53 protein-coding genes (2 of these 53 running past the window's edge) are annotated in these 55,727 nt (G+C 66.8%); 32 read left to right on the forward strand and 21 right to left on the reverse strand.

What is annotated here, in order from left to right:
- From treS to CFB50_RS37840, 4 genes are all read right to left on the reverse strand, one after another.
- On the reverse strand, positions 1–2,960 hold the 5' portion of the coding sequence (gene treS, locus CFB50_RS37825; protein ID WP_069250255.1) for a maltose alpha-D-glucosyltransferase. 454 nt of this gene lie to the left of the window's left edge; 2,960 of the gene's 3,414 nt are visible here — the first part of the coding sequence; the start codon lies at positions 2,958–2,960; its stop codon lies off the left edge, out of view.
- Positions 2,960–6,352, reverse strand: a complete 3,393-nt coding sequence (locus CFB50_RS37830; RefSeq protein ID WP_089449456.1) for a maltotransferase domain-containing protein — start codon at positions 6,350–6,352, stop codon at positions 2,960–2,962. Before CFB50_RS37830 ends, treS begins: the two co-directional genes overlap by 1 nt.
- Positions 6,353–6,500: 148 nt before the next feature.
- A complete protein-coding gene (locus CFB50_RS37835) occupies positions 6,501–6,989 on the reverse strand; it encodes a phage protein NinX family protein (protein ID WP_089449457.1) in 489 nt (162 codons plus the stop codon).
- Between the two features lie 250 nt (positions 6,990–7,239).
- Positions 7,240–7,524, reverse strand: a complete 285-nt coding sequence (locus CFB50_RS37840; protein ID WP_069250256.1) for a hypothetical protein — start codon at positions 7,522–7,524, stop codon at positions 7,240–7,242.
- Positions 7,525–7,867: 343 nt separating this feature from the next.
- On the opposite strand from CFB50_RS37840, the gene CFB50_RS37845 reads away from it, so the two are divergent.
- A complete protein-coding gene (locus CFB50_RS37845) occupies positions 7,868–8,110 on the forward strand; it encodes a DUF6566 family protein (RefSeq protein WP_069249503.1) in 243 nt (80 codons plus the stop codon).
- Between the two features lie 109 nt (positions 8,111–8,219).
- Here the strand turns inward: CFB50_RS37845 and CFB50_RS37850 are convergent, their stop codons facing one another.
- Positions 8,220–8,894, reverse strand: coding sequence for an HAD family hydrolase (locus tag CFB50_RS37850; RefSeq protein WP_089449458.1), 675 nt, complete (start codon positions 8,892–8,894; stop codon positions 8,220–8,222).
- Between the two features lie 219 nt (positions 8,895–9,113).
- On the opposite strand from CFB50_RS37850, the gene CFB50_RS37855 reads away from it, so the two are divergent.
- A complete protein-coding gene (locus tag CFB50_RS37855; RefSeq protein WP_089449459.1) occupies positions 9,114–10,298 on the forward strand; it encodes a sugar transporter in 1,185 nt (394 codons plus the stop codon).
- Between the two features lie 58 nt (positions 10,299–10,356).
- Here the strand turns inward: CFB50_RS37855 and CFB50_RS37860 are convergent, their stop codons facing one another.
- Positions 10,357–11,133, reverse strand: a complete 777-nt coding sequence (locus CFB50_RS37860; protein WP_089449460.1) for an SDR family NAD(P)-dependent oxidoreductase — start codon at positions 11,131–11,133, stop codon at positions 10,357–10,359.
- Between the two features lie 184 nt (positions 11,134–11,317).
- On the opposite strand from CFB50_RS37860, the gene CFB50_RS37865 reads away from it, so the two are divergent.
- Together CFB50_RS37865 and CFB50_RS37870 are read left to right on the forward strand one after the other, a co-directional pair.
- The gene (locus tag CFB50_RS37865; protein WP_089449461.1) at positions 11,318–12,220 is read left to right on the forward strand and encodes a LysR family transcriptional regulator; all 903 of its coding nucleotides are present in this window, start codon (positions 11,318–11,320) and stop codon (positions 12,218–12,220) included.
- A gap of 235 nt (positions 12,221–12,455) precedes the next feature.
- Positions 12,456–12,893: a hypothetical protein gene (locus CFB50_RS37870; protein ID WP_144020763.1), complete on the forward strand. Its 438-nt coding sequence runs from the start codon at positions 12,456–12,458 to the stop codon at positions 12,891–12,893.
- Between the two features lie 250 nt (positions 12,894–13,143).
- On the opposite strand, the gene CFB50_RS39360 is transcribed toward CFB50_RS37870, so the two are convergent.
- A complete protein-coding gene (locus CFB50_RS39360; protein WP_144020764.1) occupies positions 13,144–13,410 on the reverse strand; it encodes a hypothetical protein in 267 nt (88 codons plus the stop codon).
- A 373-nt stretch (positions 13,411–13,783) separates the two neighbouring features.
- Here CFB50_RS39360 and CFB50_RS37875 point away from each other — a divergent pair, with 373 nt between their 5' ends.
- The 13 genes from CFB50_RS37875 (at position 13,784) to CFB50_RS37935 (ending at position 27,874) form a co-directional block, all read left to right on the forward strand.
- Positions 13,784–14,497, forward strand: a complete 714-nt coding sequence (locus CFB50_RS37875) for a helix-turn-helix transcriptional regulator (protein ID WP_089449571.1) — start codon at positions 13,784–13,786, stop codon at positions 14,495–14,497.
- A gap of 102 nt (positions 14,498–14,599) precedes the next feature.
- Entirely contained in the window at positions 14,600–16,078 is a 1,479-nt protein-coding gene (gene iaaH / locus CFB50_RS37880) for an indoleacetamide hydrolase (protein WP_089449463.1), read from the forward strand.
- 563 nt (positions 16,079–16,641) lie between these two features.
- A complete protein-coding gene (locus tag CFB50_RS37885; protein WP_089449464.1) occupies positions 16,642–17,778 on the forward strand; it encodes a muconate/chloromuconate family cycloisomerase in 1,137 nt (378 codons plus the stop codon).
- Between the two features lie 52 nt (positions 17,779–17,830).
- Positions 17,831–18,772 carry a catechol 1,2-dioxygenase gene (catA, locus tag CFB50_RS37890; protein WP_089449465.1) on the forward strand — a complete coding sequence of 314 codons (942 nt, stop codon included), beginning with the start codon at positions 17,831–17,833 and terminating at the stop codon, positions 18,770–18,772.
- A 114-nt stretch (positions 18,773–18,886) separates the two neighbouring features.
- Entirely contained in the window at positions 18,887–20,245 is a 1,359-nt protein-coding gene (locus tag CFB50_RS37895; protein ID WP_089449466.1) for a Rieske 2Fe-2S domain-containing protein, read from the forward strand.
- Positions 20,242–20,730 carry a benzoate 1,2-dioxygenase small subunit gene (gene benB, locus CFB50_RS37900; protein ID WP_089449467.1) on the forward strand — a complete coding sequence of 163 codons (489 nt, stop codon included), beginning with the start codon at positions 20,242–20,244 and terminating at the stop codon, positions 20,728–20,730. The genes CFB50_RS37895 and benB overlap by 4 nt, the downstream gene beginning before the upstream one ends.
- A gap of 45 nt (positions 20,731–20,775) precedes the next feature.
- Complete coding sequence (gene benC / locus CFB50_RS37905) at positions 20,776–21,798, forward strand: benzoate 1,2-dioxygenase electron transfer component BenC (RefSeq protein ID WP_089449468.1); 1,023 nt, start codon at positions 20,776–20,778, stop codon at positions 21,796–21,798.
- Positions 21,799–21,800: 2 nt separating this feature from the next.
- Positions 21,801–22,571, forward strand: coding sequence for a benzoate diol dehydrogenase BenD (benD, locus tag CFB50_RS37910; RefSeq protein WP_089449469.1), 771 nt, complete (start codon positions 21,801–21,803; stop codon positions 22,569–22,571).
- Between the two features lie 99 nt (positions 22,572–22,670).
- Complete coding sequence (locus tag CFB50_RS37915; protein WP_069249516.1) at positions 22,671–23,069, forward strand: RidA family protein; 399 nt, start codon at positions 22,671–22,673, stop codon at positions 23,067–23,069.
- A 115-nt stretch (positions 23,070–23,184) separates the two neighbouring features.
- The gene (gene kdpA, locus CFB50_RS37920) at positions 23,185–24,993 is read left to right on the forward strand and encodes a potassium-transporting ATPase subunit KdpA (protein WP_089449470.1); all 1,809 of its coding nucleotides are present in this window, start codon (positions 23,185–23,187) and stop codon (positions 24,991–24,993) included.
- A 128-nt stretch (positions 24,994–25,121) separates the two neighbouring features.
- Positions 25,122–25,934: a creatininase family protein gene (locus CFB50_RS37925; RefSeq protein ID WP_089449471.1), complete on the forward strand. Its 813-nt coding sequence runs from the start codon at positions 25,122–25,124 to the stop codon at positions 25,932–25,934.
- Positions 25,935–25,995: 61 nt separating this feature from the next.
- Positions 25,996–27,171, forward strand: a complete 1,176-nt coding sequence (locus tag CFB50_RS37930) for a YncE family protein (protein ID WP_089449472.1) — start codon at positions 25,996–25,998, stop codon at positions 27,169–27,171.
- A 220-nt stretch (positions 27,172–27,391) separates the two neighbouring features.
- Positions 27,392–27,874, forward strand: a complete 483-nt coding sequence (locus CFB50_RS37935) for a hypothetical protein (protein WP_089449572.1) — start codon at positions 27,392–27,394, stop codon at positions 27,872–27,874.
- 1,096 nt (positions 27,875–28,970) lie between these two features.
- Here the strand turns inward: CFB50_RS37935 and CFB50_RS37940 are convergent.
- Positions 28,971–29,681, reverse strand: coding sequence for a response regulator (locus CFB50_RS37940; RefSeq protein WP_089449473.1), 711 nt, complete (start codon positions 29,679–29,681; stop codon positions 28,971–28,973).
- Positions 29,682–30,315: 634 nt separating this feature from the next.
- Here CFB50_RS37940 and CFB50_RS37945 point away from each other — a divergent pair.
- Both CFB50_RS37945 and CFB50_RS37950 read left to right on the forward strand, forming a co-directional pair.
- Positions 30,316–30,681, forward strand: a complete 366-nt coding sequence (locus CFB50_RS37945; RefSeq protein WP_256979422.1) for a hypothetical protein — start codon at positions 30,316–30,318, stop codon at positions 30,679–30,681.
- A gap of 13 nt (positions 30,682–30,694) precedes the next feature.
- Positions 30,695–30,955, forward strand: a complete 261-nt coding sequence (locus CFB50_RS37950; protein ID WP_256979423.1) for a hypothetical protein — start codon at positions 30,695–30,697, stop codon at positions 30,953–30,955.
- Between the two features lie 66 nt (positions 30,956–31,021).
- On the opposite strand, the gene CFB50_RS37955 is transcribed toward CFB50_RS37950, so the two are convergent.
- The 6 genes from CFB50_RS37955 to CFB50_RS37980 are packed head-to-tail and all read right to left on the reverse strand — an operon-like array spanning position 31,022 to position 36,802.
- Complete coding sequence (locus CFB50_RS37955; protein ID WP_089449475.1) at positions 31,022–31,561, reverse strand: GNAT family N-acetyltransferase; 540 nt, start codon at positions 31,559–31,561, stop codon at positions 31,022–31,024.
- 33 nt (positions 31,562–31,594) lie between these two features.
- Positions 31,595–32,407: a DeoR/GlpR family DNA-binding transcription regulator gene (locus CFB50_RS37960; RefSeq protein ID WP_235986515.1), complete on the reverse strand. Its 813-nt coding sequence runs from the start codon at positions 32,405–32,407 to the stop codon at positions 31,595–31,597.
- A 34-nt stretch (positions 32,408–32,441) separates the two neighbouring features.
- On the reverse strand, positions 32,442–33,416 hold the full coding sequence (locus tag CFB50_RS37965; protein ID WP_069249523.1) for an N-acetylglucosamine kinase: 975 nt from the start codon (positions 33,414–33,416) through the stop codon (positions 32,442–32,444).
- Positions 33,413–34,585 carry an SIS domain-containing protein gene (locus CFB50_RS37970; protein ID WP_089449477.1) on the reverse strand — a complete coding sequence of 391 codons (1,173 nt, stop codon included), beginning with the start codon at positions 34,583–34,585 and terminating at the stop codon, positions 33,413–33,415. Before CFB50_RS37970 ends, CFB50_RS37965 begins: the two co-directional genes overlap by 4 nt.
- Before the next feature lie 22 nt (positions 34,586–34,607).
- Positions 34,608–35,903 (reverse strand): D-tagatose-bisphosphate aldolase, class II, non-catalytic subunit, encoded by a 1,296-nt coding sequence (locus CFB50_RS37975; protein ID WP_089449478.1) that lies wholly within the window; start codon positions 35,901–35,903, stop codon positions 34,608–34,610.
- The gene (locus tag CFB50_RS37980) at positions 35,900–36,802 is read right to left on the reverse strand and encodes a DMT family transporter (protein ID WP_069249526.1); all 903 of its coding nucleotides are present in this window, start codon (positions 36,800–36,802) and stop codon (positions 35,900–35,902) included. Before CFB50_RS37980 ends, CFB50_RS37975 begins: the two co-directional genes overlap by 4 nt.
- A 363-nt stretch (positions 36,803–37,165) precedes the next feature.
- Here CFB50_RS37980 and CFB50_RS37985 point away from each other — a divergent pair, with 363 nt between their 5' ends.
- From CFB50_RS37985 to CFB50_RS37995, 3 genes are all read left to right on the forward strand, one after another.
- Positions 37,166–39,301 (forward strand): glycoside hydrolase family 36 protein, encoded by a 2,136-nt coding sequence (locus tag CFB50_RS37985; protein WP_089449479.1) that lies wholly within the window; start codon positions 37,166–37,168, stop codon positions 39,299–39,301.
- 116 nt (positions 39,302–39,417) lie between these two features.
- Positions 39,418–40,299 carry an endo alpha-1,4 polygalactosaminidase gene (locus tag CFB50_RS37990; RefSeq protein WP_089449480.1) on the forward strand — a complete coding sequence of 294 codons (882 nt, stop codon included), beginning with the start codon at positions 39,418–39,420 and terminating at the stop codon, positions 40,297–40,299.
- Positions 40,300–40,472: 173 nt separating this feature from the next.
- Positions 40,473–41,600: a porin gene (locus tag CFB50_RS37995; RefSeq protein ID WP_089449573.1), complete on the forward strand. Its 1,128-nt coding sequence runs from the start codon at positions 40,473–40,475 to the stop codon at positions 41,598–41,600.
- Positions 41,601–41,633: 33 nt separating this feature from the next.
- Here the strand turns inward: CFB50_RS37995 and CFB50_RS38000 are convergent, their stop codons facing one another.
- Together CFB50_RS38000 and CFB50_RS38005 are read right to left on the reverse strand one after the other, a co-directional pair.
- Complete coding sequence (locus CFB50_RS38000) at positions 41,634–41,855, reverse strand: hypothetical protein (RefSeq protein WP_069249529.1); 222 nt, start codon at positions 41,853–41,855, stop codon at positions 41,634–41,636.
- A gap of 63 nt (positions 41,856–41,918) precedes the next feature.
- On the reverse strand, positions 41,919–42,182 hold the full coding sequence (locus CFB50_RS38005) for an HPr family phosphocarrier protein (RefSeq protein ID WP_174944072.1): 264 nt from the start codon (positions 42,180–42,182) through the stop codon (positions 41,919–41,921).
- Between the two features lie 124 nt (positions 42,183–42,306).
- On the opposite strand from CFB50_RS38005, the gene CFB50_RS39365 reads away from it, so the two are divergent.
- From CFB50_RS39365 to CFB50_RS38015, 3 genes are read left to right on the forward strand one after another with little or no spacing between them, the layout of a single operon-like run.
- The gene (locus CFB50_RS39365; protein WP_144020765.1) at positions 42,307–42,549 is read left to right on the forward strand and encodes a hypothetical protein; all 243 of its coding nucleotides are present in this window, start codon (positions 42,307–42,309) and stop codon (positions 42,547–42,549) included.
- The gene (locus CFB50_RS38010; protein ID WP_021158207.1) at positions 42,546–42,890 is read left to right on the forward strand and encodes a zinc ribbon domain-containing protein YjdM; all 345 of its coding nucleotides are present in this window, start codon (positions 42,546–42,548) and stop codon (positions 42,888–42,890) included. Before CFB50_RS39365 ends, CFB50_RS38010 begins: the two co-directional genes overlap by 4 nt.
- A 43-nt stretch (positions 42,891–42,933) precedes the next feature.
- Positions 42,934–43,770: a spermidine synthase gene (locus tag CFB50_RS38015; RefSeq protein WP_089449481.1), complete on the forward strand. Its 837-nt coding sequence runs from the start codon at positions 42,934–42,936 to the stop codon at positions 43,768–43,770.
- A gap of 44 nt (positions 43,771–43,814) precedes the next feature.
- On the opposite strand, the gene CFB50_RS38020 is transcribed toward CFB50_RS38015, so the two are convergent.
- Positions 43,815–44,000 carry a ribbon-helix-helix protein, CopG family gene (locus tag CFB50_RS38020; protein ID WP_021158209.1) on the reverse strand — a complete coding sequence of 62 codons (186 nt, stop codon included), beginning with the start codon at positions 43,998–44,000 and terminating at the stop codon, positions 43,815–43,817.
- Between the two features lie 87 nt (positions 44,001–44,087).
- A complete protein-coding gene (locus tag CFB50_RS38025; protein WP_089449482.1) occupies positions 44,088–44,846 on the reverse strand; it encodes a YoaK family protein in 759 nt (252 codons plus the stop codon).
- 270 nt (positions 44,847–45,116) lie between these two features.
- Between CFB50_RS38025 and CFB50_RS38030 the strand changes: the two genes are divergently transcribed.
- The 3 genes from CFB50_RS38030 to CFB50_RS38040 all read left to right on the forward strand — a co-directional run bounded on the left by CFB50_RS38030 (position 45,117) and on the right by CFB50_RS38040 (position 47,591).
- On the forward strand, positions 45,117–45,467 hold the full coding sequence (locus CFB50_RS38030; protein ID WP_089449483.1) for a hypothetical protein: 351 nt from the start codon (positions 45,117–45,119) through the stop codon (positions 45,465–45,467).
- Positions 45,464–45,676: a twin transmembrane helix small protein gene (locus CFB50_RS38035; RefSeq protein ID WP_006489184.1), complete on the forward strand. Its 213-nt coding sequence runs from the start codon at positions 45,464–45,466 to the stop codon at positions 45,674–45,676. Before CFB50_RS38030 ends, CFB50_RS38035 begins: the two co-directional genes overlap by 4 nt.
- 472 nt (positions 45,677–46,148) lie before the next feature.
- Entirely contained in the window at positions 46,149–47,591 is a 1,443-nt protein-coding gene (locus CFB50_RS38040) for a sensor histidine kinase (RefSeq protein ID WP_089449484.1), read from the forward strand.
- 13 nt (positions 47,592–47,604) lie between these two features.
- Here the strand turns inward: CFB50_RS38040 and CFB50_RS38045 are convergent, their stop codons facing one another.
- Entirely contained in the window at positions 47,605–48,078 is a 474-nt protein-coding gene (locus CFB50_RS38045) for an acyl-CoA thioesterase (RefSeq protein WP_089449485.1), read from the reverse strand.
- A gap of 230 nt (positions 48,079–48,308) precedes the next feature.
- Here CFB50_RS38045 and CFB50_RS38050 point away from each other — a divergent pair, with 230 nt between their 5' ends.
- A complete protein-coding gene (locus tag CFB50_RS38050; protein WP_089449486.1) occupies positions 48,309–49,247 on the forward strand; it encodes a response regulator in 939 nt (312 codons plus the stop codon).
- Positions 49,248–49,773: 526 nt separating this feature from the next.
- Here the strand turns inward: CFB50_RS38050 and CFB50_RS38055 are convergent.
- On the reverse strand, positions 49,774–50,694 hold the full coding sequence (locus CFB50_RS38055; protein ID WP_089449487.1) for an AraC family transcriptional regulator: 921 nt from the start codon (positions 50,692–50,694) through the stop codon (positions 49,774–49,776).
- A gap of 140 nt (positions 50,695–50,834) precedes the next feature.
- Between CFB50_RS38055 and CFB50_RS38060 the strand changes: the two genes are divergently transcribed.
- From CFB50_RS38060 to CFB50_RS38070, 3 genes are all read left to right on the forward strand, one after another.
- Positions 50,835–51,800: an SDR family NAD(P)-dependent oxidoreductase gene (locus tag CFB50_RS38060; protein ID WP_089449488.1), complete on the forward strand. Its 966-nt coding sequence runs from the start codon at positions 50,835–50,837 to the stop codon at positions 51,798–51,800.
- A 267-nt stretch (positions 51,801–52,067) separates the two neighbouring features.
- A complete protein-coding gene (locus tag CFB50_RS38065; RefSeq protein WP_089449489.1) occupies positions 52,068–53,285 on the forward strand; it encodes an acyl-CoA dehydrogenase family protein in 1,218 nt (405 codons plus the stop codon).
- A gap of 40 nt (positions 53,286–53,325) precedes the next feature.
- Positions 53,326–54,687 (forward strand): LLM class flavin-dependent oxidoreductase, encoded by a 1,362-nt coding sequence (locus tag CFB50_RS38070; RefSeq protein WP_089449490.1) that lies wholly within the window; start codon positions 53,326–53,328, stop codon positions 54,685–54,687.
- 2 nt (positions 54,688–54,689) lie between these two features.
- Here CFB50_RS38070 and CFB50_RS38075 read toward each other — a convergent pair whose 3' ends face one another.
- On the reverse strand, positions 54,690–55,727 hold the 3' portion of the coding sequence (locus CFB50_RS38075) for an LLM class flavin-dependent oxidoreductase (RefSeq protein WP_089449491.1). The gene runs 150 nt beyond the window's last position; the window shows 1,038 of its 1,188 coding nt (coding positions 151–1,188); its start codon lies off the right edge, out of view; the stop codon is at positions 54,690–54,692.

Genomic DNA, 55,727 nt, shown 5'->3' on the forward strand with positions numbered 1-55,727 from the left:
TCGAGCACCTGGCCCAGATGGAAATCGCCGTGTATCCGCATGCATTGCGCCTCGAGCGTGCGCGGCACGAGCTCGCCGAGCGCGCGGACGGCCGCGTCGCGCGACGCGAGCAGCGTGTCGGCCGCCGCGCGCATTGCAGGGTCGAGCGCATCGAGCCGCGTGCGCAGCACGTCGAGCGCGTGCTGGAACGACGCGATCGCGTCCGCGCACCAGCCGTCGACGTGGCCGGGCGTCGCGGGCTCCGGCGCGAACGCGGGATCGTCGGACGGCTGCGCGAGCGCGACGTGCAACTGGCCGAGCCGCGTACCGATGATCCCCGCGAACGCCGCATAGCCGAGCAGCGCTTCGGGTTCCTCGTCCGCGTCGCCGGTGTCCTCTTCGTCGGCGGCCGGCAGCGCGAGCTCGTCCACCGCGCGCCGCAGGAAGTCGAACGAGCGCGTCCACGCGTCGCCCTGGTTGTCGACGTAGCGCTGCAGGATCGCGACCGTGTGCGGTGTGCCGTCCGGATCGACGTGCACGACTTCGCCCGCGAGCGTCGCGGTGTTCGGGTAGCCGATCCGCGTCAGGTACCGGCTCATTTCCGCTTCCGGATGTATGCCGTGCGCGACCTTGCGCACCAGCTTCAGCACGATCGCGTCGCCGATCACGAGCGAGCTGTTGCTTTGCTCGGCCGCGAGCCAGCGCACTTCGGCGTCGTCGCCGGGATCGAGTGCGGCGAGCGCGTCTTCCGGCAGGAACGCGAGCCGGCCGCCGTCGGCGGTCGGCACCGTCGCGCTGTCGCGCAGCTTGCGCAGCATCCCGTGCGCGAACGCCGGCAGCGCGAACGCGTCGGTCAGGTAGCCGACCGAATGGCCGCGCCGCACGCGCGCCAGCGCCAGCTGCGCGAACAGCGGCTGCGAGGTTTCACCGCCCCACGCGACCGCGAGCGGCACGACGTAGCGTTCGACATTGCCCGTCTCACCGGATTCGACCCAGGCTTCCGCATACTGGAACGGTTCGCCCGGCACCGGCGTGACGACGTTCAGCCTGGCCGTGCCGATCGCGCGGTCCTTCGACGCGAACCAGCGCCGCCGCGCGAGCCACGAGGGCAGTGCGTCGTGCGCGAGCACGTGCAGCTGTTCGACGTCCGGCCACGTATCGCCGCGCCGCATCACGAGCGTCACGTATTCGGGCAGCGGCTCCGCATGGGGCTGCCGCCACGACGGCTCGCGGCCGTGCTCGGCCAGCACGAACCACAGGAATCCGTAGGGCGGGAAGGTCAGCAGGTACGTGAGCTGCCCGATCGGCGGAAACGGCGAATCCGACGTCATCTCGATCGGCACGCGGCCCGCGAATTCGGACAGGTCGAGCTCGACGGCCTGCGACGCCCGCGACAGGTTCGCGACGCACAGCACCGGATCGTGGCCGTCCAGCTCGCGCAGGTACGCGAGCACCTTGCGGTTCTCCGGACGCAGGAAGCGGATCGTGCCGCGCCCGAACGCCTGCGACGCGCGGCGCGTCGACAGGATGCGGCGCGTCCAGTTCAGCAGCGAATGCGGGTCGCGCGTCTGCGCCTCGACGTTGACCGCGTCATAGCCGTACAGCGCGCCCATCACCGGCGGCAGCACGAGTTGTTCGGGGTCGGCGCGCGAGAAGCCGCCGTTGCGGTCCGACGACCACTGCATCGGCGTGCGCACGCCGTCGCGGTCGCCGAGGTGGATGTTGTCGCCCATCCCGAGCTCGTCGCCGTAGTAGATCACCGGTGTGCCGGGCATCGACAGCAGCAGCGAGTTGATCAGCTCGATGCGGCGCCGGTCGCGTTCCATCAGCGGCGCGAGCCGGCGCCGGATGCCGAGGTTCAGCCGCGCGCGCCGGTCGGTCGCATAGGTCTGCCACAGCAGGTCGCGCTCGGAGTCGGTGACCATCTCGAGCGTCAGCTCGTCGTGGTTGCGCAGGAACACGGCCCACTGGTTGCTCGGCGCGAGTTCCGGCGTCTGCCGCATGATGTCGACGATCGGGAAGCGGTCCTCGCTCGCGATCGACATGTAGATGCGCGGCATCAGCGGGAAATGGAACGCCATGTGGCATTCGTCCTCGTTGCCGAAATATTCCTGCACGTCTTCCGGCCACTGGTTCGCCTCGGCGAGCAGCATCCGGTTCGGATACTCGGCGTCGATCGTCGCGCGGATCTGCTTCAGGATCGCGTGCGTCTCGGGCAGGTTCTCGTTGCTGGTGCCTTCCCGCGCGACGAGATACGGCACCGCGTCGAGCCGCAGCCCGTCGATGCCGAGGTCGAGCCAGAAGCGCATCACCTGCATCACCTCGCGCACGACGGCCGGGTTGTCGAAGTTCAGGTCCGGCTGGTGCGAATAGAAGCGGTGCCAGTAGTACTGGCCGGCGATCGGGTCATGCGCCCAGTTCGACGTTTCCGTATCGAGGAAGATGATCCGCGTGCCCGCGTATTTCGTGTCGGTGTCGGACCACACGTAGTAGTCGCGATGCGTGGAGCCGCGCTTCGCGCGGCGTGCGCGCTGGAACCACGGATGCTGGTCCGACGTGTGGTTGATCACCAGCTCGGTGATCACGCGAATGCCGCGCGCATGCGCTTCGCGGATGAAGCGCCGCACGTCGGCCAGCGTGCCGTAGTCGGGGTGCACGTCGCGGTAGTCGGCGATGTCGTAGCCGTCGTCGCGGCGCGGCGACGGGTAGAACGGCAGCAGCCAGATCGTGTCGACGCCGAGTTCGGCGATGTAGTCGAGCTTCGCGATCAGGCCGGGGAAATCGCCGATGCCGTCGTTGTTCGAGTCGTAGAACGACTTCACGTGCACCTGGTAGATGATCGCGTCCTTGTACCACAGCGGATCGTCCGCGCAGAGCGCCGGCGCGCGACGGCGTGCGCGGCGCCGGCGCGGGGTGCCGGCCGGCGCCAGCGACGGGAATTGCGCGCGGCGTACGTCGTCGAGGGAATCTTCGCGTTTCATCATCCATGGGCTCCCGAGGATGGCCGGGCGTCGCCCGGTCCGCGCGCCGCCGCCCGCGCGGCGCCTGTTGACGGCGTAAGCCGCCAGATCGCATACGGGCGCACATGCGGATCGAGCGAGACGTACTGGCGATGTCCGTGCCAGGTTTCCGCATGCGTGGCGTCCTGTTCGAGCGCGTCGAGCGGTTCGCCGTCGACGAGCCCCAGGCCGCGCCACAGCGACGCATCGAGCGTGAAGTTCGCGACCTGCGGATGCCACGGATCGGTGCTGATCGCGACGACGACCACGCTGTCGAACGCCGGCGTCGCCTTCACGAACACGAGCACCGAGTCATTGTCCGCGTCGGCGAACGTGAGGCCGAGATGCGTCTGCAGCGCCGGGTTGGCGCGCCGCGCGCGGTTCAGCCGCGCGACCTCGGCGCCGATATGCGCGGCCTTGCTCCAGTCGCGCGCCCGCAGCTCGTACTTCTCCGCGTCCGCGTATTCCTCGCTGTCGGGCAGCGGGGCCGATTCGCCGAGCTCGAAGCCCGAGTACAGGCCCCACGAGCCGGCCAGCGTCGCCGCGAGCGCCGCGCGGATCACGAACTGCGTGCGCGGCGCGTTCTGCAGGTGGCGCGGGTTGATGTCGGGCGTGTTGACGAAGAAGTTCGGCCGGAAGAATTCGCGCGCCGGGCCGGTCGTCAGCTCGGTCAGGTAGTCGATGAATTCGCGCTTCGACTCGCGCCACGTGAAGTACGTGTACGACTGCGAGAAGCCGACCTTCGCGAGCCGGTACATCATCCCCGGCCGCGTGAATGCTTCGGACAGGAATACGACGTCCGGATGCCGGCCGCGCACGTCGTCGATCATCCACGCCCAGAACGGCAGCGGCTTCGTGTGCGGGTTGTCGACGCGGAAGATCCGCACGCCCGCGTCGACCCAGAACAGCACCGCGTCACGCAGCGCGAGCCACAGGTCGGGCAGTGCGTCCGGCGCGTAGAAATCAGGGTTCACGATGTCCTGGTAGCGCTTCGGCGGATTTTCCGCGAAGCGCAGCGAGCCGTCGGGCCGCCACGCGAACCAGCCCGGATGCGCGGCGAGCCACGGATGGTCGGGCGAGCACTGGATCGCGAAATCGAGCGCGATCTCGAGCCCGTGGCCGCGCGCGGCATCGACCAGCGCGCGGAACGATTCGAGCGTGCCGAGCTGCGGATGCACGGCCGTGTGGCCGCCGTCCGGCGAGCCGATCGCGTAAGGGCTGCCGACGTCGTCGGGGCCGGCCTTCAGGCTGTTGTTGCGCCCCTTGCGCGCGGTCGTGCCGATCGGGTGGATCGGCGGGAAATACAGCACGTCGAAACCCATGTCGCGGATGCGCGGCAGGTGCGCGATCACGTCGTCGAACGTGCCGTGCCGGTGCGGATCGTCGCTCGCCGAGCGCGGAAACATCTCGTACCAGCTGGAGAAGCGCGCCGCGCGGCGCTCGACCTCGACCGGCCAGGTCGTTTCATCGTGCGTGACGAACGGGCGGTAGCGCAGCGCCGCGAACGCATCGGCGAGCGGCGCCGCGCCGAGCTGCGCGAGCTGCGTGTCGGCTGGCGCGTCCTTGAATTCGGCGATGCGCTGTTTCATCTGCGTGAGCGCGCGTGCGTCGAGCGGATGGGCGAACTTGAGCGCGGTCGCGAGCAGCAGCTGCGCTTCGCGCAGTTCGAGCGTCACGTCCTGGCCGGCCGCGTGTTTCTTCGCGACATCGTCGACGAGCGATGCCCAGTCGTCGCGCCAGGCAATCACGCGAAATTCATGGCGGCCGATCCGATCGAGCACGACGCGTGCGTGCCAGCGGTCGTTCGGTTCGGCTTCGAACGGGATTTCGCGCCAGTCGTCGTCGCCGGCGGCGCGCCACTGCAGCGCGGCCGCGAGATGCGCGTGCCCGTCGGTGAAGATCGACGCGTGGACGACAAGCGTCTCGCCGATCACGCGCTTGACCGCGAAGCGGCCGCCGTCGACCGACGGCTCGACGCGCTCGATCGCGATCCGTTCGCCCGCGAGCGCCGCGGACACCATGCCGCGCTCGTGTGCGGCGTCGTGGCGGGTCGTGACGGGCGGCGCCCGCCACGCATGCAGCAGCGCGTATGCGCCGGGTTCGAGCGTGAACGGTTCGAGCGCGGCCGGCGGGTGGGTTGGCGTGCCGCCGTGCGTGGCGACGCGCGTGAATCCGCCCGGCACGCCGGGCAGGATCATCGCGGGGTCGACCGTCACCGCTGCATCGAGATCGGGATTCAACGCGATCAGCAGCGCCGCGGTGTCGTGTTCCAGCGACGGCCCGGTGCCGCGCAGCAACGCGGTTGCCGGTGCGCCAGGCGCGCTCAACTGCGCGATTTCGCCGCGCGCGGCCGCGACGGGCGTGGCGCGGCGCCACGCGTTCGCATCGGCGATTGCGCCCGACAGGTCGAAGCGCGCGTCCTCGAACGCGGCGAGGTAGCGCGCCGCATCGGCGTCGCGCGCCATCAGCGGCACCGTGACGCCGCGCTCGAAGCCCATCGGCACGAGCCAGCCGGTGCCGACGGCGGCAGCGGTCCACAGTGCGCGGCGATACGCGCGGGCGACGGTGTCATCCGACGCGTCGGGCCAGTCGTCGGCGAGGCGCGTGCCGTCGAGCGCGTCGGGAAACGCGATCGGCGAGCCGATGCGCCGCAGCAGCCGGTGTTCGTCGACGAACCACGGGGCGCGCAGGTCCCACCAGCGCACCGATGAAAACACCGCGTCGAACCCGGCGCCTTCGAGTTGCGCCAGCGCGTCGCGCGCATGGCCGGGCACGCCGGCGAGCACCGCGACGTCCGGGCGCGTACGGCGCAGCGCCGCGCGCCAGCCGGGCCACCAGTCGGCCGGCAGATGATGCGGCGCGTCGATCAGGAAGCCGGCCGCGCCCGCATCGGCGAACGCGGCGAGGTGTTTGCACCACCACGCGGACAGCGCGTCGCGCGCGGCTTCATCGCCGAGGTTCGCGTGGGCGACATCCAGCGCGTGCGCGGTGCCGCGCGGGTCGATCAGCGCGTCGTCGTGCGTGTGCTCGACGTACCAGTCCGGATGCTCGGCGCGCAGCGGGTTCTCGCGCGCGACACGATCCGGCACGACTTCGAGCAGCAGGCGCAGCCCGTGGCCGTGTGCAAGCTGGGCGAGCCGGGAGAAGGTTTCGAGCGCGCTCGCGCGTGTCGCGAACGATTGAGCCGGACGCCGGAAATCGGCCACGTGGCGCGGAAAGCCGGCGACGCTGGCGGCCCAGAACGCGCCGACGAGCACGTGATCGAAGCCCATGCCGGCGACATGCGCGAACGTCTGCGGCCATGCGTCGAGCGGTCCGACGAGGCGGGCGTCGCAGAACTGGATATGCGGAGCGAAGATCGGCGTGGAGTCCATGGCGCGGGTGTACGGGCGGCGGTCGATAACGCCGGTTCGCCGCAACACGCGTGCCTGCCGGGTGGTTTTCCGTGGGGCAAGGGCGGGTGGGCGACCCGCTGCAGCGGGGACTGTCGTTTTTACATGACCGCTGGGTAGCTGCATGCACTTATATGCGCGGCACCGAGCGGATATCCGTGCTGTCGCCCGTGGCGCGATCGTCATCGGCTTCGGGAAGGGGCACGCCGGGGTCGCAGCGCACCACCGCACCATGTTCGATCCGGTGCGGGAACGGCGGCGGTGCATCGATTTCGTCCCCAAAGCGTGCGCGCACGAACGCCCGCAGCAGGGCCACGCGGGCATCGCGCCCGTGCGCGCCGCAGGTGCACGGGCCGTCGACGAAGGTCGCGTCGCATTCGACGTCGTCGCCGTGCCGTGCGATTCGAAGATCGTCGACACGGTCGAGCACCGCGCCCGCGTCGGACCACGACGCCGACGGCACGAAACCCGTGTCGAGCCGCCTGAGTGCGTCGCATGCAGCCGTCACGACCAGGTGCGGTGCGACGGCGGTGAAACGCAGCGTGTCCTCGTCGTCGATGCACAGCGCGCGTGCACACCAGTAGTCGAGATCGTTTCCGTCGAGTGCGTCGGTTTGCATGGGCCGGCTCCGTCGGATCAAAACCGGCTCACCGCGCAAGCGGCGTGCCCGCTGCGGGCGTCGCGCGCATCCGCGCGAGCGGCGGATCGCGATCGAACGCCGGCCAGCCCCGCACGCTGCGATGCACGGCCCGTCGAACAGCCGCTCCGGCGGCCCCATCAGGGTCCGGCGAGCTTGCCGGGCATACGCTCGGGAACGCGCGCGACACCTGCGGCGCTCTCGTCGGCGCGTGTCGCGCGGTCCGGCACGATCACCATACGTCGACGTCCCGGTTGCTGTCGATCCGCTGCAGCAGCGCGTCGCATCGTTCGCGCAGCGCGTTCAGTTCCGGTGAATCGGCGTCGAGCCGCACACGTTCGCCGGTGTCGGGATCGCGGTTCGCGATCGCGATGTCGTAGATCCCTTGCGCGATCGTCGCGGACGCATCCGCGATCCTGACCCGCGTAAGCCATCCGCATTCGGCGTGACGGCACGCGAGCCACATACGCTCCACGTCGACCAGCTGACCGGTCGTGAGCCATGCACCGGACCGCATGCGCGCAGCCAGTTGGCTCGTCACGAGATAGGAGAGCAGATCGGTCGTTTGATTCACACGAGGCTCCTTGGCGAAGGGTCGGGACGTTCGATCCGCGAGCCGGGTCGCGGGAGCGGAGCCGGGGAAGGCATCGGTGCGCGGATCGTCGTCCGGTTGCAGGGGAACCGCTTTGCGGGCTCGGGGCGCGTGCCCGTGGCGGTCCGGTGCGCGAGCGGCGCGCAAGCCGCGTGCCAGCAGGCAGGTATCAGGCACGGCGCGTGCGTACTGGGCCGACGGGGCGCGCGGCGATCATGCGGCGCGTATTTTTTGCATCGCCATCGCAGATAGGTACAAGGAGGCCACCGTGCAAAATCAACAGGACGCACAGATTCGGGACCCGTATCGCGGGCACGAGATCCACGTGTGGGCGCGGCGCAACGACAGCGGCGCGTGGCGCGACGAGGTGCAGGTGTATGTGGGCGGCAAGCGCATCGAGCTGGTCGTGCCGGCGGCCGATGGCCCCGACTGGATGACCGAGAACGAAGCGCTGCTCGCGGGTGTCGAGCGGGGGCGCTATCTGATCGACAAGCGCATTGACGACGATTGAGCGGCGCGGCGGCCACGTGCCGATACGACGGGGGTGCGGCCGGTGGTCGTGCGCGACCTGACGAAACCGACGGCGATCCGGCGAAGGTGCCGTCGGCGAAGCAGGCGTTTCAGGGCCGCGCCGCAATCTCGTCGAGATGCCACAGCAGATCGGCAGGATCGTCGTACACGCGCAGCGCGCCCGCGCGTTCGAGTTCGTCGCTGCCGTAACCGCCGGACAGCAGCCCGACGCCGAGCGAGCGGCAGCGGGCGGCGGCGAGCATGTCCCAGATGCTGTCGCCGACCACGACGGTGTGTTCGATCGGCACGTTCAGTTGCGCGGCAGCCGTCAGGAACAGGTCGGGGTCGGGCTTCGCGTACTTGACCTGGTCGCGCGTGACCACCACCTGCTTCGCCGGATCGACGCCGAGCGCCTCCAGATTGATCGCGGCCGTTTCCATCCGCCCGCTGGTCGCGATCGCCCAGCGAATGCCGGCGTTCGTCAGCGCGGCGAGCAGTTCGCGTGCGCCCGGCAGCGGCCGGACCTGTGCGCGCAGCCGCTGGTACGCGGCCGCATGCAGCCGCGCGAGACGTTCGACGCGTTCGGCGTCGATGTCGCCGGCCGTCTCGCGTAGCAGCTGATTCAGGAACAGGCCGCCGCTCATGCCGATCTTGCGATGGATGCGCCACACCGACAATTCGATGCCTTCGGCATCGAGCGCTTCCTTCCACGCGAGCACGTGCTGGTAGACGCTGTCGACGAGCGTGCCGTCGAGATCGAACAGAAAAGACGTTTCAATGCGCATGTGATTCTCCTGGCTCGATGGGGCTCAAGCGAACGGATCGCGAGAAGCCGGTCGGCACATTATCGGCGCACGGCGATGTCATGACCATGTCCCGCGGCCCACCGACGCCGCCCGGCGCCGCGCCGCGCCGTGTCATGTGCCGCTGGTACAATCGCGGCGATCGCCGGGCCGGGTTCTCCGCGCCGCGCGCCCCCAACCCTCGTCTCGCCGATTCCAGGTATGGCTACACCGGACGCCGTCAGTTCCAAGCACTCGTGGTGGGGTGTCCTGACCCTGGCACTCACCGCCTTCATCTTCAATACCACCGAATTCGTGCCCGTCGCGCTGCTCAGCGCGATCGGCGACAGCCTGCACATGCAGCCGACCGACGTCGGCCTGATGCTGACGATCTACGCGTGGGCCGTGGCCGTCGTGTCTTTGCCGCTGACGCTGGCCACGCGCCACGTCGAGCGCCGCAAGCTGCTCACGTGGGCGTTGCTGGGGTTCATCGCGAGCCACGTCGTGACCGGTATCGCGTGGAATTTCGCGGTGCTGATGATCGGCCGGCTGGGCATCGCGTGCGCACATGCGGTGTTCTGGTCGATTTCCGTGCCGCTGGCCGTGCGGCTCGCGCCGAGCGACCGGAAAAGCCGCGCGCTCAGCCTGCTGGCGATGGGCACGGCGATCGCGATGGTGGCCGGCATTCCGCTCGGGCGCGTGATCGGCGAGACGTTCGGCTGGCGCGTCACGTTCCTGATCATCGCCGGCGCGGCGGGCGTCGCGTTGCTGCTGCTGCGCGCGACGTTGCCGGTATCGCCGAGCGAGGGCGCCGGGTCGCTCGGCAGCATCGGCGTGTTCCTGCGCAAGCCCGCGCTGGTGGCGCTGTACGCGATCACCGTGCTCGTCGTGTCCGCGCACTTCACGTCGTACACGTACATCGAGCCCTTCGTCCAAAGCGTGAACCACGCGAGCGGCAGCCGGATCACGTATGTGCTGATCCTGTTCGGCGTCGCCGGCATACCGGCCGCGATCTGCTTCAACCGCGTCTATCCGCACCGGCCGGACGACTTCCTGCTCGGGTCGATCGTCGCGCTGGCGGGATGCCTGCTGATCCTGTTCCCGTGCGCGCTGAACATCGTCACGCTGTCCGTGCATACGCTGGTCTGGGGCGGGGCGATCGTCTGCTTCGGGCTGGCGATGCAGGCATGGGTGCTGAAGCTGGCGCCGGAGGGAACCGACCTCGCGGTGTCGATCTTCTCCGGGCTGTACAACGTCGGGATCGGCGCGGGCGCGCTGATCGGCAACCATATCGCCAGCGACTTCGGGCTGCCGTGGGTCGGCACGTTCGGCGGCGTGGTCGGCGCGGTTGCGGTCGGGATCGCGTGGCTGGCGCTGCGGCTGCACGCGAGGCAGGCGGCGGCGTAGCCGACGCCGGGTGGCGGCGTGCGGCGCACGCGGCCACGGCCCGGCCTTGCCTTGCCCGTCATGCCACCGAGTAACCGCCGTCGGCCACGAGCGCATGCCCTGACACATAGCTGGAGTCGTCCGACGCGAGGAACGCGACGATCGTCGCCATCTCCTCGGCGGAGCCCCAGCGTCCTGCCGGCGTCGATGCGGCAAACGCCTGTTGCGCCTCTTCCGACGGCCAGATGCCGCGATGATGGAACGGCGTCTCGATCAGCCCCGGGCACAGTGCGTTCACGCGCACGCCGCGTTTGAACCATTCGATCGAAGCGGTCTTCGTCATCCCGATCACCGCGTGCTTGCTCGCGATATAGACCGACGCATTCTCGAAGCCGATCAGCCCGCCCATCGATGCGTTGTTGATGATGCTGCCCGAACCCTGCCGCAGCATGATTTGAGCGGCGTACTTCATCGAGTTGAACACGCCTCGCACGTTCGGTTCGAACACCCTGTCGAACCGCTCGGCATCCTGCTCGAGCAGCGGCGCGAACACGCCTTCCGTGCCGGCATTGTTGAACGCGATGTCGAGGCGTCCGTAGGCCGCCACCGTGAAATCGAACAGCTTGCGCAGATCGTCTTCGTTCGCGACGTCCGCGACGAAGGCCCGGGCTGCGCCGCCGGCGGTCACGATGGCGTCGACCAGTTGATCGAGTTCGGGCTTGCGCCGCGCGGAGACGACGACCTTGGCGCCGCGACGCGCGAGTTCGATCGCGGACGCGCGGCCGATGCCGGAGCTGGCGCCCGTCACCAGGGCGATGCGGCCGTCGAGTTGGCCCGGTTTCGTGCTTGCGTTCATGATGAGATTCTCCAGAGTGAGGGGTTAAAGCGGCGCATGTGGCTGAGTTGAATCGGTTGCGACGCCCGCTTGATGGGCATTGTGGTCGCTCGCCGGTCGTAAAAAAATGGAACAATGGCGCATTCAGAATTCCCGTTTCGGGAATGAAAAGCGCTGCCGCATGCGCGTGCCACGAGGGTTCTCCATGCTCAACCGACTCGACATCCTGAAGATCTTTTCCGCGGCCGCCGCGGCGCCCACGTTCCGCGAGGCGGCGGCGCGCCTCGGCGTGTCGCCGCAGGTCGTGACGCGCGCGGTGCGCGAACTGGAGGAGATGCTCGGCGAAACGCTGTTTCACCGGACGACGCGGAGCATCCGGATCACCGCGTTCGGGCGGGCGTTCGCGCGCGACGCGCAGACGGCGCTGGCTGCCGTCGACGGGCTGTTCGGGCCCGCGACGGGCCAGGCCGACGAGCCGGTGGGCGTCGTCCGGATCACGGCGCCGTCGGGCATGGGGCGTCATTACGTCCAGCCGATCCTGAGCGATCTCGTGCAGCGGTATCCGGGGCTCGTGCCCGACCTGAGGCTGTCGGACGTGCCGTCGCCGGTGGTCGACGAACAGATCGACATCGGCGTGCGCGTCGGGGCGATCGGCGACAACCGTTTCGTCGCGCGCATGGTCGGGCCGTTGCCGATGTGGATCGTCGGCGCGCCGTCGCTGATCCGGCGGCTGGGTGAGCCCAGGAACCGCAAGGAACTCGAATCGATGCCGGTCACGTGCCTGATCGATCGCGCGAGCGGCCGCGCGTGGCCGTGGATGTTTCGGGGAGAGCACCAGTTCGTCCCGTCGTCGCCGGCGTATCTGACCGACGATACCGAGGTGGAGATCGAGGCCGTATGTGCGGGGGTGGGGCTGGGGCAGTGCTCGGAATACCTCGTCCGGCCGTACGTCGACAAGGGGCGCCTCGTGCGGCTGCTGCCCGGCCTCGAACCCGAGCCGTGGAAGCTGCACGTCTATCGGCCGCGGCGTGGGCCGATGCCCCGGCGCATCCGGGTCGTGTACGACGCGCTGGTGGCGAAGCTCGCGGACGCGACGTGGCGAGGGTAGGCGGTGCGGCCCGGCCGCGGGTCGCGTTGGCGCGAAGCGGTGTCGACCACCGCTCGACGACGTCGGCGCACCTGCGAAACAGTCACGTGCGAGTCACGTGCTTGGCGCGCGGCCATCCGGCCTGGCGTGGTCGCGCCATTCGCCGCCAGGCACGCGGCAAGCCGACATATTGCGGCATCATCATGGATGCCGACGCACCGGCGATCGGTGCCCGATATTCGACAGGAGACTGTGCATGCCGATACCCCGGATTGAAACCCGCGACGCGATGGGCGACCCCGATGTGGTCTATCTCAACCCGGATCACGTGCTGTGGATGTCGCAGCCGACCGCTGCGCAGCGGCGGCCGGGCGGCACGGCCATTCGCGTGGACGACCGCGTGAAGGGCGGTTCGTTGCTGATGGCCGACAATCCGCCGGCCGATCGACTGCTGCAGGATCTCGGGCCGTTCGTGACCGTGACGCTGGCGAACCCGTCGTCCGACTATCCGGACGGTCTCGTGCATGTGCGTGCGCAGGCGATCGTCAAGATCGCGACGGACGACCACGACAAGCCGCTCGCCGAGCGCACGCTCGGCTGGGTCCACGTCCAGGACGGCTCCGCGTTCAAGATCAGGGATTACGCCGGCGTGGCCGCGCAATGGCAGGCGTCGGTGGCGGCCGCCGGCCGCTGAGCGGCGCTCCATTTGGCGCCATGACGCAGCGGCCCGGCGTGCCGCAGTGGGCCGGCCGTGGTTCCCTCGGGAGTTTTGCCAGTCTGTTTCGTCGTTCCAAATTACAGACCGGTTTCACAATGATCGTTTCGCTCACTGGAGGTAAACCTGCAGATGAGCGGCCAGTCGAGATTGAGGAGCGCGTCGCGATGCTCAATCTCGACGCGTCAAGCGGGTACGACGGCGAGGAAAAGCTGCCGCGGAGATAAAGTCAATTATTTGCAAATAATTTTGACATCACTCCCCACCCCAAAACCACCGCCATAAGAAGGGCGATAAATCCATTGAATTTAACCATCTTAAAAATCGTTTCATCCTTTACTTTCGCTATATTTATTCCGAAAACGATTCTGAGATATGCGTCCCACATTTTGCTGGTGCGAACAAAATTCACCACTCGCTCAGTCAATGTCAGCATTAAATATGCCATAACAGCAACAAGGGCAAACGAGGAAAAAAGAAGTGGATAATTTGTCATGCCCTACCAACCAAAAGAAGATTGATATACCGGATGCTATATCCCAGCGAGCCACCCGGGGCAGAAAATCCGAATCCGACTCTTCCCTCGGGATCTCCGGGCGTGCCCGGTGAAGATAGTGCTGCCCAGGAGCCATACTAGCAGTGGCGTTAAACCCGCCTGTATGAATAACCGAGGCAAAGGACTGGCGGGCGGACGTGCCGCCCGTCGGTAGAAAAGGTGGGCTATGTACGTCGACACGCAATGCGTCGATCCGCCGGGTAACATGGCGCATCGCGACAAACCGGCGCCCGTTCGGGCCTTCGCCGCGAAAGCGCCCATCGCAGCGCTCGATGCAGGTGTTCTCCACCGGCTTGCCGAGGAACCGTCCGTCATGAACCTTTCCGTGTCCGATATCACGCCGGCGGAACTCCGGCTGTTCGGCGACATCGTCGCCCGCCTGGAAGAGCTGGGGCCGGCCGTCGACGTGAGGACGGTCGTGCTGCCCGCGATCACGCAGCTGCTCCGCGCCGATTTCGCCGCGTCGTTCGATTGCGACGAACACACCGGCCTGTGGCGCAACGGGTTTTCGTACAACGTCGATCCGTTGCAGATCGCCCGGTACGAAGCGTGGTTCCAGCATATCGATCCGGTCACGTCGCCACTGCGCGCGCGCCGCGTGGCGACCTGCGTCGACGAGGTGGTCAGCCGGCGCGAGCTGGAGCAGACCGAGTTCTACAACGATTTCCTGTGTCGCGACGGCATGCACCACGGCATCAACGTCTATGCGTTCGACGGCGCGACCCATGTGGGCGACCTGCGCATCTGGCGGGCGCAAGGGCGGCCCGATTTTACCGAACGCGACAAGCTGCTGCTGAACGGCATCGAGCCGTTTTTCCGGCGCGCGCTGCTGCGGCGGCGCCATGCGTGCGCGGGGCTGACCGAGCGCGAGAGCGACGTCGCGCGGCTGGTTGCCGCCGGCTATACCGACAAGGACGTCGCGCGCACGCTCGGCATCGGGGTGCCGACGGTCCGCACGCATCTGCGGCGCGTGATGGCGAAGAAGGGCGTCGCCAACCGCGCGAGCCTCGCGGCCGCGCTGGCGTAACGGGTCGCGCGGCCGACGGCCGGGGTCATCCATTGTGATGATGGGCGTCAAAATCGGCGCGCCTTACCTTGTGACGATCCCCTGTCACGAGGAACGACGACGATGCCCACCCTGGGAACCTTGACACTGACCGAAGCCCGGAACGCGATCCTGCGCCGTGAGTTTTCCTGTGCCGAATACGCGTACGCAACGATCGAACGGCACGCACGCTGGCGCTACCTGAACGGTTTTACGTGCGTCGACGATGCGCGGCTGCTCGCCGAAGCGGCCCGCTGCGACCGCGACCTCGCGACATCGGCCACCCCGCACGCGCTGCTGGGCCTGCCGATCGCGATCAAGGACAACATCGACACCGCGTGCCTGCCGACCGGCAACGGCACGCTGGCGCTGCACAACCGCGTGCCGCCGCAGCATGCGCCGGTCGTCGCGCGGCTGCTGGCGCAAGGGGCGCTGATCGCGGGCAAGGCCAACCTGCACGAACTGGCGCTCGGTGTGTCCGGCAACAACCGCGTGACGGGCGCGGTACGCAACCCGTACGACTTCAACCGGATTCCGGGCGGCAGCAGCAGCGGCTCGGGCGCGCTGGTCGGTGCGGGCGTGGTGCCCGCCGCGCTCGGGACGGACACCGGCGGCTCGGTCCGGATTCCGGCGGCGCTGTGCGGCGCCGTCGGTCTTCGCCCGACCGTGGGGCGCTACCCGTCGGGCGGCGTGGCGCCGATTTCGCACACGCGCGACACCGTCGGCCCGATCGCGCGGTCGGTCGAGGACATCGCGCTGCTCGACGCGATCCTGTCGGGCGCCGGCGCCGGTGCGTCGACGGCGCTGCCGGCCCGTAGCGCGACGCGCCCCGTGCGCCTGGCGGTTCCGCGCACGACGTTCTGGCGCGGCCTCGCACAGGATGTCGAAAGGGTGGCCAATGCCGCGGTGGCGAAGCTGGAGCAGGCGGGATTCGAGTGCGTCGACATCGACCTGAACGACTATCCGGGGTTCTTCGACGACGAGCCGGCCGTCATCGCGATGTATGAATTCCGGTCGTCGATGCACGCCTATCTGGTCGAGAACGGCTACGACGTGTCGGTCGACGACATCGTCGCGAACGTGGGGAGCCCGGACGTCGCGAAGATCGCCCGGCATATCACCGGCCCCGACGGTATCGGCGAAGCGGCGTACCGCACCGCGCTCGACCGGCGTACGCGGTCGCGTGCCGCGTATCGGCAGTGCCTCGCCGACAGCGGGGCCGATGCGCTGGTGTTTCCGACCACGATCGCGACCGCGTGCCCGATCCCGGCGGGCGACACGATGATGCTCAACGGCGAGACCGCGTCGGTGTTCTCGACCTACATCCGGAATACCGAGCCGGGCAGCAATGCCGGCGTACCGGGCATGACCGTCCCGGCCGGCCTGACGGCGGCCGGGCTGCCGGTCGGCCTCGCACTGGACGGGGCGGCCGGCACCGATCGCGAACTCATCGCGGTCGCGCTGGAGGTCGAGCGGGTGCTCGGTCGGCTGCCGGCGCCGGATGACGGGTATGGGGTGGAGGGCAGGCTGGGCGGTTATCCGGGCGTCGATGGCGAAGCGTGACACGGTGCCGCCCCGCCCCGGGGCGGTGCGGCGATTGAATTGCCGGGCCCGGTGACGCTCGCCACGAAGCGGCCAGCATGCGCGTGACGCGGACTGCCCTGACGACGAGCCCTTCGCATGCCTGACCCGATGCGCAAGCATCGCTGCCGGAAAGCCCGCCGGCGCCACAGAGTCTCGAGCCGACAACCGGTCGAACAAACGCACGCGAATCCGGCCGCCAACCGCGCATATCGAGAAACTCGCCCACGAGCCCCCGGGCGAGGCATCAGGAAAACCCTGACAGCGGCCCGCCGAGGCCGCTTTTTTGCGTCGCTGCGCGCGTGGCGACCGATGCCATTCCCGTCTCCGGCCGTCCGTATCCCGGGTGACCGCTCCCCTCGATCCAGCGCGGCTTCCCGGTCGTATTGCCTGTCATCGAGGGTATGGTAACCAGCGATATCCTGCGAATATTCCCGAATTTCAATACCTGTCAGGTATTGAAATGACCGCCCAAAAGTATTGGACGCTCGATTCGGCCGAGACGTATAAATCGCCTCAAGAACTTCACCCCCACGGCGAGCCCCATGTCCTCCGTCACCATCGAACGCATCGAAACCCGCCTCGTCGACCTGCCGACGATCCGCCCGCACAAGCTGTCGGTGGCCACGATGCATGGCCAGACACTGATGCTCGTGAAGGTGTTCTGCAGCGACGGCGTGACGGGCCTCGGCGAAGGCACCACGATCGCCGGCATGGCGTACGGCCCGGAAAACCCCGAGGCGATGAAGCTCGCGATCGACACGTATCTCGCGCCGGCGATCATCGGCAAGGACGCGACGCGCATCCAGACGCTGATGGCGTTCGTCGGCAAGCTCGCGAAGGTCAATCACTTCGCGAAGAGCGCGCTCGAAACCGCGCTGCTCGACGCGCACGGCAAGCGGCTCGGCGTGCCGGTGAGCGAACTGCTCGGCGGCCGCCGCCGCGACCGCCTGCCGGTCGCATGGACGCTCGCATCGGGCGACACGGCCACCGACATCGCCGAAGCCGAGCGGATGCTCGACCAGCGCCGCCACAACGTGTTCAAGCTGAAGATCGGCGCGAAGTCGCCGGAGACGGATATCCGCCACGTGGCCGAGATCAAGCGGGCGGTCGGCGATCGCGCGTCGGTACGTGTCGACGTGAACATGGCGTGGAGCGAAACGCAGGCGGCCCGCGCGATTCCGGCGCTGGCCGATGCCGGTTGCGAACTGGTCGAGCAGCCGGTGGCCTCGGCCGCGGCGCTGGCGCGCCTGATGCGCCGCTTCCCGATCGCGCTGATGGCCGATGAAATCCTGCAGGGCCCCGACAGCGCCTTCGACATCGCGAAGCATCACGGCGCGGACGTGTTCGCGATCAAGATCGAACAGAGCGGCGGCCTGTTCGCCGCGCAGCGCGTCGCCGCGATCGCCGATGCGGCCGGCATCGAGCTGTACGGCGGCACGATGCTCGAAGGCGCGTTCAGCACGGTGGCGTCCGCGCACCTGTTCGCGAGTGTCGCGAACCTGCAGTGGGGCACCGAACTGTTCGGGCCGCTGCTGATCACCGAAGAGATCCTGACGCAGCCGCTCGATTACAGCGACTTCGAACTGACCGTGCCGGACGGCCCTGGCCTCGGCATCGAACTCGACGAGGACAAGGTCAGGCGTTTCACCCGCGACGGGCTGACGAAAGTCGCGCGATAACCCGGGCCAGGCAAAGGCCGTCATTCCCCCCAATACACGTGGAGACACCATCATGAGCGTCAAAGTTTTCGATACCCGGGAAGTGCAGGATCTGCTGAAGGCCGCGTCGAACGCGGGCGGGAGCGGCAAGGGCGGCAACGCGCGCACGCAGCAGGTCGTGCTGCGGCTGCTTGGCGACCTGTTCAAGGCGATCGACGATCTCGACATCACGCCCGACGAAGTGTGGGCCGGCGTCAACTACCTGAACAAGCTCGGCCAGGACGGCGAAGCGGCGCTGCTCGCGGCCGGCCTCGGCCTCGAGAAGTATCTCGACATCCGGATGGATGCCGCGGACAAGGCGGTCGGCCTCGACGGCGGCACGCCGCGCACGATCGAAGGGCCGCTCTATGTGGCCGGCGCGCCGGTGCGCGACGGCGTGTCGAAGATCGACCTCGACGCGGACGACGGCGCGGGCCCGCTCGTGATCCACGGCACGGTGACGGGCCTCGACGGCAAGCCGGTCGCGGGCGCGTTGGTCGAATGCTGGCACGCGAATTCGCACGGCTTCTATTCGCACTTCGACCCGACCGGCGAGCAGAGCGATTTCAACCTGCGCGGCGCGGTGAAGACGGGCGCCGACGGCAAATACGAATTCCGCACGCTGATGCCGGTCGGCTACGGCTGCCCGCCGCAGGGCGCGACGCAGCAGCTGCTGAACAGCCTCGGCCGCCACGGCAACCGCCCGGCGCACGTGCACTTCTTCGTCGACAGCCACGACCACCGCAAGCTGACGACGCAGTTCAACATCGACGGCGACCCGCTGATCTGGGATGACTTCGCGTATGCGACGCGCGAGGAGCTGATCCCGCCCGTGGTCGACAAGACCGGCGGCACGGCGCTCGGCCTGAAGGCCGATGCGTACCAGGACATCGAGTTCAACTTCGTGCTGACGCCGCTGGTGCAGGGCAAGGACAACCAGATCGTCCACCGCCCGCGCGCAGCCGCGACGGCGTAACCGCCCGCCGGCGCGGCGCCGATGCGCCGCCGCCGGCCGGGTTCCCGCGAGATTCAACCGATTACCGATGCGAGCGTGCTTGCAGGACGCGGCACGCGCATGGGAGGAGCCAACATGTCCGCCACGATCGACCAAGCCACCGACCTGGATCACCTGCTCGCCACCGCCGTGCAGGACGACAAGGAGGCCGGCGTATTCCGCTGCCGCCGCGACATCTTCACGAACGCCGAGCTGTACGAACTCGAGATGAAACACATCTTCGAGAGCAACTGGGTGTACCTGGCGCACGAAAGCCAGATCCCGGACAACAACGACTACTACACGACGTGGATCGGCCGCCAGCCGATCGTGATCACGCGCGACAAGACCGGCGAGCTGCACGCGGTGATCAATGCCTGTGCGCACAAGGGCGCGATGCTGTGCCGCCGCAAGCATGGCAACAAGGGCAGCTTCACGTGTCCGTTCCACGGCTGGACCTTCTCGAACACCGGCAAGCTGCTGAAGGTGAAGGACGAGAAGACGACCGAATATCCGGTGCAGTTCAACACGAACGGCTCGCACGACCTGAAGAAGGTCGCACGCTTCGCGAACTATCGCGGCTTCCTGTTCGGCAGCCTCAGCGCCGACGTGCTGCCGCTCGAGGACTACCTCGGCGAAGCGCGCGTGATCATCGACCAGATCGTCGACCAGGCGCCGAACGGGCTCGAGGTGCTGCGCGGCAACTCGTCCTACATCTACGAAGGCAACTGGAAGATGCAGATGGAGAACGGTTGCGACGGCTACCACGTCAGCACCGTGCACTGGAACTACGCGGCGACGATGGGCCGCCGCAAGGAAGACGGCACCAAGGCCGTCGACGCGAACAGCTGGAGCAAGTCGGTCGCGGGCGTGTACGGCTTCGACAACGGCCACATCCTGCTGTGGACGCAGACGATGAACCCGGAAGTGCGGCCGGTGTACCAGCACCGTGACGAGATCAAGGCGCGCGTCGGCGACGTGCAGGCCGACTTCATCGTCAACCAGACCCGCAATCTGTGCGTGTACCCGAACGTGTTCCTGATGGACCAGTTCAGCACGCAGATCCGCGTGGTGCGGCCGCTCGGCGTCGACAAGACCGAAGTCACGATCTTCTGCTTCGCGCCGAAGGGCGAGAGCGAGACCGACCGCACGATCCGGATCCGCCAGTACGAGGACTTCTTCAACGTCACCGGCATGGGCACGGCCGACGACCTCGAGGAGTTCCGCGCATGCCAGGCCGGTTACGCGGGCATCACGGCGATGTGGAACGACCTGTCGCGCGGCGCGCCGTTGTGGGTCGACGGGCCCGACGAAAACGCGAAAAAGATGGGGCTGAACCCGCGCATTTCCGGCGAGCGCAGCGAGGACGAAGGGCTGTTCGTGTGCCAGCACGAACACTGGGTGAACGTGATGCGCGATGCGCTGAAGAAGGAACGCGGGGAGGTGGCAGCATGAGCTTCGATTACCGGATCATTTGCGCGGCGCTGTATCGCGAAGCGCGCCTGCTCGACGATCGCCAGTGGGATGAGTGGCTGACCTGCTACACGGAGGACGTCACGTACTGGATGCCCGCATGGGACGACGACGATCGGCCGACCGACGATCACCAGAGCCAGATCTCGCTGATGTACTACCCGGACCGCGGCGGCCTCGAGGATCGCGTGTTCCGGATCAAGACCGAGCGCAGCGGCGCATCGACGCCCGAGCCGCGCACCAGCCACAACGTCACGAACGTCGAGGTGCTGGCCGAACGCGACGACGAGGTGGACGTGCGCTACAACTTTCACACGCTGAACCACCGCTACCGCGTGACCGATCACTTCTTCGGCACGATGTTCGTCACGTTGCGCCAGGTGGGCGATGAACTGCTGATCTCGTACAAGAAGATCGTGCTGAAGAACGACTACATCCGGCAGGTGCTCGACGTCTATCACGTCTGACGCCCGTTGTTTCGTCATGAAAGACAAGGAAGTGGAGGCGACGCCATGTCCAGCTACAAGATTGCACTGAACTTCGAGGACGGGGTAACCCGCTTCATCGACTGCAAGGCCGGCGAGAAGGTTCTCGACGCGGCCTTCCGCGCGAAGATCAACCTGCCGATGGATTGCTCCGACGGCGTGTGCGGCACGTGCAAGTGCCGCGCCGAAAGCGGCAGCTACGATCTCGGCGACGATTACATCGACGACGCGCTCACCGAAGACGAAAAGGACGGCGGCCTCGTGCTGACCTGCCAGATGGTGCCGCAAGGCGATTGCGTGATCGCGGTGCCGACGTCGTCGGTCGCGTGCAAGACGGGCCAGAGCGGGTTCTCCGCCACGGTGACGAAGGTCGAGCAGCACAACGATGCGGCCGTCGTGCTCGAACTCGACGTCGGCGCGGCCGCGCCCGTGTTCCTGCCGGGCCAGTACGTGAACATCGACGTGCCCGCGAGCGGGCAGCACCGGTCCTACTCGTTCTCCTCGGCGCCGGCCGATGCGAAGGTCAGCTTCCTGATCAAGAAGATCCCCGGCGGCGTGATGAGCACGTGGCTCGAATCGGCGCAGCCCGGCGACACGCTGGAACTGCACGGGCCGCTCGGCAGCTTCTACCTGCGCGACGTGCAGCGGCCGCTGCTGTTCCTCGCGGGCGGCACCGGGCTTGCACCGTTCCTGTCGATGCTCGAGGTGCTCGCACGCACCGGGTCGCAGCAGAAGGTGCACATGATCTACGGCGTGACGCGCGATCTCGACCTCGTGCTGGTCGACGCGATCGAAGCCTACGCGGCGAAACTGCCGAATTTCAGCTTCGCGACGGTCATCGCGGATGCCGCGTCGAGCCATCCGCGCAAGGGCTGGGTCACGCAGCACATCCCGGCCGATGCGCTGAACGACGGCGACGTCGACGTGTATCTGTGCGGGCCGCCGCCGATGGTCGACGCGGTGCGCAAGTATTTCGACGACGAAGGCGTGAAGCCGAACAGCTTCCACTACGAGAAGTTCACCCCCAACGTCACGGCAAAGGCGGCGTGATCATGCAACGATTCTCTGGCAAGGTCATCGTCGTCACGGGCGCCGCGCAGGGCATCGGCCGTGGCGTCGCGCTGCGCGCGGCGGCCGAAGGCGGCAGGGTGCTGTTCGTCGATCGCGCGGATTTCGTCGCCGAGGTCGCGGCCGAAGCGACCGGTGGCGAGACGGCCGGCTTCGTCGCCGATCTCGAAACGTACGACGGTGCGCATGCGGCGATCGCGCACGCCGCACAGACGTTCGGCGGCATCGACATCCTGATCAACGGCGTCGGCGGCGCGATTCGCATGCGCCCGTTCGCCGAATTCGAACCCGCGCAGATCGATGCGGAAATCCGCCGCTCGCTGATGCCGACGCTTTATACCTGCCACGCGGTGCTGCCGCACCTGCTCGCGCGCGGCGGCGGCACGATCGTCAACATCTCGTCGAACGCGACGCGCGGCATCCGCCGCGTGCCGTACTCGGCGGCGAAAGGCGGCGTCAATGCGCTGACGGCGGCGCTCGCGATGGAATACGCCGAGCACAACATCCGGGTCGTGGCCACCGCGCCGGGCGGTACCAGCGCGCCGCCGCGCCGCGTGCCGCGCAATGCCGCCGGCGACAGCGAGCAGGAACAGGCATGGATGGGCGAAGCCGTGCGCCAGGTCACGGAGTCGACGTTCTTCAAGCGCTACGGCAGCATCGACGAGCAGATCGCGCCGATCCTGTTCCTCGCGTCCGACGAGGCGAGCTACATCACCGGCACGGTGCTGCCGGTCGCGGGCGGCGATACGGGTTGAGCGGCGTGTCGCGACGCTGCTCGAACGTGTTCAACGAGTTTCAACGTATTCATCGACAACCCACCGGCCGGCGCGAAGACGCCGGCCACGGAGACCCCCATGCGTGATCGCAAAGCCATCGTTCCGGCGGGAATGGAAGCGGTGTACGAGAAGATCGGCTACGCGCCCGGTCTGAAGATCGGCGATACGCTGTACGTATCCGGCCAGATCGGCCGCGATGCGGCAATGCAGCTCGTCGAAGGCCGTGAAGCGCAGATCGTGCAGGCATTCGAGAATTTGAAGCAGGTGCTGGAGGCGGCAGGTGCATCGTTCAACGACGTGGTCGACCTGACGACCTTCCATACCGACATGCGCGACCTGCCGTTGTTCATGCAGGTGCGCGACCGCTATCTCGCCGCGCACCCGAAACCGGCGTGGACGGCGGTCGGTGCGCACATGCTGGGTGGCGCGCCCGGCTACATCGTCGAGATCAAGGCGGTGGCCGTGTTGCCGGCGTGATTCGCGTTGACGGGATGTTTACGCGATGTGCCGCAGTCTATGCATCGATTTGACTTTTCACGAGCTGAAATAGGGTGAGAGACTCTTCGATACACAGTGGCTGCGGGAGGAAAGGATGGTTGCAAGTGCCGGCTTTCAGGTCGGACTGTTTCTGGTCGTACTGATTGCGCTCGTCAAGCCGCTCGGGCTCTACATGGCGCGCGTGGCCGACGGCGAGGTGCCGTTGCTCGCATCAATCGGGCGACCCGTCGAGCGCTGGATCTACCGTGCCGCCGGCGTCGATCCGACGGTCGAAATGAGCTGGAAGACCTACGCGGTCGCGCTTCTGCTGTTCAGTGCCGTCGGCACGCTCTTCCTGTATGTGCTGCAGCGCGTGCAACCGTGGTTGCCGCTCAATCCGCAGGGGCTGCCGGCCGTGGCCCCGGATTCCGCGTTCAATACGGCGGTGAGTTTCGCGACGAACACCAGCTGGCAAGGCTACGCGGGCGAAACGACGTTGAGCTACCTGAGCCAGATGCTCGGCATCACGGTGCAGAGCTTCCTCTCCGCGGCCAGCGGCATGGCCGTGATGTTCGCGCTGATGCGGGGCATTGCGCGGCGCGGCGCAGCGACGGTCGGCAACCTGTGGGTCGACCTCACGCGCGCGACGCTCTATGTCCTGTTGCCGTTGTCCGCCGTGTTCGCGATCGCCTTCATGGCGCAGGGCGTCATCCAGAATTTCACCGCCTACCGCGACGTGGAAACGGTGCAGGCCGTGACGTGGCAGCAACCGGCACTGGACGCGCAGGGCCAGCCGATGCACGACGCCGCCGGCAACGTCGTGCAGCAATCGATGCGCTCGCAACGACAGCGCCTGCCGCTCGGCCCCGTGGCGTCGCAGGAATCGATCAAGCTGCTGAGCGGCGACGGCGGCGGCTTCTTCAACGCGAATTCCGCGCATCCGTACGAAAACCCCACGCCGTTGACCAATTTCCTGCAGATGATCGCGATCCTGCTGATTCCTGCCGCGCTGTGCTACACGTTCGGTGTCGCCGTTGGCGACCGGCGGCAGGGATGGGCGCTGCTTGCCGCGATGACCGTAATGTTCGTCGCCGCGGCGATGGTCACGATTCGTGCGGAGCAGCAGGGCTTCGGGCCGCTCGCCGCTTCGCATGACGGGGCCGCGGCCCTGTCGATCGAGCGCGGCGGTAACCACGAAGGCAAGGAAACGCGCTTCGGCGTCGTGTCGTCGGCGCTCTACGCGACCGTGACGACCAGCGGCGGCGACGGCGCGGTCAACGCGATGCACGATTCGTTCACGCCGGTGGGTGGTCTCGTCCCGATGGTACTGATGCAGACGGGCGAAGTCGTGTTCGGCGGCCCGGGCTCCGGCCTCTTCAGCATGATCGTCATCGCGATCCTGGCGGTATTCATCTCCGGGCTGATGATCGGCCGCGCGCCGGAATATCTCGGCAAGAAGATCGATGCGTACGAGATGAAGATGGTGGCCATCGCGATTCTCGCGACGCCGCTGCTGGTGCTGGTCGGCACCGCGATTTCCGTCGTCACGCCGGCCGGGATCGCCGGGATCGGCAACCCGGGCCCGCACGGGTTCAGCGAAATCCTGTATGCATTTTCCTCGGCCGCCAACAACAACGGCAGCGCGTTTGCGGGCCTGTCGGCCAACACGCCGTACTACAACGGGATGCTGGCGATCGCCATGTGGTTCGGCCGCTTCGCGGTGATCGTTCCGGTACTGGCGATCGCGGGGTCGCTCGCGGGCAAGCGGCGGCGCGCAGCGGGAGCCGGTACGCTGCCGACGCACGGCGCGCTCTTTGTCGGGCTGCTGATCGGGACGGTGCTCATGATCGCGTCGATCACGTACCTGCCGGCGCTTGCATTGGGGCCGATCGTCGAACAGCTGGGCGCGGTGGCTGGCCGTTAGCGGGAAGAACCGCTTTCTTGCAACTTTCCGCATGAATCGTTGCGCCGCGGTCAGCGACAAGTCGGGCGAGTTCGTTTATGGTGCGAGGGAACGCCGCGTCGTTTCTTTCCTTCCGCCGGGAATCCGCGATGAAATGCCTGCCACGCGCCATCTTCGCCGCCCTCGCTGTCACCGTCGCGCAAGCCGCGCTCGCCCAGGCGCCGGGCGCGGTGCAACTCGAGGACATGACCTGGACCGAACTGCGCGACAGCATCCGGGCCGGCAAGACCACCCTCCTGATTCCAATCGGCGGGACCGAGCAAAGCGGGCCGTACGTCGCGCTCGGCAAGCACAACGCGCGGGTCAGGGTACTGTCCGAGCGGATCGCGGAAGGCCTCGGCAACGCGATCGTCGCGCCCGTCATCGCCTATGTGCCCGAGGGCGGCTATGCGCCGCCGACGTCGCACATGCGCTTCCCGGGCACGATCACCGTGCCCGACGACGTCTTCGAAAAGACCCTCGAATCCGCGGCCAACAGCTTCCGCGTCCATGGCTTCACGAACATCGTGTTTCTCGGCGACCACGGCGGCTACCAGAACGACATCAAGCAATCCGTCGCCCGGCTCAACAAGTCGTGGGCCGGCACGGGGGCGCGCGCGTTCGTGCCGGCCGCGTATTACGGCACCAGCTCCGACGGTTATGACCAGATCCTGCGCGAGCACGGCGTGCCGGCCGCTGATATCGGCACGCATGCGGGGCTGGCCGACACGGCGCTGCTGCTGGCGGTCGAGCCGCGCATGGTCAGGGTCGACAAGCTGCGCAACGCCGCGAAGCCCGGCGCCGGCGACGGCGTCTACGGCGGCGATCCGCGTCACGCGAGTGTCGAACTGGGCCGGCTGGGCACCGACGCCATCGTGTCGCGCACCGTCGATGCGATCAAAAAGGAAATCGCCGGCCGCTGACACAGCCGCGCCATCGCGCTACCTTGGTCGTCGTTCCCTTCAATCGAACCGGGACATCGTCATGCAACCGTGCTTTCGCCGTCACCTCCGCTTCTCCCGTTCCGCGAGCGTCATCGTGGCGGCGCTGGCCGTCGGTGCCCGCGGGGCGATCGCGGCGGCCGCCGTCGCGGCCGTACCCGGCATGCCGCCCGTCGTCCATCCCGACAACCTGTACAGCGAGGCGCAGGCCGGCCGCATGAGCGCGGCGGTAGCGGGCGCGTTGCCACGCATCTACGTGCCGAACCTGAGATCGAACGACGTCTACGTGATCGACCCGGCCACGGACAAGGTCGTCGACAGGTTCGCGGTCGGCCGCAGTCCGCAGCACGTCGTGCCGGCGTGGGACCTGCAGACGCTGTGGATCGCGAACAATGCGGAAGGGGGAACCGACGGCAGCCTGACGCCGGTCGACCCGAAGACGGGCAAGCCCGGCCAGGCCGTGAGCGTCGACGATCCGTACAACATGTATTTCACGCCCGACGGCAAGGACGCGATCGTGGTGGCCGAAGCGCATGCGCGGCTCGACTTCCGCGACCCGAAAACGATGGCGCTGAAATCGAGCCTCGATGTGCCGCAATGCACGGGCATCAACCATGCCGACTTTTCGATCGACGGCCGGTACGCGCTCTTCACGTGCGAGTTCGGCGGCAAGCTGGCCAAGATCGATTTCGTGAACCGCCAGGTGGTCGGCTATCTCGAGCTCGACCGGAAAGGGATGCCGCAGGACATCCGCGTGTCGCCCGACGGCAAGGTGTTCTATGTCGCGGACATGATGGCGGACGGGGTCTACGTCATCGATGGCGACGCCTTCACGAAGATCGGCTTCATCCCGACCGGCGTCGGGACGCACGGCCTGTACCCGAGCCGCGACGGCACGAAGCTCTATATCGCGAATCGCGGCTCCAATCGCGTCCATGGGCCGCGTCACGGCAAGGGCAGCGTATCGGTGCTCGATTTCGCGACGCGCAAGGTGGTCGCAACCTGGCCGATTCCCGGCGGCGGCAGCCCCGACATGGGCAACGTCAGCGCGGACGGCAACACGCTGTGGCTGTCGGGCCGCTTCGATGACGTCGTCTACGCGATCGACACCACGAGCGGCGCGGTCCGGTCGATTCCCGTCGGCATGGAGCCGCACGGCCTGACGGTGTGGCCGCAGCCGGGCCGCTATTCGCTGGGTCATACGGGAAACATGCGGTAGGGCGGCGGCCGGTCAGCGCGTACCGGCACGGCCGCTCGACATGCGGGCCGCATGGCTCGCCGATGAAACCCGCGCACGCAACCGCCGCGGCGCAAGCGGCGCGCGGTGGGCGCATGCGCCCGGCCTGCCGCCGGGCAGGCGGTGTCAGACGAACGAGACGCAACCGGCGCGCGTGGCCGCCATCGCGGCGGCCACGTGGCGTCCCAACCGGAGAAAGCCGATGACCGAACGTCAGTCCCCCGATACGACGCCTCCGCACTCGGAGCCCAGCGCGCACGACGCGCTCGAACATTTGCTCGGCAGCCTGCACCGGCATGGATTCCTGCATTTGGCGAGCGAGGTCGTCAGCGCGAACGCGCGGCTGGCCGACACGTTCGTCGACGCGCTCGACAAGCCGGGCATGCAGAGCGGCATGCAGAATCTCGCGGTGCTGTTGATGGCGCTGTCGCGCATTCCGCCCGAACAGTTCGGCAAGGCCGCGTTCGCGGCCGCCGACGCGCTGCACCACGTCGGCGCGTGGCGGCCGGAGCAGCACGAGCATGTCGCCCCAGGCGTGCGCGGCGCGTACCGGCTGCTGCACGACGAAGCGCTGTGGGACGCGCTGACGCCGTTGCTGGAAGGGTTGAAGGTGTTCGCGCAAGGGCTTGCGCGTGACCCGGAGACGCCCGTTACGGCGCTCGGCGGGAAGACGACGGCAACGTGACGTAGGCCAACATAAACGGGTTATCGCTCGCCGAGCATCTACGATCAGATCCACCTTGAACGAAGACACGGGGCGAGTTGCCCACCGCCGGCCAGCGTCATGGTCGTGACAGGCGACCCGCCGACCGGCCGTGAACAACTCGTCCGAACCACGATAAACGGAGGAACTCCGCCTGCGTGGAAGTTAACTGCCCAACCGCTCGCGGAAACGGGGCAACCTCATTCACCCGTTGGCCACACGAATTTCGCCCAACCTCGGGCTGAACGCGTGACTTCGAGTTGTCCGTCGTTTCTTCCGCGCGTCGTTTCGCGAATGGGCACGATTTCGTTGTGGCCAAATCCCGTGGACACCGCATTCAGCCTCAACAAAAAACACTTCATGGAAGCGTGATGGTTCTCCCTTCCGTGACAACTGCAGAACCAGGTGCGCCTGAACCATTCTGCCAAACAATAAAAAGGCACTTGTCGTGACCGGGGGACGGATCGCCCCAATTTCTGTTGTCGGCAGGAAAACTCCTTATACCGTCCGCATACATTTTCGTTACCTGGCTTGTCACGTCGTATGTGTCAGTATTTACGCCATAACCTGCAAAAGATACCTTGATCATTATTTCACCCCGTTAGGCAGTAAGACGAGTCGTCAACACAATCGAAATTATCGACATGAATCCGAGGCTCGCAGGTGCGAAAAGGCCAGTCTGGCGGCCGAAGCGACAGGAAAATTTGTAACCCGCGACCGCGCCGAAAAACTCACCATTTATTTCACGATCTTTACTACTCGCGACGCCATTTCCTCAAGCGGAAATTGCAAACGCCGATTTGGTTTTGCTCAAGGTGAGTGAATAAAAAATAAGCCACTTTTTCGGAAAATTCCAGCCCGACACAGTCTTTTTCGGTGGGTGGGGTGTATTAGGACGTCACCGCCGGAGCATTTGATCCACTACGCGCGTTGATCAATTTAATGCGGATATGGGCGAGTGGACGACATCGTTTCGGCGAGATGGTCGATAAAGCCATCAATTCGCGCGTCGCGCCCCATGTGCGATGCGCGTCTCGTATCGACACCTTCAATTTGCTCTACGCGTGACGGCAGCGCGTCATTCCCATGCGTGCTTGCTGAACTGATAGCCCTTGCTGCGGATCGTCTTGATGCGCTTCGGCTCCGTCAGGTCATCACGCAGCTTGCGGCGCAGCTTCGAAATGCGGCCGTCGATCGAGCGGTCGAAGCCGTCGAACTCGATGCCGCGTAGCAGCAGCGTCAGGTCTTTTCGGCTGACCACCTCGCCGGCACGGCAGACGAGCGCCCACAGCAGGTCGAACTCGGTCGACGTCAGGCGGGGTGCGCTACCGTCGGGAAGACGAACCTTGCGATCGGCCCGGTCGATCGAAAACTTGCCGAACTCGAAACGGTGAGGCGATGCCGGCTCGACATCGTCCGGGCGCATGCGCACCCGTCGCAGGTGGGCCTTGATCCGTGCGAGCAGGATGCGCGGCTCGATCGGCTTGTGGAGAAAGTCGTCCGCGCCGAATTCCAGGCCGAGCAACTCGTCGAACTGTTCGTCGCGGGCCGTCATCATGATGACGATGCCGTCGTACTGCATGCGTGCCTGGCGACAAATCTCGAAGCCGTCCTTGCCCGGCAGGTTGATGTCGAGCAGCACCAGGTCGGGGTGACGCGCGACGATCGTGGCGACGGCGTCGGTGCCGTCGAACAGGCGGTCCACCTCGTACTGATGCGTGCGCAGATAGTCTGCGATCAGTGCGGACAAGTGGACGTCGTCTTCGACGAGCAGGATTCGGATGGGCATCGCTAAACGAGGGGATGAAACGGGAAAGGGGCGAGCGCTCACGCCCGGTCCGAACATGGGGTAGCTGAAGAGACGCGCATGATACTTCGATACATTCCGGTGGAATGTGGCGAAATCTGCATCGCCCGGCCGCCCGGTCCGCACGCGAATCATCACGCCCGGGCAGCCAGGCAATTGAGCGAAAGTGTGGAATCGTGTCGTCGCGGAACGGGGCGATGTTTGGGCGACAAGGTCAGGCGAGGTATCCGTTTCGTGGCCGGCAGGGACGGCGGGCGCGGTGTCGTGCGCGCGAAAACGTTTGCGGAAAAACGGCGCGTGGAACGCACACCCGCCCGGGCCGCAATCCGGTAAAGATTGCTCGACATATCATTACAAAATATTACGAAACGGGCAACGGACAGGTCCTTACAATCGTGGCGACTCGGTGGCGAGCATGACGCACACCGGCTTCCGGCTGGCCGCCGAAGGGAATGCAAATGCGAAGGCGGTGACCGACAGCGTGCAAATGCTCGCCCGGCGCGTCCGTTCGGCGCGGCACTTTCCGCGCTCGACGCATGCGAATCGATGTCGACGTCACCCCCGCCTTCCAGGCGGCAAACGTGTGGCCGGTACGATGTTCTGATAGGAATGCGAAATGACACCGCTTCAAATCATCCGGAGTCTCGATTCACTCACGAACGCGATCGAAGTCGCGGTCGCCCACGCCGACTGGAGCGAGGCCGTCCGGGCAGCAGAAACACGTTCGGCGTTCCTGATGGCGCTGTCACCCGATCAACCCGACGAGGTTCACACGGCGATCGGGAGAATGCGGGAGATCGATATCCGGATCTCGATCACCGCACGGGAAACGCTGGAGGCACTCGTCTCGGAAGGCCGGAAGGCGTTGCACGCAACCCGGCTGGCGACACAGCCACCGTCGCCCGGGGAGGCGGTCACGGCCGCCCGGCCTCCTTCGTGGCGCTCATCCATTTCACGGCGCATCGCGCCGCACATGCATTGACACGGACAAGTCCTTGAACGTACCGGTCAGGTTTCAACATTTCGGTGGCGGTATGCGATTTCGAAAACGCATCAGTTATGTCGATGCAACACGGTGGTTCGCTGATGGCGACCATGATCGGGTGGAAACCCGTGAAGGCGGACGAGCGATCGCCACACCGGAAGGCTGGCGTTCGGTCAAGTCGGGTGACTGGATCTTGCGCGATGATTGCGGCAACTGCTGGCCGATGGACCACGGGCTCTTTACGACCCTGTATGAACCGGACGTGGCGTGAGCGGCGAGGGCGCGCCGGCACCGTCTGCCGAAACGGCCCGCCCACGCCACCCGTACACTGGCGAGCCTATCGGCTCGCGCGCGAAAACAGCAACGAATCGGTGTCGTTGAACCGGATCTGCACCGGCTCCCCATAACCCGCCTTTTCCGCGACGCGGATCGACGCGACGTTGGTCGGCGCGATCAGGCACACGCTGCGCTCGAACCGGTGTTGCCCGTCGAGCCATGCCAGCGCGGCCGAGAGCGCCTCGGTCGCGTAACCCTTGCCGTGCGCCCACGTCGCAAGGGCCCAGCCGGCTTCCGGCACGTCGCGAATCGACGGCTCGATGAGCCGGTGGAAATCGGCGAAGCCGAGATCGCCGACATAGCGGCCCGACGCCTTCTCGCGAATCGCCCAGTAGCCATAGCCGAGCAGCGGCCACAGCCCGCGATACGCGAGCATGCGCATCCACGAGTCGCGCGGCGCGGACGGCGCGCCATTGAAGATGTGTTCGACGACCTTCGGCTCGGCCCACATCGTGGCGAGCGCTTCGAAGTCCCCCAGCGGATGGCCCTCGAGGATGAGGCGCGGTGTGTCGAGAACGGGCGGGGAGGAGATGGGTGGCATCGGGGTGGTCGAAAAAGGGGGGAGGCCGGGCGGCTAGACCGTCAGCACGTCGATGCCGCGCTGACGCAGGTCGTCGACCACGGCAGCATCGGCGCCCGTATCGGTGATCAGCATGTCGAGCTGCTCGACGCTCGCGATCACGGAGAGGTTGCGCTTCATCAGCTTCGACGAATCGGCAACCGCGATGACCTGGCGCGAGATCTTCAGCATCTGCGCGTTCAGCTGCGCTTCGAGCAGGTGCGGCGTCATCAGGCCGATCTCGGGATCGAGGCTGTCGACGCCGAGAAACAGCCGGTCCGCATACAGCCCCTGCAGCGCGACGACGGCCTGCGGCCCCGACAGCGAATAGGAGTTCGGCCGAAGCTGCCCGCCGGGCATGATCAGGTTGATGTGCGGCGCGGCCGCGAGCAGCACGGCCACGTTCAGCGCATTCGTGATCACGTTCAGCGACTGCAGCTTCATCGTGACGATCTGCTTCGCGATTTCCTCGGTCGTGCTGCCCGAGTCGAGCAGGATCGTCTCGCCGTCGCCGATCAGCGCGGCGGCGGCCATCGCGATCCGCACCTTCTCCGCGTGACGGAGCTTCTGCTTGACCGCGATCGGCACCTCGTCGCTTTCGCGCAGCACGAGCGCGCCGCCGTGCGTGCGCAGCACCGCGCCGGCGGCCGCGAGCGCGTTCAGGTCGCTGCGCACCGTGACGAGCGAAATGCCGAACCGCTCGGCCAGCTCCTCGACGGTGACTTTCTCCCGTTCGCGCACCAGCTCGCAGATCAGGCGGCGGCGTTCCTCGACGAGCAACGGCGCGTGATCGACGGCAGGCGACGGAGGCACTCTGTGAGCGGGCATGTCCATTTCGGCAAGACAGGGAGCCGAAATGATATCAAAACCCCTGCCCGGGCTGGAGCGCGCGCAGCGCCGGCGGATCGAGCGGCCGGCCCGCCAGCCGGGCCGCGTGGACGGCCGCGCCGACATGCGGGTCGAGCCGCGGCGCGGTGAGCACCGCGTGCGGCACGCTGCGGGCGAGCGCGTCGCGCAACGGATCGAGCACGAGCGCGCCCGCATTGAACACGCCGCCCGAATACGACACGGGCAGCAGCTGGCCGGGCGGCCAGCCGAGCGCGCGCGCGACGCCGGCCGCGAGCCGCGCGAGTTCGTCCGCCGCGCGCAGGATCAGCGTATGCGCTTCGGTGTCGCCCGCGTGCGCCGCGTCGATCACAAGCCGCGACAGCTGGGCGAAGCGGCTGCGCACGGCGCCCGCATTCACGGCCGCACACAGGTCGAGATCATGGTCGAGCGAAAAGTGCGCGCGCACGATGTCGAACAGCGGCCCGCGCGCGGTGCGGCCGTCGGCCATCCGCGAGAACGCGGCGAGCCCTTCGCGCGCGAGCCAGTAGGCCGAGCCTTCGTCGCCGAAGATCTCGCCCCAGCCGCCGCAGCGCGCGGCGCGGCCGTCGCGCTGCCCGTACGCGATCGACCCGGTGCCGGCGACGATGCTGATGCCGTCGGCGCCGGCCAGCGTGCCGGCCCAGCTGCACACCATGTCGTTGCCGATCCGGTAGCGCTCGCGCGCCAACAGCGGGGCGAGCAGGCCGTCGAGCTCGGGCAGCAGGCGGCTGTCTTCGCCATACGCGGGCAAGCCGGCGAACGCATACGCGATCTCGTCGCGCGCGACGTTCGCCGCGGCCAGCACCGCGTGCACGCCGTCGGCGAGCAGCGTGCGCAGCGCGTCCATGCCGATCTCGAGGTAGTAGCTGGTGGTCGTTTCATGGCGCGCACGCACGCGGCCTTGCTGGTCAATCACCATGAACGCGGTTTTCGTGCCGCCGCCGTCGATGCCGAGAAAGAGTGGAGTCATGTGGGCTGCCCCGCATACGGATGAATGGTGACGCCGGCGACGACCCGGTTGACCGTGCCGGACGCGCTCGGGTTGTCGGGCGTGAGCCCGAGCCGCAGCGACGCGAGCAGCGCGAAGCACTGCGCGAGGATCAGCGCGACGGGCGCCAGTGCGAGATCGGGCAGGCCGGGCGGCAGCGGCACCGCGAGGTCGTCGTCGGAGGACGGCCACGCGCCGGCGCCGTCGGTCGATGCGACGCCGATCGACAGTATGCCGGCCGCACGGTTTTCGCGCCGCAGTTCGCGCAGCAGGTCGAGATCGTAGCGGCGCGTATGCGGATCGCCGGACAGCAGCACGACGACCAGCGTGCGCTCGTCGAGGAACGTCTTCGGGCCGTGCCGGAAGCCGAGCGGCGATTCGGCCATCGAGACGATCAGCCCATCGGTCAGTTCCAGCAGCTTCAGCGCGGCCTCGCGCGCGAGCCCGAGCAGCGTGCCGCTGCCGAGATACACGACGCGCTCTGGCAACTGCCGCACGTGCGCGGCGATGCGCGACGCCTGTTCGCGCAGCAGCGTCCGCGCCGCATCGGCCAGCGGCCCGACCGGCATGCCGGCCACGCCGAACGCCCAGGCCGCGGCGAGCAGCATGCCGCTGAAACTGGACGTCATCGCGAACGCCTGGTCGTGCGTGGCCTCCGGCAGCAGCACGACGTGTGCACGCGGATGCGCGCCGAGGCGGCGGTTCAGCATGCCGTCGGCCGCGCAGGTCAGCACGAGATGGCGGCAGCCGTCGACGAAGCGGTCCGCGAGATCGACGGCCGCGACGCTTTCGGGGCTGTTGCCCGAGCGCGCGAACGAGACGAGCAGCGTCGGCACGCCGGGCTGCAGCGTGTCGCCAGGGTTCGCGACGATGTCGGTGGTGGCCACGGCTTCGACGCGGCCGCCGAAGCGGTGCCGCAGCGCGGGCACGAGGCATTGCCCGATGAACGCCGAGCTGCCGGCGCCCGTCAGGACGATGCGCAGGTGCGGGTCGGCGAGCAGCGGCGCGAGAAATGCGTCGAGCGCCGCGCGTTGCGCGTCGACGACGGCATGCACGTCGGGCCAGACGTCGGGTTGCTGGGCGATTTCGCGGGCCGTGTGGGCGGCGTGGCGGCGGGTGAGGTCGGCGGGATCGAGGTCGAAAAATTCCATGAGCGGATCTGAGGAGAGTCGGTCACGCGGCACACGCGTGAAGATACGGACGGACGGCCGCGGCCGTGCCGTCTTGCAACAGGGCGCTCGCACGCAGCTCGAGCCGCCCTTCGCGGACGGCCTCGTACTGGCGCGGCAGGTGCTGGCTGACCAGCGTGAGCGGCGGCGGCGATGCATCGAGGCGCGCGAGCAGGTCGGCGCACGCGCGCTGCACGGCCGGATGGGCCCAGTAGTAGCGAATGCGGTCGCTCAGGCTGTAGGCGAGATCGAGTTCGAGCTGTGCGCCTGCCGCGTAGTAGTCGCGCCAGTGCGCGGGTTCGCTGTGCATCACGCCGAGCACGGTCGCGACGAAGCCGGCGTCGCCGCCGAGCCATTCGCGCTCGATCGCGGCGAGCGCCCACAGCGTTTCGCGCATCGCGAAGGTCACGCCGGGGCCGACCTTCAGGATCGCGAAGTGGTCGCGCGCGAGTTGCGCGAGATTGTCGGGCGTCTGGTAATCGGTCGAATGCGCTTCGAACACGAGCGCGGGTTCGCTTTCGATGAACGCACTCAGTGCACGCGCGTTGCCGGCATCGTAGTCGATGACCTTGTGATGATCGAACTCGACACCCGGCTGCACGACCATCGCGATCACGCGCGACCACGCATCGTCGAGGCCGGCGCGCGCGAACGCGTCGCGATGCAGCGCCAGCGTCGAGCCGGCCGCGTCGGGCGTCGTGACGGCCAGCGCGTCGAGCGTCTCGTGCGCACCGCCGGGCACCGGCACCTCGGTGCCGATCACGTAGACAGGCGCCTCGCCGCGCGGCGAGGTGGCCGCCCACGCGGCTTCGGCGGCGCGGCACAGGCGCACCACACGCGCGGCGATCTCGGCTTCGGGCAACGGCGACGGATCGTCCGCGCACGACATCGAGCAGTCGAGATGCAGCTTGCGGAAGCCGGCCGCCACGTATTGCGCGACCATTATCTCGGCCTTGTCCATCGCGTGCGCGGCCGGCAGCCGGCGCCAGGCGTTCGGGCCGAGATGGTCGCCGCCGAGCAGGATCGCATCCGGGCTGACGCCTTCGCGTGCGGCGATGTCGAACACGTAGCGGCGGAAGTCGTGCGGCGTCATGCCCGTGTAGCCGCCGTCCTGGTTGACCTGGTTGCAGGTAGCTTCGATCAGCGCGGGGCGCTCGCGCGCCGCGCATTCGCGCAGCGCCGCGGCGATCGCGACCGGGTGCGCGGAGCACACGGACGGGATGCCGATCGCGGGCGCGCCGTGCGACGCGTGACGGGAGGCCTGCTTGTGACGGCGGACGAGATCGAGCAGGGTGTTCATGCCGATTCCCCCGCCGCGTCAGGGGCCGCCGCGCCTTCCGGCTGCAGCGCGAGCAGCAGCGCGGCGAGCAGCGCCAGCGCGATGCCCGTCAGCTTGCTGCCGGTCGGCGTCGTGCCGGTGACGGCCATCGAGATCACCGACGTCAGCAGCGGCGCGCCCGCGTTGACGAGCGGCGACACGACGATCGCCTTGCCGAAGCGGAACGCATACACGAGCGTCAGCGCACCGATCGCATTCAGCACTTGGATCACGGCGGCAAGGCCCGGCCCGCTGATTCCGTAGTTGATCGTGTGGCCGAAGTCGGTCATCCACAGCGCGAACGGCACGCAGAGCAGGCCCGTGAGCGCCATGTAGAAGAAGATCGATTCCGCGTCCATCGTCGCGTTCGCGATCTTGATGAAATACGCCTGCAACCCCCACGCCACGAGCACCAGCAGCGCGAGCGCGAACCACAGCCCGAACCGGGCGGGCCCCTGGCCCGACTGGAAATCGAACAGCGGCAGCGAGCACAGCGCGAGCAGGATGCCGGCAACACCGAGCTTGCCCGTGCGTTCGCGCAGCAGCAGGAACGACAGCGCGATCGTCAGCGCCGGGGACAGCGACACGATCGGGAACACGAGATACGGCGGCCCCGATTCGACTGCGCGGAACAGCAGCATCTGCCCGCCCGCGCCGAGCAGCCCGATGGCGAGCCCGAGCGCGAGCGACCGGCCGTCGTGCCGCACGCGCCAGCCGGCGCGTCCGAGCGCGACCAGCGCGGGCGGAATCATCGTGAACGCCCAGACCACGTAGATCAGCGTATCGGGGAAGCCCTGCTCGGCGGGCAAGCCGGTGAATGCACCCCACACGCCCCACAGGAGGGTCGTGACGAGCGCGTGAACGAGCCAGTTGTTTTGCATCGGTCGCGTTTTTCGAAGTGGGTTCAAATCCGTCGAATGCTTTCGTTTTCTGCCGTGCGAGGCGAAACCGGAGGCGTTCGGCGGGCCGCCACGGAGACGTTTCCGGAAAAAATAGCCGAATCACGCGCCGTGAGCCGCCAATCTATGCGTTTTCGATTTCTTTCGTTATTAGCGTAAACCACAAACGAAAGAATACGAAAGATAGACTAGATTGCCGATCTGCGCGAGGCGGATGCGTCGGCGCACGGCCCTTCTTCACGAGGAATTCCGTATGAACGCTTGCTTTTTCTTTCGATTTCTCAGGCCCGCCCGGCTTGCCGGCGGGCCTGAGCGGTACGTGCAGTTTCGTCGCGAGGTGCGTCCATGACCACCCGGCGCGCGTTCGTGCAGTGGCTGGCCGCCGGCGCGGCGAGCCCGATCCTGGTCGGCGTCGGCGTGCGCGATGCACACGGCGCCGTGCCGCAGCGCGTCGCGCTGCGTGACGACCGGCTCGTGATCGAGTTCGACCCAGCGATGCGCAGCCGGCTGGCCATGCGTCGCGTTGGCGGCACGCGCGCACTGACCCGGTTCGATGCAAGCGAGACGCTCGAACAGCTGATCGGGCCGGCGCCGGCGCCGACTTCGGATGGCCCCGCGCCCGACACGCGGCCGGTGCGCACGATCGACCGCTTCTCGATCGTCGACGCCGCGCATACCGACGTCTCGACCGTGTTCGGCGCGGGGCGGCAACTGCGGCTGGTCGGGCGCTCGGCGAACGGCTTCGAGAAGACGGTGCGCGTCACGCTGCTCGACGCGTGGCCGGGCGTCGCGTTGATCGACACGCAGTTCCGCAACGTCGGCACGCAGGCGGCCGACATCCGCGCATGGAACGTCGGCGCGCACCGGCTGCTGCCGGCCGCCGCTGGCGCGGGCGGCTACTGGACCTATTCGGGCGCGAGCCATGCGGACCGGCGCGACTGGGTGCAGCCGGTGAAGGCCGGCTTCGACCAGCGCAATTTCATGGGCATGAACGCGTCGGATTACGGCGGCGGCACACCGGTCATCGATGTGTGGCGGCGCGACCAGGGCATCGCGCTCGGCCATCTCGACACCGTGCCGCGCCTGGTGTCGCTGCCGGTGAAGGCCGTGCGCAACGAAGTGGCGCTCGGCCTGCGCGGCGAGAAGACGGTCACGCTCGCGCCGGGCGCGACGCTCGACGCGCCGACCGCGTTCGTGATGCTGCACGACGGGGATTACTTCGTCGCGCTCGACACGTACCGGCAGATGATGGGCGCGCAGGGTTTTCATTCGCCGCAGCCGCCGGCCAGCGCCTACGAGCCGATCTGGTGCGCGTGGGGCTACGAGCGCCAGTTCAGCCTCGACTACGTGCGCGCCACGTTGCCGAAGGTGCAGGAACTCGGTTTCAAGTGGGCCGTGCTCGACGACGGCTGGCAAGTCCGGACCGGCGACTGGGTGCCCGACCGCGCGAAATTCCCGGCCGGCGACGCGGACATGAAGGCGCTCGTCGACGACATCCATGCACGTGGGCAGAAGGCGCGGCTCTGGATCGCGCCGCTCGCGGTCGCGCCTGGCAGCGACGCGCTGCACGACCACACCGACATGCTGCTGCTCGACGCGGACGGCGCGCCGCAGGCGATCACGTGGTGGAACAGCTTCTACCTGTGCCCGGCCTACGAGAAGACGCAGGCGCACGTCGCCGCGCTCGTGAAGAAGGTGATCGGCGAGTGGGGCTTCGACGGGATGAAGATCGACGGCCAGCACCTGAACGGCGTCGCGCCGTGCTACAACCCCGCGCACCGCCATGCGCGGCCGGAGGATTCCGTCGAGCATCTCGCGGATTTCTACCGCACGTTCTACGACGCCGCGCATGCGGTCAAGCCGGATGCGGTCGTCGAAGTGTGCCCGTGCGGCACCGCGTACGCGTTCCACAACATGCGCTACATCGACCAGGCACCCGCGTCCGACCCGTTGTCGAGCTGGCAGGTGCGCCACAAGGGCAAGACGCTGAAGGCGCTGATGGGTGCGTCGTCCGCTTATGCGGGCGATCACGTCGAACTGAGCGACGGCGGCCGCGATTTCGCGTCGGCAGTGGGCGTCGGCGCCGTCATCTCGACGAAGTTCACGTGGCCCGTCGATCCGAAGCCGAAGGATTCGTTCCTGCTGACGCCCGAGCACGAGCAGGCATGGCGGCACTGGGTCGAGGTCTACCACGCGCACCGGCTCGCCGAGGGCCGCTATCGCGGCGAGCTGTACGACATCGCATTCGACAAGCCCGAGGCGCACGTCGTGGAAAAGGACGGCGTGCTGCATTACGCGTTCTACGCCGACCGCTGGAGCGGCCCGGTCGCGCTGCGCGGCCTGCAGCCCGGCCGGTCGTACCGGATCGTCGACTACGCGAACGGTCATCGCGAGGTCGGCCGCATCGTGCCCGGGCACGATGCGATCGCATTGCGCTTCGAGCATGCGGCGCTGCTGCGCGCCGAGCCGCTCGACGCGTGAGTATCAACCGGCATCACCGCGTACCACCGCCCGGCAGCGTGCATCGCCGGGCAACCGGCAGTTCCGCAACGCGCAGTTCCACTCGTCATTCCGATCCCTCCACTGGAGATGCTTCGATGAAAAAGACCGTACGCAACCTTTCCTGTGTCGCGGCGCTCGCGCTGTGCGCATCGATCCTGCAGGCCTGCGGCGACGGGTCGTCCGACCCGCTGTCGGCCAAGGCCTTTGCCGCGCCGCCCCCGGCCTCGGCGGCGCCCGCGCGCGCCGCGTCGCACTGGACGCCCGCCGCGTCGGACACGTGGCAATGGCAGCTCAAGGGCAAGCTCAATACGTCGTACAACGTCGCGATCTACGACATCGACCTGTTCGATACCGATCCGTCGACGATCGCGGCGCTCAAGCAGGCCGGGCGCAAGGTCGTGTGCTATTTCTCGGCGGGGAGTTCGGAGAACTGGCGGCCCGATTTCTCGAAGTTCAAGGCATCCGACCAGGGCAACAAGCTCGACGACTGGGAGGGCGAGCGCTGGCTCGACATCCGGTCGAGCAACGTGCGCGACATCATGACGGCCCGCCTCGATCGCGCGGTGGCGAAGGGGTGCGACGGCGTCGAGCCCGACAACGTCGACGGTTACGCGAACGATACCGGTTTCCCGCTGCAGGACACCGACCAGTATGCGTTCAACGTGTTCATCGCGAACGAGGCGCACAAGCGCAACCTGGCGGTCGGGCTGAAGAACGACGTCGACCAGCTCGTGGCGCTCGAGCCGTCGTTCGATTTCGCGGTGAACGAGGAGTGCAACGAGCAGAAGGAGTGCAGCGGCTACAAGGTGTTCACGTCGAAGAACAAGCCGGTGCTGAACGCCGAGTATGCAGGCAAATACCGCACGCCGAGCGGGCAGCGCACGCTGTGCGATGCGGCGCGCGCGCTCAACATGCGCACGCTCGTGCTGGCGAAGAAGCTCGACGACAGCTACCGGTTCAGCTGCGACGCATCCTGATCGAGCCGCGCCCGTCGTAGCGGGCGAACCTGAGTGACCGACGCGCGCGCGCATGCCATGTGCCCACGGCGTGCGAGCCGCGAGCGTCGCGATGCCGCGACCCGGCACGGCGCACGTCGGATGTCGTGTCGGCGCCCGTTCAAATCGATTCGCAGTACTTATCCATGATCATGATGAAAAATTGCATGCTGATTGCAGGCGCTGCCGTGGCGGCCGCGCTTTCCGTCGCCGCGCGCGCGGAGGGCTCGGTCACGCTCTACGGCACGATCGATACGGGAATGGCCTACCTGAACCATGCGGAAGGAGGGAAGTCGCGCGTGTCGATGTCGTCGGGCGCGCTGTCGGCGAACGAATGGGGGTTGACCGGCAACGAGGACCTCGGCGGCGGGATGAACGCGATCTTCACGCTCGAGAACAATTTCGACGTCGCGACCGGCCAGCTCGACGAAGGGCGGCTGTTCGGTTCGAAAGCGTTCGTCGGCGTCGCATCCGACAGATGGGGCACGCTGACGCTCGGCAGGCAGAACGATCCCGTGACGGATCTCGTGCAGCCGATCACGGCCGACGCATTCAGCGGGCTCTTCGCGCCGCCCGGCGACGTCGACAACTACGACAGCAGCGTGACGTTCAGCAACGCGGTCAAGTGGACGAGCGCGACGTGGCGCGGCGTGACGGTCGCGGCGATGGTCTCGTCGGGCGGTGTGGCCGGCGCGTCGGGGTCGGGCCTCGTGTATGCGGGGGCGGTCGGCTATGCCGACGGTCCGCTGAGCGCCGCGGCCGGCTACCTGCACGTCGACAACGGCAATGCGATTCGTTCGACGCGCGGCGCGTCGTCGGCCGATGCGTTCTTCAAAAGCGCCGTCAGTCGTGCGTATGCCTCGGCCCGGTCGATCGGGATCGCGCGCGCCGGCGCGCAATATGCGATCGGCAACGTGACGGTCGGCGCGGCGTTCAGCTTCAGCGAGTATCTTCCCGACGCATCGTCGACGTTCGTGCGGGCGGAGCGCTACCGGAACGGTTCCGCGTTCGCGCAGTGGCAGGCGCTGCCGTCGCTGCTGGCCATCGTCGGCTATAACTTCACGTGGTCCGGCGGCGATTCGTCCGCGCGCTATCACCAGGTCAACGTCGGCGTCGACTATCTGTTGAGCAAGCGCACCGACTGCTATACGACCGTCGGCTACCAGCACGCGAACGGATTCAACGGGGCGGGGCCGGCCCAGGCGGTAATCGGCTCGTACAACGTCGATGCCGGTACGAATTCGCAACTGCTTGCGATCGTCGGTATCCGGCACCGGTTCTGAGTTCGCCGCTGAGCGCGCCGGCCCGTTTGCGCGTTACTTCCGGCTCTTCAGGAAAGTCCGCCCTTCGGCGGTGATCGACGCGCCGGAGCGGCCGTGTGCGGCATGGCTGACGAAGCCCGCGCTGACGAGTTCGCTCGCGATCGACCAGCCGAGCGCCGGTGCGTCGCGCCCGTAGCGGACGTCAGCGAGGCGTTCGAGCGCCCAGATGGCGGAGGCCGACAGGTTCGGGGTGTTGGACGTGAAGTTGTCGCTCATCGCTTCCTCGTGAAAAGGGGATTCGGGGTGGGCGGGATGCCGTGACATCGGGTGGCGCGCCGGTCAGCGCGCTTGCAGCACGGGCAGCAGCGCCTGCAGTGCCGCCTCTTCGTCGGGGCCGGTGGCCAGCACCTGTGCGGACGTGCCGCCGTGCACCTGCAGCGCCGCGACGGCGGCGCTGTCCTTCGCATCGCTGCTGATCCCGTTCGCGATCAGCAGGATGTCGCTTTCGAAGCCGCGCGCAGCGTCGACGGCTGCCGCTCGTGCGGCGCAGCCGCGGTTGCGGTTCCACGCGGGGCCGATTTCAACGAACACAACGGTTGCCACGATGTCGGAGAGCCTCTGGACGGAACGTCGGGATCGGTGTGCGGCGCCGGGCCGACGGTGCGCCAGGCATGCGAGAAGCGCGCTTTTCCGCATGACTCCGGAAAGCCGGCAGCGCAGCCGGGGCATGCACATCCTGCGCGGATGTGCCGGCATTCTCGGTGAAACGGGCTGCAAGTCCGGCGAACGGCGCGAAAACGCCGATTATAATACAGCAGCCAAGATATGTGTATTGCATTATAATGCCGTGTGCGCCGGAGGCGGCTCGCCGACCCGTCGGCGCGTGCCTTCAGGCGGGCCGGGCGACGCTGCCAGCGCGCCCGGCCTTTTTATCGACGACTCAACTCCCCCTGAATGGAAGCTGCAATGAACGCCGCCCCCGCCTGCCCGCAATGCGCGATGGAAAACACTTACCCGGACGGCACGCTGACCGTATGCGCGGACTGCGGCCATGAATGGTCGGCCGGCGCCGGCGCCGAAACGGGCGACGAACCGGCGGGCGACGTCGTCAAGGATGCCAACGGCAACGTGCTGTCGGATGGCGACTCGGTCGTGCTGATCAAGGATTTGCGCGTGAAAGGCTCGTCGATCACGCTTAAGATGGGCACCAAGGTCAAGAGCATCCGGCTCGTCGGCGGCGATCACGAGGTCGACTGCAAGACCGACATGGGCGGCTTCATGCTGAAGGCCTGCTACCTGAAGAAAGTCTGAGCGCGCACGCTCCAATCGACCGTCACCCATCGACTGCCCGTTCATGGCCGAGGATCGAATTTCCTACGACGCGTTCGTCAGGTTCCTGGCGACGCCGCTGAACGACGGCCGGCCGTTCGTGCTGGAGACGCAGCACGCGCTTTCGCTGCACTTCGACCACTTCGGCACGCAGAGCTTCATGTCGCTCCGGGATCCGGGCCGGCTCGAGCTCGGCTATACGCGCGTGATGATGGCCTTTCTGCTGCTGCAGCCCGAGCCCGCGCACATTTGCATGCTCGGGCTCGGCGGCGGTTCGCTGGCGAAGTATTGCTACCGGCACTTGCCCGGCGCGACGATCGACGCGGTCGAGATCAACCCGGACGTGATCGCGCTGCGTGACGTTTTCAGGATTCCCGCCGATGACGGCCGGTTCACGGTGGTGTGCGCCGATGGTGCGGATCATCTGGCCAGGGCGGATGTCCGGACGGACGTGATCCTGCACGACGCGTTCGTCGCCGACGGCATGCGGGGCCGCTGTACGGGCGCCGCATTCCTCGCCGCCTGTCACGCGCGCCTGAGCGAAAACGGCGTGCTGGCCATCAACTTCATGGACGACGATCCGGCGCTGCCGGCGCATCTCGAGCAGTTGCGATCGGTGTTCGGTGTGTCGTATACGCTGGTACCGTGCGGCGACGACAACAACTTCATCGCGTTCGCATGGAAGGGTGGCAACCGGCTGCCGTCGCTGCGGATCCTGTTCGAACGCGCACTGGCGTGTGCACGGGCCGGCGAGCTCAAGCTGGCGGCCACGGCGAGGCGGATGAAGGCCGGGGAGAGCGTCGACCCGCAGCGGCTGGTGATGCGTGCGCAGCCGCACGGGCGATGGGAAATCGGCGCGTAGCCGGCATGCTGGCGCCGCCGCCGGCGCGGCCTGTACGGCCGCCCTTACTTCACGCGCTTGCCGAGCGCGCTCTTGGTCTTGTACGTCACGCCGTGGCGGTCAAGATACTCGCGGATCAGTTGCCGCACGACTTGCGACGGCGTGAGATCCTGCTCCGCGCAGAGCATTTCGAAGGCTTCCTTTTTCGCGGGGTCGATCAGGACGGTCAGGCGGGCGGTTTTCGTTTCCATTGCGAGGCGAGGGTGGTCGATATGTTAATCAAATTATAATCGATCCGCCTTCGGCGCCACCGCCGAAAGCGCGCTCCCGGTGCGCGATCAGCGCCTGCTGCGGAGCAATACGAGCAGGTCGTCGATCACCGGCACGATCGCGAGCGTGACGAGCACCGCGGCAAGCGGCACGGTCGATACGTAGCCGACATGCTTGAAGCCGATCGCGCCGGCCAGGCCGCCGATGAAGAACGACGCGAGCATCGTCGCGTGAATCCGCAGTTTCGAGCGGTTGGCGACGACCGCATGCGCGTCGACGTCGGCCGCCGACCGGTTCCAGTAGAACAGCTTCCCGAGCTCGATGCCGAGGTCGGTCACGATGCCCGTCATGTGCGTCGTGCGGATCTCCGCGCCCGACAGCTTCGTGATCGTCGCGTTCTGCAGCCCCATGATGAAGCACAGCAGCGTCACGGTCACCGGCACGAAGAAGGTTTCCCACAGCGCGAGATGGCTGCCGAGCAGCCCGAACAGGAGCAGCAGCGCGGCCTCGACCAGCAGGGGCAGCACGAACTGGCTGTGCAGGCCGCGGCGGCGGCCCCAGTTGACGAGGATCGCCGAGCAACTGGCGCCGATCAGGAACGACCCCAGCGAGCTGATGCCGGCCAGCGCGAGCCGCACGTCGCCGAGCGCCGTCTGGTCCGCGATCGCCGACACGATGCCGCTCATGTGCGACGTATATTGCTTGACCGCCAGAAAGCCGCCGGCATTGGCCGCGCCGGCGACGAACGCCAGCGAAAACCCGAGCTGACGATTCGCGGTCGCGCTGCGGTATTTTCCCGTCAGGTTTCGAAAGTACTGCGCTGGCATAGGGGCTGGGGGGCTTCGCTCAATCACCGCGAATCGCGGGCACGGACGTGACGACCGGCACCGGACGGCAGGGCGGGCACGCCGCCTGCGCACAGGTGCCGGGTCTCTCGAATCATGTGACGATCATGATAATGACATTATCATACTCTGTTAGTCGAATAGGGCTTTCAGTACAATGTCATCCGGCGCGGCCCGACCGTGGCCCGATTGCGGCTTCGCTGCCGAAGGGCCGCGCCGCCCGCATTCGCGATCACTTCTGCCCACCGTTTCATGACCCCGATCAAGTTCATTCTTCGCTACACGGCGATCCCGTTCACGGCCATCGTGGCTGTGGTGATCTGGACTGTCATACCATCGTCGAAAGAGATCGATGCGAGACAATATGCGGCGCTGTCGCGCGCGTACGCGAGTTTCCCGCTGCCGTTCCGGCGTGAGATCGCGGAAACGATCGACCACGGCCGGATCAACGACCGGCGCTACCAGGCGCTCGTGCGCGATTCGCTGGGCAATGGCGTCGCGCTGGACTGGCCGGCGTCGGGCGTCGGTGCGCTCGCCGACGAGCGGCACAAACTGGCCGAACTGATTCAGGCCGATTCCGATCTTCAAGGGCATCACCAATGAAAACTCTGCTGGTTTCCGTGGCATTCGCGATGATCATCGCGAGCCTGATCTTCGCGCTGTATTTCATGAATCACGATCGCGGCAAGTCCAAGCGGATGGCATGGTCGCTCGCGGCACGCGTCGGGCTGTCGGTCACGCTGTTCCTGTCGCTGCTGATCGCTTACAAGCTGGGCTGGATCGAGCCGACCGGGTTGCCGATCGGGCGCTGAAAGGCGAACGCCCCGTTGCATGCGGGGCGTTTGCGCAAATGCGAGTTCGGCTCTCTGATCGAGCTATTGTGATAAGAAAACTTATCGTCACGGTGGCGTTGTGTGATCCAAAACCAGGTTTCGCACGACGCGCGACAGAGACTGCCAACGCTGCAACGGCACTGCAGGGGAGACCACGGCCAGTGACAACGTGAATTCGCGACGTCCAGCCTCATGAATTCACGAGGCCTTCGCACCTTCCAGCCAACGTTGAACGGCGAAGTGAAAACCTTGCTTCGCAAACCGCGACAATTTCATTCTGGTCAACGCTACCCGGCACCCAGCACCGCGCGAGCAACAGTCGTAATGCGCGGAGGCCCCGTGGACAAAGCCGCCGCGCTCGCTCGCCTACCGCGGCGTGCTACTCTCGCGACTGGCACCGGCCAGGACAGTTCAGTGGTGCGCGACCAGTGAACATGGTGGATTCACGCATATGTATTCGATCTTGCCCGCGTTTGTATCTGCGTTGTTTCTCGGATTTGGCCTCTACGTGCTGGCCACCAAGGGGCTCACGCGGGTATCCGTCCCGTTCGCCCTGATGTGCGCGACGACCTTCGTCTGGCAGGGAACGTGGGCCTTCCTGTTCCAGACGACCGACGCGGACGTCGCCAACGTGTTGGTCAAGGCAGGCTACCTGTTCATCCTTTTTCTGCCGACGACCTTCTATCATTTCATGACGGAGATCGTGTCGCGTCGGGACGAGCGGCCGATCATATTCGCGTCCTACGGACTCTGCGTCCTGCTGGCCGTGCTGCTGGTCACGAGCAATGCGGTCGTCGATGGATTCCGCCTGCATTTCTTTGGCCCGTATCCCAACGCGGGCCCACTGCATCCGTTGCACGTCGTGCAGACGGTACTCCTGGTCGGCCGCAGTGGTTGGCTCCTGATCGAGGCTAGACGTCAGGGGCGGGCGCGAGACGTCCGGCAGTTGCTCACGCAATGTCTCGTCAGCCTGGGCCTCTACTCGCTCGCGGCGACCGACTATGCCGTGAACTACGGCGCCGAGTTCTATCCGGTGGGGGTGCTGTTTATCGCGATCAGTCTCGGGATTCTCGCGACGTCGATCGTCCGCTATGGCCTGATGGGCCCTTATCTCCTGGCCGCGACGGTCGCGCACGAAGTGGCCACGCCGCTGGCGGCGATCGGCCTGCACGCGGACGAGCTGCGCACCGTCCTGCCGGTGCTGCTGCGCGGATATCGGCTGGCGGTGGAGCACCGGTTGTGCGCCGACGATTTGTATCCTGGACAGCTGGAGCGGCTACCGACGCTCGCGTCGTCGATCCGGCGCCAGGTCGACACCACGAGTACGGTGGTCGAGATGTCCCTGGCGTCCTTTACGCTGGACCGACTCGATCGCCACAGCTTCGCGACCTATCCGATACGGGCCTGTGTCGACGCCGCCGTGGATCGCTTTCCCTTCCGTCCGGGTGAGCGGGACCGCGTATCGGTCGACGCGATCGATACCGACATCCGGTTTTTCGGATCCGACTCGCTCGTGATCTTCGTCATCTTCAACCTGCTGAAAAACGCCCTGTACGCGATCCACGCAAACGGCCGTGGGCAGATCGAGATCGACGCGCATCGCAGCGACGGTTACTGCGTGGTGCGTTTCAGCGATACGGGCCCGGGCATCGCCCCCGATGTGCTCCCTCGAATCTTCGACGCCTTTTTCTCAACCAAGTCGCACGGTCGCGGCGCCGGCATGGGCCTGAGTTTTTGCCGCCGCGTATGTGAAGCGCTCGGTGGCACCATCACGTGTGAATCCGTCCCCGGCGTCCGGACCACGTTCATGATTCGGCTGCCGGAACCCGGTGCGCCGGCGGACCCGACATTGAACGGTCCGCCGGCGCTCCCCCCGCGCTATCGCGTCGGGTAGGGCGGTCTCACATTCACTTCGCGGTGGACGGCAGGATCAGTTCATACGCCTTGACCCGCTCGATGATGCCCGGCGGAAACCGGCGGATCCGCTTGTCGGAACCGGCAAATACGATCTGCTGATACCCCAGCGACACCTGCCGTCCGTCAACGTAGAAGCGAAACAGCAGATAGGCCGAACACTGCCGAACCTCGAACGTATTGAGATAGCAATCCACGCGCTGGAACGGAAACGTCTCATGGATGTATTCCTGATGCGCGCGCTTCGTCACGAATGCCCCGCCGGCCCCCATCAGGTTGTTGTGGATGCATTCGTGAAACCAGCGTTCACGGCACACGCCCTGCCATTCGAAATAGCGTGCGAAATAGGTATTCATGAAGGCATTGGAATCCTTGAGGTAAATGTCGACCACATGGTGGAAGGTTTTCTCGGACAGATGTGCCGTTTCGTTGGAAAGGACGTGAAGAATTGCGTCTCGCGTCAACATGGATAACTCCTTGAATCGCTACTGGCGGCAGCGGCGCATTCCTTCAACGAGAAGGAATGGCCCGATTCTCCCCGTGCAATTCTCCCGAGCGCGCGATCGAAACATGCCGAATTCGCGAATGAGAAGCAGTTGATGTGCGTCCCACTTTCGCCGGATAATTGCCGCGATAATCATTCGCGGTGAAGCGTCTCCGATACCGCATCCTCTTCTGCTGATTTATCGAGACTCTTATGCAACCCTTCGTTAGGCAGCCGGTGCTTTACCCCGTGTCCGTGGTATTTGTCGACGACAATCCGGATTTCCTGCAGGCGCTGCGGGGCGCATTTCCGGACGAACGCCTGAACCGCTTTTTTACGCACCCCCAGGCGGCGCTCGACTTCGTGTCGTCGCGTGACGCGGAGACGCCACCCACGGCCGCGGACTATTTCGGTGCGGAGAAATCAGGCGGGAATGCGATCGGCGAGGATGCGCTCGCCGATCCCGCCCGATTCGAGGCGGTGGGCGCGGTGGTCGTCGACTATTCGATGCCGGAGGTCGACGGCATCCAGTTTCTGACCTCCATCCGCAACGCGAACTGCATGAAAATCCTGCTCACCGGTATCGCCGACGAGCGCGAGGCGGTGGCCGCGTTCAACGCGGGGCTGATCGATTGCTATCTGAAGAAAACCGACGTCGAGATGGCGCGCAAGCTGGCAACCGTGCTGGATGACGCGAAACGCAAGTGCTGCGCGGCCCGCGGGCACATCAGCCTGCATGAAGCGGGGGCGACCTACCGGGATCCACGGATCGTCAAACTGATCGATGAGGTGGCCGCGCGGGAAGGCATCGTCGAATACTACTGGCGCCCCAATCAGGACGCGGTGCTGATGTTCGATGCCGTCGGCGCGCCCAGTGTATTTCTCGCCTGGAGCGAAGAGGACTGGGCGTTCCAATGCGATATCGTGTCCGACGCGGGCGGACCGGCCGAATTGCGCCAAGGCATGGAAGCGCGCCGCATCATGCCGCTATTCTGGCCATTTCAGGCCTATCGGCCGGGCCTCGCGGACATTCGCTGCGCGGCCCCGCTACCCGTTCCGGGATGGCACGGCACGTTTCATAGCTGGATCCGCCTGGACGATCCGGCCGCCGAGCGCGAACTGCCTACATTGGCAAAATGGCGTCACGCGTAAAAGATCATCCGCCCATTTTCAAACGGAAAGAATCGGCGAGGCGGTGCTGTCGTCGACTCGGTAACCACTCAAATTGGAACAACCCCTGTCAATATTGACAGTTATCAGCGGCGCAGAATTTTGTTCCAATTGCGCCTTGTTCCGAGGGCCGCCCACTTTTCCAATATTCCAATAGACGGCACATCCTTTCAGTGCAGACCGTTGACCAGCGGTCTGCACACGCTCCCAATATCGATCGATTCTCGATCTGATGTTGTCATTACGCTTCACAAAAGCTGCAGCGACAAACGATCCGCAAATTTCCGACTGGCGTGTTGAAGTTCGTTTTCACGTCGCGTCGATTAGGATCGTTCGCCGCATTGCGTCCGCCGGGCGCGTCATGCATTGAAATGGACGCCCTCAGACGCCCAACGCCATGGATACGCGCGGGAATGCGGCTATCGAACTGAAATCGAGAGCGTCGCCGTGATCGCCGCGAAACGCGGGATCGAACAGGCATCCGACCGAGCGCTATTTCAACGGCCTGCTAACCGCCGGACTCGCTCGCAAAGTCATGGCGATACGCGCGGGGAGAGCAGCCCACGATGCGCTTGAATGCATGCCCGAACGCGCTATCCGAGTCGTAGCCGAGCATCTGCGCGATCGCCGATATCGACGCGTTCGAGCGTCGCAGCTCCCGCATCGCGAGCTGCACGCGCCAGCGCAGGACGTACTCGAGCGGCCCGAATCCCAGTCGCCGCTTGAAATGCAGCGCGAACGTCGAACGCGATACGTGGCAGCAGGTCGCGAGTTCGTCGACCGTCCAGCGTCGCGCAGGCTCCGCATGAATGGCGACGAGTGCCGTGCTCACCCGGGAATCCGCGAACCCGGCAAGCCACCCGACATCGCTGTTCGCGCCGTCGTCCACGTAGCGCCGCAGGATCTCGACCAGCATCATGTGACCGAGATGCCGAACCATCAACGACGCTCCCGGCGATGGCTTGCCGAACTCATGCGCGAGCCGCTGCAGCGCCCAGCGCAGCACCGCTGCCTGCTCCGAGTCACCGCTCGCGACCACCACGGGCGGCAGGCTGCCCAGCAGCAACGGCATACCTTCCTCGTATGAGAAGCGCCCCCCGATCAGGAAGCAGTTCACCGGTTCGCCATAGTGCGCGATACCGCGTTCGACGTTCCGGTACACGTCGGCTGCAGGCACCGGCGTAACCGATGGATCGCTCGCCAGCGAAAATGCCCGCGGCGAGGCGAGCAGGAAGCAGTCTCCCGTGCGCAGCTGGATGGGCGGTCCGGCGCCGTCGACGGTCAGCCAGCAACTTCCTTCGACAACCGCGTTGAACTTGATTCCGTCGGGCGGTGGAATGGCAACCGCCCACGCGCCGCCTGCTCTCAGGCCGGTGAAATACGAATCGCGCGTTTCCAGCAGCGACAGCACTTCCGATAGAGGATCCACGCTCACGCTCCGGACGATCTCGACGAAAAACCGGATTCTATTGCATTCACAGTCCGGGGGGCGTCGCCGGAGAATGGCTTCGTGCAGTGACGCGGCCGACAGGCGGGCGCGTGCTTCACGCATCGTTCCAGGAGCCTTCAATGACGAGCAGGCAACACCCCCTTCATTCCGGATTCGGCGCCGCATCGACGGCAAGCGACGTACTGGCCGGTCTTGACCTTCACGGCAAGACCGCGATCGTCACGGGCGGCCATTCGGGTCTCGGCCTGGAAACGACGCGCGCACTGGCGGAAGCCGGTGCGACTGTCATCGTCGGCGCACGGAGCATCGATGCCGCGCGCGAAGCAACGCGTGGCATCGACGGTGTGGAGGTTGCGGCGCTTGACCTCGCCGATCTCGCGAGCGTAGCGGCATTCGCGGCGCGGTTCGTCGAGGCGCGCCGCGACGTGGACATCGTCATCAACAGCGCGGGCGTCATGGCGTGTCCGGAGACGCGTGTCGGCGATGGCCGCGAAGCGCAGATGGCCGTCAACCATCTTGGGCACTACGCGCTCGTCAACGGATTGTGGCCCGTGCTCGCGCAGGGAGACGGCGCCCGCGTGGTCGCGGTGTCGTCGCTCGGGCATCGGCTGTCACCGATTCGCTGGGATGACGTTCAGTTCGCGCACGGCTACGACAAATGGCTGGCGTACGGGCAGTCGAAGACCGCCAACGCGCTGTTCGCGGTGCAGCTCGACGTGCTCGGCACACCGTTTGGCGTGCGCGCCTATTCCCTGCATCCGGGCAAGATCGCAACACCTCTGCAGCGTCATCTGACGCGCGAAGAGATGATGGCGCAGGGCTGGGTGGACGAGCACGGCGTGCCGATCGATCCGACCTTCAAGACGCCTGCCCAAGGGGCGGCAACCCAGGTCTGGGCCGCAACGTCGCCGCGCCTTGCCGGGATCGGCGGGGTCTATTGCGAGGATTGCGACGTCGCGGTTGTCACGCAGGGAAACGAGGAGTCGGGCGTGCGGCCGCATGCGATCGATCCGGAGCAGGCGGCACGTCTGTGGGCGTGGTCCGCGGAGCAGACCGGGATCGATGCCTTTGCGGCGCGGCGCTGACACCGGGGCGCTCGTGGCGGAATGCACCGGCAAAGACAAGATCTCGCGGCCGGTGCGGGATCCCGCGCGGCCGCTTATCCGCGGGGCGGGCGACGCGCGACGCGCATCTCCGCGATCAATCCCGGCGCGGGCATAACGTAAGCTGAAATCGGTTTTTCGCGCGCGTCAGTTGCGTCCCTATACTTTGCGATGCTGCGCATGCGGCGGTTCGCGCGTGCCGCGATCGCGCTGCGCAGCGCCCGATCTTCCCGAACAAGGACTTGCCGAATGACTGCCCGTGATGCCGTCGATCCGCGCGACACGTTGCGCGACGCGCTTGCCGCGCTACCCGATCTCGCGAATGCGATTGGGCAGGATGCCGCGCAACGCGAGGCGCGTCGCGAACTGCCGTTCGATGGGTTTGCGATCTTCCGCCGCTCGGCGCTGGGCGTGCTGCGGATTCCGGTTGAACGCGGCGGCCTCGGCGGCACGCTGGTCGATCTGTTCGACACGATCGCGACGCTGGCCGCCGCCGATTCGAATCTCGCGCACGCGCTGCGGATCCACTACGACCAGATCGAGACGCTGCGGCTATCGCCGCGCACGCCGTTCAACGACGTGCAGCTCGAGCGGGCGCTGGCCGGCGCGATCTTCGGCGGCGCGTCGACCGAGCGCGGCACGTCGCGGCCCGGCGAGAACACCACGGTGTTGCGTCGGGACGGCGATCACTATCGCGTGACGGGCCGCAAATACTATTCGACCGGCACCGCGTTTGCCGATTTCGCGCGCATCAACGTGGAGAACGAGCAGGGCGACGCGGTCGCCGTGATCATTCCTGTCGCGCGGGACGGCGTGCAGGTGCTCGACGACTGGGACGGCATGGGCCAGCGCATGACCGCGAGCGGCAGCCTGCTGCTGAACGACGTGCAGGTGTTCGCGGATGAAGTCGCCGCGCGCGACGGCTCGACGCTCGTCGGCCGCCATTGCGGCGCGCTGCGGCAGCTGCATCTCGTCGCGACGGGCGCGGGCATCGTGCGCAACGTGGTTGCCGATGCGCGCCGCTACGTGCTCGCGCACGGCCGCCCGGTGCTGCACAGCCCGGCGCCGACCGCGCGCGACGATCATTTCATCCAGCAGGTCGTCGGCGAGCTGTCCGCGCACAGCCACGCGATCGACGGGCTCGTGCGCGAAAACGCGCGGACGCTCGACCGTTCCGCCGACGCGATCGAAGCCGGCGACGCCGATGCGCATGCCCTTGTGCTCGACAGCGCGCTCGCAACGGCACGCACGCAGCTCATCGTCAGCAAGCTTGCGCTGCATGCGGCGGAGCGGCTGTTCGAAGTCGGCGGCGCGTCGGCGACGGCGCGCGAACACAACCTCGACCGGCACTGGCGCAACCTGCGCACGATCTTCAGTCACAACCCGCTGCTGCACAAGGCGCGCGTGATCGGCGACTACGAGCTGAACGGCGTGACGACACACCTGACCGAAGGCCGCGTGTTCTGACCTGGCCGCGCGCGGTCCTCTTTTTTGGAAACCCGTCCCGATGACGACCCGCACCGGATACCTGCATCTCGGCGCATTCCTGTACCCGACCGGCCATCACATCGCCGCGTGGCGCCATCCCGGTTCGCAGGCCGACGCAGGCGTCGATTTTCGCCACTACGTGCGGCTTGCCCAGGCGGCCGAGGCCGCGAAATTCGATCTCGTGTTTCTTGCCGACGGCGTGGGCACGCGCGGAGACGACGTCGAGTTCCTGAGTCGCACCGCGCACAGCTACATCGCACAATTCGAGCCGCTGACGCTGCTGTCGGCGCTCGCGGCGGTCACCGAGCGGATCGGCCTCGTCGGCACCGCGTCGACGAGTTTCAACGAGCCGTTCCACATCGCGCGCAAGTTCGCATCGCTCGACCACATCAGCGGCGGTCGAGCGGGCTGGAACCTCGTCACGTCGTCGAGTGAGCACGAGGCGCGCAATTTCAATCGCGACGCGCATTTCGATCACGCCGAACGCTATGCGCGTGCGGAGGAGTTCGCGGATGTCGTGCGTGGCCTCTGGGATAGCTGGGACGACGATGCGTTCGTGCGCGATCGCGCATCGGGCCGCTTCTTCGATCCGAACAAGCGCCACGTGCTCGACCATCGCGGCCGCTTCTTCCAGGTGCGCGGGCCCTTGAATGTCGCGCGGCCGCCGCAGGGACACCCCGTCGTCGTGCAGGCCGGTTCGTCGCCGGCGGGTACGCGGCTGGCCGCGCGCACGGCCGAGGTGATCTTCACCGCGCAGCAGACGCTCGACGACGCGGTCGCGTTTTATGCGGACGTGAAGGGCCAGCTCGCGACGTTCGGCCGCGATCCCGATACGCTGAAGATCATGCCTGGCGTGTTTCCGGTGGTGGGCCGTACCGAAAGCGAAGCGAGGGAGAAATTCGACGCGTTGCAGTCGTTGATCGACCCGACGGTCGGGCTCGCGCTCGTATCGGGCCTCACCGGTGGATTCGACCTGTCCGCGTATCCGCTCGACGGTCCGATTCCGCCGCTGCCGGAGACGAACGCCAGCAAGAGCCGGCAGGCACTGACGATCGAGCTCGCGCGCCGCGAAAACCTGACGATCCGCGAACTCTATTTGCGTGTCGCAGGCGCGCGCGGCCACTGGCAGCTCGTCGGCACGCCGGAACAGATCGTCGACCAGCTCGAAGAGCGCTTCGTGCGTTACGGCGCGGACGGCTACAACGTGATGGCGCCGACGTTGCCCGGTGGCCTCGACGATTTCATCGCGCTGGTGCTGCCCGAGTTGCGCCGCCGCGGGCTGTTTCGCAACGACTATGCGGGCCATACGCTGCGCGAGCATCTGGGGCTGCGGCGGCCCGTACGCCACGACACCACCGCCCGTACCGAAACGGCCGCTTGACGTCAGCGCCGCAAACCTGCGGCGCGCAGTAGCGGCAGCACGCGCTCACCAAAGAAGTCGAGATCGGGCTTGAAGTCGTAGAAGCTCAGCTGGATGCCGTCGATACCCGCGCGATGCAGCCGCACGATCGTATCGGCGACTTCCTCGGGCGAGCCCGTGATCGAGATATTGCCGCCGATCGCGCGCGTGGCCGCCTGGGAGCGCTGGTCGAAGCCGCCGCGCCACGCATGCGCATCGCTGTCGAAGCGATGAAAGCTGCCTTCATCCGCGTGCGCGACGATTGCATCGCGGTACGCGCGCGCTTCGGCTGCCGTTTCGCGGCAGATCACGAGCGGGTTGAGCAGCGTGCGGATCGTCCGGCCGCGCGCAGCAGCAGCGGCCTTCACGCGTGCGGTATGCGCGGGCAGGGCGTCGAGCGCGCGTTCGGCATCCGGGCCGGCCGGGCTCGTGACGAATACGATGTCCGAATAGCGTGCCGCGAAGTCGATGCCCGCATCGGAGCCCGTCGCGTTGATCAGCAGCGGGCGACCGTAGCGCGGCTTCGGCGTCACGAATGCGCCGCCCAGCCGCCAGCTCGACAGCGCCAGCGTGTAGCTGAAATTGTCCGGTTGCGCCCACAACTGCTGGACCGCATCGAGAAATTCGGCGGCCATTTCGTAGCGCCGGTTGTGTTCGATCCGGTTCCAGCCGAACATCTCGTGCTCGATTGCGCGGTGGCCGGTCACGACGTTGATGCCCCAGCGCCCGCGCGAGATGTGATCGAGCGTCGCGGTGAACTTCGCGAAATGCAGCGGATGCCATGGCCCGTAGAGCACGTGGCTCGTTGCGACGAGGATGATCCGTTCGGTACGCGCGGTCAGCGCGGCCAGCGTCATAAACGAGTCGAGCGCTTGGCCGTCGAACACGCCGCCGTAACCGCCTTTCGGCAGCCACTGCGACAGCGCGAACACGAGATCGAAGCCGAGGGCCTCCGCGCGCGCGACCAGGTCGGCGTTGTAGTCGAAGGTCCAGTCGGTCGTGCGCGGCAGCGTCGACGCGCT

It is taken from the genome of Burkholderia sp. AU33423 (assembly GCF_002223135.1).
Classification (GTDB): domain Bacteria; phylum Pseudomonadota; class Gammaproteobacteria; order Burkholderiales; family Burkholderiaceae; genus Burkholderia; species Burkholderia lata_D.

What these genes read in the sequence shown, in the direction of transcription:
- benC (WP_089449468.1), top strand. Translation starts at nt 20,776, where the DNA reads ATGTCCAGCTACAAGATTGCACTGAACTTCGAGGACGGGGTAACCCGC.
- CFB50_RS38020 (WP_021158209.1), bottom strand. Translation starts at nt 44,000, where the DNA reads ATGGAAACGAAAACCGCCCGCCTGACCGTCCTGATCGACCCCGCGAAA.
- CFB50_RS37850 (WP_089449458.1), bottom strand. Translation starts at nt 8,894, where the DNA reads ATGCGCATTGAAACGTCTTTTCTGTTCGATCTCGACGGCACGCTCGTC.
- CFB50_RS37955 (WP_089449475.1), bottom strand. Translation starts at nt 31,561, where the DNA reads ATGCCACCCATCTCCTCCCCGCCCGTTCTCGACACACCGCGCCTCATC.
- CFB50_RS38015 (WP_089449481.1), top strand. Translation starts at nt 42,934, where the DNA reads ATGGCCGAGGATCGAATTTCCTACGACGCGTTCGTCAGGTTCCTGGCG.
- CFB50_RS38040 (WP_089449484.1), top strand. Translation starts at nt 46,149, where the DNA reads ATGTATTCGATCTTGCCCGCGTTTGTATCTGCGTTGTTTCTCGGATTT.
- CFB50_RS38035 (WP_006489184.1), top strand. Translation starts at nt 45,464, where the DNA reads ATGAAAACTCTGCTGGTTTCCGTGGCATTCGCGATGATCATCGCGAGC.
- CFB50_RS37865 (WP_089449461.1), top strand. Translation starts at nt 11,318, where the DNA reads ATGCTCAACCGACTCGACATCCTGAAGATCTTTTCCGCGGCCGCCGCG.
- CFB50_RS38010 (WP_021158207.1), top strand. Translation starts at nt 42,546, where the DNA reads ATGAACGCCGCCCCCGCCTGCCCGCAATGCGCGATGGAAAACACTTAC.
- CFB50_RS37960 (WP_235986515.1), bottom strand. Translation starts at nt 32,407, where the DNA reads ATGCCCGCTCACAGAGTGCCTCCGTCGCCTGCCGTCGATCACGCGCCG.
- CFB50_RS38000 (WP_069249529.1), bottom strand. Translation starts at nt 41,855, where the DNA reads ATGAGCGACAACTTCACGTCCAACACCCCGAACCTGTCGGCCTCCGCC.
- iaaH (WP_089449463.1), top strand. Translation starts at nt 14,600, where the DNA reads ATGCCCACCCTGGGAACCTTGACACTGACCGAAGCCCGGAACGCGATC.
- CFB50_RS39360 (WP_144020764.1), bottom strand. Translation starts at nt 13,410, where the DNA reads ATGACAAATTATCCACTTCTTTTTTCCTCGTTTGCCCTTGTTGCTGTT.
- CFB50_RS38060 (WP_089449488.1), top strand. Translation starts at nt 50,835, where the DNA reads ATGACGAGCAGGCAACACCCCCTTCATTCCGGATTCGGCGCCGCATCG.
- CFB50_RS37840 (WP_069250256.1), bottom strand. Translation starts at nt 7,524, where the DNA reads ATGCGGTCCGGTGCATGGCTCACGACCGGTCAGCTGGTCGACGTGGAG.
- CFB50_RS38025 (WP_089449482.1), bottom strand. Translation starts at nt 44,846, where the DNA reads ATGCCAGCGCAGTACTTTCGAAACCTGACGGGAAAATACCGCAGCGCG.
- CFB50_RS37970 (WP_089449477.1), bottom strand. Translation starts at nt 34,585, where the DNA reads ATGGAATTTTTCGACCTCGATCCCGCCGACCTCACCCGCCGCCACGCC.
- CFB50_RS37830 (WP_089449456.1), bottom strand. Translation starts at nt 6,352, where the DNA reads ATGGACTCCACGCCGATCTTCGCTCCGCATATCCAGTTCTGCGACGCC.
- CFB50_RS37990 (WP_089449480.1), top strand. Translation starts at nt 39,418, where the DNA reads ATGAAAAAGACCGTACGCAACCTTTCCTGTGTCGCGGCGCTCGCGCTG.
- CFB50_RS37875 (WP_089449571.1), top strand. Translation starts at nt 13,784, where the DNA reads ATGAACCTTTCCGTGTCCGATATCACGCCGGCGGAACTCCGGCTGTTC.
- CFB50_RS37915 (WP_069249516.1), top strand. Translation starts at nt 22,671, where the DNA reads ATGCGTGATCGCAAAGCCATCGTTCCGGCGGGAATGGAAGCGGTGTAC.
- CFB50_RS38065 (WP_089449489.1), top strand. Translation starts at nt 52,068, where the DNA reads ATGACTGCCCGTGATGCCGTCGATCCGCGCGACACGTTGCGCGACGCG.
- CFB50_RS37870 (WP_144020763.1), top strand. Translation starts at nt 12,456, where the DNA reads ATGCCGATACCCCGGATTGAAACCCGCGACGCGATGGGCGACCCCGAT.
- CFB50_RS37930 (WP_089449472.1), top strand. Translation starts at nt 25,996, where the DNA reads ATGCAACCGTGCTTTCGCCGTCACCTCCGCTTCTCCCGTTCCGCGAGC.
- CFB50_RS37885 (WP_089449464.1), top strand. Translation starts at nt 16,642, where the DNA reads ATGTCCTCCGTCACCATCGAACGCATCGAAACCCGCCTCGTCGACCTG.
- CFB50_RS37855 (WP_089449459.1), top strand. Translation starts at nt 9,114, where the DNA reads ATGGCTACACCGGACGCCGTCAGTTCCAAGCACTCGTGGTGGGGTGTC.
- CFB50_RS37965 (WP_069249523.1), bottom strand. Translation starts at nt 33,416, where the DNA reads ATGACTCCACTCTTTCTCGGCATCGACGGCGGCGGCACGAAAACCGCG.
- CFB50_RS38050 (WP_089449486.1), top strand. Translation starts at nt 48,309, where the DNA reads ATGCAACCCTTCGTTAGGCAGCCGGTGCTTTACCCCGTGTCCGTGGTA.
- CFB50_RS37860 (WP_089449460.1), bottom strand. Translation starts at nt 11,133, where the DNA reads ATGAACGCAAGCACGAAACCGGGCCAACTCGACGGCCGCATCGCCCTG.
- CFB50_RS37985 (WP_089449479.1), top strand. Translation starts at nt 37,166, where the DNA reads ATGACCACCCGGCGCGCGTTCGTGCAGTGGCTGGCCGCCGGCGCGGCG.
- CFB50_RS37945 (WP_256979422.1), top strand. Translation starts at nt 30,316, where the DNA reads ATGACACCGCTTCAAATCATCCGGAGTCTCGATTCACTCACGAACGCG.
- kdpA (WP_089449470.1), top strand. Translation starts at nt 23,185, where the DNA reads ATGGTTGCAAGTGCCGGCTTTCAGGTCGGACTGTTTCTGGTCGTACTG.
- CFB50_RS37835 (WP_089449457.1), bottom strand. Translation starts at nt 6,989, where the DNA reads ATGCAAACCGACGCACTCGACGGAAACGATCTCGACTACTGGTGTGCA.
- CFB50_RS37895 (WP_089449466.1), top strand. Translation starts at nt 18,887, where the DNA reads ATGTCCGCCACGATCGACCAAGCCACCGACCTGGATCACCTGCTCGCC.
- CFB50_RS38070 (WP_089449490.1), top strand. Translation starts at nt 53,326, where the DNA reads ATGACGACCCGCACCGGATACCTGCATCTCGGCGCATTCCTGTACCCG.
- CFB50_RS37940 (WP_089449473.1), bottom strand. Translation starts at nt 29,681, where the DNA reads ATGCCCATCCGAATCCTGCTCGTCGAAGACGACGTCCACTTGTCCGCA.
- CFB50_RS37980 (WP_069249526.1), bottom strand. Translation starts at nt 36,802, where the DNA reads ATGCAAAACAACTGGCTCGTTCACGCGCTCGTCACGACCCTCCTGTGG.
- CFB50_RS37975 (WP_089449478.1), bottom strand. Translation starts at nt 35,903, where the DNA reads ATGAACACCCTGCTCGATCTCGTCCGCCGTCACAAGCAGGCCTCCCGT.
- CFB50_RS37995 (WP_089449573.1), top strand. Translation starts at nt 40,473, where the DNA reads ATGAAAAATTGCATGCTGATTGCAGGCGCTGCCGTGGCGGCCGCGCTT.
- CFB50_RS39365 (WP_144020765.1), top strand. Translation starts at nt 42,307, where the DNA reads ATGCACATCCTGCGCGGATGTGCCGGCATTCTCGGTGAAACGGGCTGC.
- CFB50_RS37925 (WP_089449471.1), top strand. Translation starts at nt 25,122, where the DNA reads ATGAAATGCCTGCCACGCGCCATCTTCGCCGCCCTCGCTGTCACCGTC.
- CFB50_RS38030 (WP_089449483.1), top strand. Translation starts at nt 45,117, where the DNA reads ATGACCCCGATCAAGTTCATTCTTCGCTACACGGCGATCCCGTTCACG.
- benB (WP_089449467.1), top strand. Translation starts at nt 20,242, where the DNA reads ATGAGCTTCGATTACCGGATCATTTGCGCGGCGCTGTATCGCGAAGCG.
- catA (WP_089449465.1), top strand. Translation starts at nt 17,831, where the DNA reads ATGAGCGTCAAAGTTTTCGATACCCGGGAAGTGCAGGATCTGCTGAAG.
- CFB50_RS37935 (WP_089449572.1), top strand. Translation starts at nt 27,392, where the DNA reads ATGACCGAACGTCAGTCCCCCGATACGACGCCTCCGCACTCGGAGCCC.
- benD (WP_089449469.1), top strand. Translation starts at nt 21,801, where the DNA reads ATGCAACGATTCTCTGGCAAGGTCATCGTCGTCACGGGCGCCGCGCAG.
- CFB50_RS38045 (WP_089449485.1), bottom strand. Translation starts at nt 48,078, where the DNA reads ATGTTGACGCGAGACGCAATTCTTCACGTCCTTTCCAACGAAACGGCA.